Origin of the sequence: Glaciibacter superstes DSM 21135 (assembly GCF_000421145.1) — a bacterium.
GTDB classification, from domain to species: Bacteria; Actinomycetota; Actinomycetes; order Actinomycetales; family Microbacteriaceae; genus Cryobacterium; species Cryobacterium superstes.
Genome location: NZ_ATWH01000004.1, coordinates 1 through 57,671, shown reverse-complemented (window position 1 = coordinate 57,671; position 57,671 = coordinate 1). Strand labels below are relative to the sequence as shown.

Here is a 57,671-nt window from a genome sequence, read left to right as displayed (position 1 = left end):
GCCGCTGGTCAAATTGCAGAAGGTCACGGCTGGGCTCTCCGCCACCGTGCTCGTCAAGCTCGAATACCTGAACCCCGGCGGCTCGTCGAAAGACCGCATCGCCACCAGGATCATCGACGCCGCCGAGCGCGACGGCGACCTGTTGCCTGGAGGAACCATCGTCGAGCCCACCTCCGGCAACACCGGGGTCGGCCTGGCGCTCGTCGCGCAGCAACGTGGCTACAAGTGTGTCTTCGTGCTGCCAGACAAGGTGGGCGAAGACAAACGCAACGTGCTCACGGCATATGGCGCCGAGATCGTGGTGACCCCGACATCCGTCGCCCCAGACGACCCTGAGTCGTACTACAGTGTCTCCGATCGGCTTGCCCGTGAGATTCCAGGCGCGTTCAAACCGAACCAGTACGCCAACCCGAACGGCCCGCTCAGCCACTACGAGACCACCGGCCCTGAGATCTGGCGCGACACCGACGGCACCGTCACGCACTTCGTCGCCGGCGTCGGAACCGGCGGCACCATCACCGGCACCGGGCGCTACCTGCGTGAGGTGTCAGGCGACACCGTGCGGATCATCGGGGCAGACCCTGAGGGGTCGGTCTACTCCGGCGGCACCGGCCGGCCGTACCTCGTCGAGGGAGTCGGCGAGGACTTCTGGCCCGGCGCATACGACCCGGCGGTGCCTCACGAGATCATTCCGGTGACGGATGCCGAATCCTTCGCCATGACCCGCCGGCTCGCGCTCGAGGAGGGCATCCTGGTCGGCGGCTCCAGTGGCATGGCCGTCGTGGCGGCCCTGCGTGCAGCCGAAGCGCTCTCGGCTGAGCACACCGTTGTGGTGCTGTTGCCTGACGGTGGGCGAGGCTACCTCGGCAAGATCTTCAACGACGGCTGGATGCGCAGCTACGGTTTCACCAACGCACCGGCCGGTCACACCATCGGTGACCTGCTCGAGTCGAAGACCGGGTCGCTGCCGGCGTTCGTCTACGTGCACCCGGTCGATACCGTGCGCGACGCCATCGAGACGATGACGTCGTCGAGCGTGTCACAGCTGCTGGTGCTGACGACCAAGCCGCCAGTGGTGATGGGGGAGGTTCTCGGTGCGCTCGACGAGCGCAGCCTGATGGAGCGCGTCTTCTCCGGCGAGGCGAAGCTCACCGACAAGGTCAGTTCTGTGGTGGGGGAGTCGCTTCCGCTGATCGGGGTCAACGAGCCCGTCGCCGCCGCGCGTGCCGCTTTCGGGCAGCACGACGCGCTGCTGGTGACAGACGGCGGCAAACCTCTCGGCGTCATCACCCGGCACGACTTGCTCACCTACCTGAGCGCATAGAAGTACAGAATTTCAGAAGGACAGAAGAGGAGCACCATGGCCAGGAAGCAGCACTTCGACACCGCAGCGATTCACGCGGGGCAGGAATTCGACCCGAGAACCGGCGCGGTGATTCCGCCGGTCTACCTCACGTCGACGTTCGTGCAGAAGAGTATCGGGGAGCTGCGCGGCGGCTACGAATACACCAGGGGCGGCAATCCAACCAGGGATTCGCTGCAGACCCTGATCGCCGCGCTCGAGGGTGGGAAGCACGGTCTCTCCTTCGCCAGCGGACTCGCCGCAGAAGACACCCTGCTGCGGGCCGCCCTTTCGCCTGGGGACCACATCGTGATGGGCAATGACGTCTACGGCGGCACCCACCGGTTGATCGAGCGCGTGCATGGGCCATGGGGCATCCGGAACACGGTCGTCGACATGGGTGACCTCCGGGCCGTCGAGAAGGCGATCATTCCGGGCGAGACCAAGCTGCTCTGGCTCGAGACGCCGAGCAACCCGATGATGAAGATCAGCGACATCGCGGAGCTGGCCGAGATCGGTCACCGCGCCGGGCTGATCGTCGTGGTCGACAACACCTTTGCGTCGCCGGCGCTGCAGCGTCCGCTGGTGCATGGGGCAGATGTTGTCGTGCACTCCACGACCAAGTATCTCGGCGGGCACTCTGATGTGCTCGGCGGCGCCCTCGTGATCAACGACGACGAACTCGCAGAGAAGGCGAAGTTCCTTCAGTTCGCGGCCGGACCTGTCTCTGCGCCGCTCGATGCCTGGCTCACCGTGCGCGGCATCAAGACACTGTCGGTGCGGATGGAGCGTCACTGCAGCAATGCGCTGGCCATCGCCCGGCACCTGGACGGGCATCCGGCGATCGACACCGTGTACTACCCCGGGCTTCCGGGCCACCCCGGCCATGCACTCGCCGCGCAGCAGATGAGTGGCTTCGGCGGGATGCTGTCGCTCGCGTTCGCCGGCGGCGCGAAGGCTGCGCGCAAGTTCGCAGAGTCGACGCGGCTGTTCCAGCTGGCCGAGTCGCTCGGTGGAGTCGAGTCGCTGATGAACTACCCGGCCGAGATGACGCACGCGTCGGTGCGCGGAACCGAACTCGAGGTGCCAGACAACATCGTGCGCCTCTCCGTTGGGATCGAAGACGTCGCCGACCTCATCGCCGACCTCGACCGCGCCTTGCCGAAGAAGTAGCCGCCCCCGAAGTAGCCGCCCTTCCCTCAGCGAGAGTCGCCGGTTGCGCCCGGTGTCGCCGCTCCTTCGGCGATTCTCGGCGCATACGGCGACAAGCGGCGACGGTGGGTGGGCGCGACCGGTGCAAACGGCGACGCGCGGCTGAAATGGCGACGCTCGGCGCGGTGTGCTCGGCGGTTCTGCGCCGAGAGTCGCCCGTTGTGCCGACTGTCGCTGCTCCTGCGGCGATTCCCGGCGCATACGGCGACGACCGGCGACGACCGGCGGGCACGGCCAGCAATGGCAGTTTATGTACGAAGTGTGTCATATCTGCCATTTTGAAGTGTCGCGTTTACCGGCATGATGAACCAGTGACCACTCCGAACACCGTGCCAGCAGCGTCGACAGCTGCGCCGATATCGACGGCGACGGATGCGACATCCGTTCACACGGGAAGCCTAGGCCTGATGCAGGGAACGGCCCTCTACATCGCGGCGGTTCTTGGCACCGGGATCCTGGTTCTGCCCGGCCTGGCGGCCACCGCGGCCGGACCCGCCTCGATCGTCGCCGTATTGGCCGTCTTCGTGCTCTCGATTCCGCTCGCCGGAACCTTCGCGGCGCTCGCCAGCCGTTACCCAGACCCCGGCGGCGTCGCCAGCTATGTTCGCCGGGCACTCGGCCAGACCTGGGCACGCATGGCTGGCTACTGGTTCTTCTTCGGCGTCGGCGCGGGTGCACCCGTTGTGGCCATGCTCGGAGCTGAGTACGTCGTGGCCATCGTCGGCGCAGACCGCTCGGCCGTGGTCTGGGTTGCACTGGCGATCTTCGTGCCGCCGATCGCATCGAACTACTTCGGCCTGCGCGTGTCTGGCGTGGTGCAACTGGTGCTGACCGGCGCGCTGCTGTTCGTGGTGATCGGAGTTGTGTCGGTCGCCTTGCCCGCCGCGGATCCGACAAATTTCGAACCGTTCCTGCCGAACGGCTGGGGCGGCGTCGGCACCGCGATCAGCCTGTTCGTCTGGGCGTTTGCCGGTTGGGAGATCGGCACCCACATCTCCGGCGAGTTCAAGAATCCGCGCCGCGTCATCCCGATCGCCACCGGCATCGCTCTCGTTGTCGTTGGCGTCGCATACTTCGCACTGCAGTACGTGACGGTCGCCGTGCTCGGCGAGGCGGCGGGACGCGGCCAGGTTCCGCTGCTCGACCTGGTGTCGACGTCGACGCTCGGTGTCGGTCCGGTCCTCGTTGCCGTGATCGCCGCGATCGTCGCCCTCGGAGTTCTCAACGTGTATCTCGGCGCATTCGCGAAGCTCGGGGCGTCGCTCGGGCGCGACGGCGACCTGCCCCGCTGGATGGCGCGCGGCGTCGAGTCCGGTGGCGTTCCGCGTCGCAGCCTCACCGTGGTGGTTGTCATTTCGGCGATCTACTTCACTCTGATGGTGCTGCAGGGGTACGACCTCACCCCGTTCATCCTGATCCACACCAGTTCCATGGTGTGCATCTATGTGCTCGGGATGATTGCAGCCGTGCGTCTGCTCACGGCACGGAGTTTCGGGTGGTGGCTCGCCGTGGCGTCCGTTGTGCTCACCCTCGGGTTACTTGTGCTCGCCGGGCCGAACCTGCTGGTGCCAGCGGTGCTGGCCGTGGCATCCGTCATCGTCGCCCTGGTGAAGCGCCGCGCGCGCTCTCGCACCGTCGCCTGAAGCGAAGGTCGACCCGGCTGCAGAGGGTTCCCGGCCTGAGCGACGCGCAATGTGACAGTCACATTGTGCTGTCCACTGTCTCGCTGCGGTGACTGCGCTGTGTGCATAATTGACCTGCGTTCACAAGTGTGACCGTGCACATGAACACCGTGCACAGGAAAGCCAGGTATCTGTCCGTGAAAGTCGAGTCTCCTCGGGGTCGTGCCCCCAGCATCCGTGATGTCGCACGCCTGGCCGGGGTGTCGCACCAGACCGTGTCACGCGTGCTGAACGACCACCCGAGCATTCGCGACACCACAAAAGCGCGCGTGCTGCAGGTGATGGAGGAGCTGCAATACCGACCGAACCGTGCTGCCCGCGCGCTGGTGAAGGGGCGTTCCCGCACCATCGGGGTGCTGAGCGCGTCGAGCTCGGAGTATGGCCCGGCGAGCAGTATTGCAGCGATTCAGGACGCGGCCAGGGACGCCGGCTACTACGTCAACACTGCGAACCTGACGTCGGTCGATCCGGAGTCGATTGCGGCGGCCCTCGACCACCTCATGTACCAGGCAGTCGAGGGAATCGTGGTGATCGCGCCGCAGGTTCGGGTATTCGACGCCCTCGAGAACCTGGCGATCGACGTGCCGTTCGTCAGCCTCCAGTCAACAGGCCGGCTCGGCGACCATGCGCTCTCTGTCGACCAGATCGCCGGTGCCCGGCTCGCCACACGGCACCTGATCGAGGCCGGCCACACCGACATTTACCATCTGGCCGGCCCGCAGGACTGGATCGAGGCTGAGGCGCGGATGCGCGGCTTCCTCGAGGAGATGGGCGCGCAGGATGTTCCAACGACGGCTCCGATCCTCGGCGACTGGACCGCAGACTTTGGCTACCACGCCGGACGCGAGCTGCTGCGGGTGCGCGACTTCACGGCCATCTTCTCGTCGAACGATCAGATGGCGCTCGGGCTGATGCACGCCTTCCGTGATGCGGGCCTCGACATTCCGCGCGACGTGAGCATCGTCGGTTTCGACGACATTCCGGAGGCCGCGCACTTCTGGCCGCCGCTGACAACCGTGCGGCAGGACTTCGCCGAAGTCGGAAAGCGCGCGATCGCCCTCCTGCTCGGAGACCTCGCCGGCGACACGTTGGAGGAGGACACTGTGGAGGAGTACCGCAGCACGATCATGCCGGAACTCGTCGTGCGCGCTTCGACCGGGCCGCCCGCGTCCTGACGCCTGCGGCATCCGTCGCCTGCGCGTACCTGATGACGCGCCTGGTCGTGTCCGCCGCGCTGGGTGGCTGGGCCCGCGTTTTTGTGGCGAGGCCCACCTTTTTATCCTGGGCCCGGTCGCAAAACCTGGGCCCGGTTGGAGCAGCGGCAGGAGCCAGCGGGTGATGGGTGCTGTCCGCCTCAGTCCTGCCAGCGCCGGGGCCCGATGCCGCCTTCGCCGAGCTGGTCGTCTGGGTTCTGCAAGGCGCAGGTGCGAAGGCTCAGGCAGCCGCAGCCGATGCAGCCGGTGAGGTCGTTCCGCAGGTGCTCGAGCGCGGCGATGCGCTCGTCGAGCTCCTCGCGCCAGACCCGCGACAGTCGTGCCCAGTCCGCCTTGGTCGGCGTGCGCTCCTCTGGCAGCGACGCGAGAGCGGTACGGATGTCGGCGAGCGGAATGCCGACCCGCTGCGACACCCGGATGAACGCGACCCGACGTAGTGCGTCTCGCCGGTAGCGCCGCTGGTTGCCGCTCGTGCGCTCACTATCCAGCAACCCCTTGCGCTCGTAGAAGTGCAGCGCAGACACCGCCACCCCGCTGCGCGCAGCCAGGTCGCCGACCGTGAGCGTTGCGTGCCGTCCTCCACCGATCTGCCCCATTCGCATCTCCTTCTGGTGTCAAAGCTGCATGCGCAAAAGCTTGACCTCAACATTAGTTGAGGTCTTAGGCTGGCGCCCGTGACCGTGGATAATCGAGAAGTGACCAAGACGACGGATGCCGGAACCGGCCAGGCAGAAGCTGACGAACCAGGCGGCGTGCTCAGCGTTCGCTACCGCTGGATCAGCATCGGCATGTGCGCGCTCATCCTGCTGTCGGCATTCGAGTCGCTCGCCGTGACGACGATCATGCCGAGCGTCAGCGCTGAGCTGGACGGCCAGTCGCTCTATGCGCTCGCCTTCGCCGGCCCTCTCGCGGTCAGCGTGGTGGGGATGGTGCTGGCCGGCAACTGGGCTGACCGGCGCGGTCCTCGTGCGCCGCTCTACGCAGCCGTCGCCCTCTTCATCGTTGGCCTTCTCGTCGCCGGCACCGCGCCGAGCATGGAGCTGTTGGTCACCGGACGCCTGATTCACGGCTTCGGCGGTGGCGCGCTGACGGTTGCCCTCTACGTCATCGTGGCGCGGGTCTACCCTGCTCGGCTGCAGCCGAGCATCTTCGCCGGGTTCGCGGCCGCGTGGGTCATACCTTCGCTGGTCGGCCCGTTCGTGGCCGGCGTGGTCGCAGACACGGTCGGCTGGCCGTGGGTGTTCCTCGGCGTTGTGCTGCTGGTGGTGCCGGCGCTGTTCATGGTGGTGCCGGCCATGCGCGGGCTCAGCGACAGTCCGCAAACGGATGCTGCGCCCTGGAGCACTGCGCGCATAGCCTGGTCGGCGCTGGCGGCAGTGGCCGTACTCGTGCTGAACCTCTCCGCCGGTGCGGGGGATCTGCTGCGCTGGGTGTTGCCGTTCGTCGCGATCATCGCGCTGGCCTTCGCGCTTCGGCCGCTCCTGCCGGTCGGGACGCTCCGCGCGGCATTCGGTCTGCCGAGCGTGGTGTTGCTGCGCGGGCTGATCGCCGGGTCGTTCTTCGCCGCCGAGATCTACGTGCCGTACCTGCTGACCGCCGAATACGGGCTCACCGCGTCGATGGCAGGGCTGGCCCTCACCCTCGGAGGCCTGGCCTGGGCGAGTGCGTCGTGGGTGCAGGGGCGATTCTCTGACCGGCTCGACCACCGGGCGTGCCTCCGCATCGGTCTCCTGCTGCTCGGCTTCGCGCTGACAGTGGTGCTGGTCGGTGCGATGCTCGGGATGGCGGCCGTGTTGCTGATTATCGGCTGGGGTTTTGCCGGCGCCGGAATGGGCCTCATGTACCCGCGCACCTCGGTGATGGCGCTTCAATCGTCGACCCAACTGAACCAGGGCTTCGTGAGTTCGGCGATCTCCATCTCGGATGCGATCGGCTCAGCCGTCGCAATCGCCCTGACCGGCATCGTGTTCACCGCCCTCGTGCCGATGGGCGGCGTGTGGCCGTTCGTGGGCTGCTTCGCGCTCGCCGTCGCGCTCTGGCTGCTCGGTGGTGGTGCCAGCCTGCGGGCCTCGGTGTCGGTGCCTGGGGCGGGCGCCAGCACCGCGGCATCCGTCGCCTGACGTCGTGCGAGATGGGAAACGACTACCGCTGCTGGCACCCGAAAATGTCCTGGGCACCCGCAATTGCGGGTGCCCAGGACATTTCTGAGTGCCCGGACCCTCGACCCACGGGCGAATACCGCCGCCGACACCCGTGGCGGGCAGGGTTACCGAACCGAGACCTTCGGGACTTGACAGGCGAAACCCGAATGCGGCTAACATAGGCTGATCAATGTGACCGTTCACATTCGGGCACATCGTCGCCACAGCACCACCCATCAGGTCACGGCAGCACGCCGCGCAACACCAACGCCATCCGCACCAGGTACGGACAAGGGAGTCGATTCGTGAGCACGCCCGCCACGCAGCCAGGCACAGCCTCGACCGAGTCGGGCGGGTTGGCCGCGGGCACAGCACCGGTCGCAGAACGGGCCTCCTCCACTGCAGCAGCCGCTGGCGAGCAGTACGTCATCGGAATCGACTACGGCACCCTCTCGGGCCGTGCCGTGGTGGTGCGGGTCTCCGACGGCGCCGAACTCGGCAGCGCGGTGCTCGACTACCCGCACGCCGTGATGGATACCACCCTCGCTGCAACCGGCAAGCAACTCCCGCCAGACTGGGCGCTCCAGGTTCCGCAGGACTACATCGACGTGCTGAAGTCTGCCGTGCCCGCCGCGGTCGCGAACGCCGGCATCGACCCGGCGCAGGTGATCGGCGTCGGTACCGACTTCACCGCCTGCACAATGGTTCCCGTCATCGCAGACGGCACGCCGCTGAACGAACTTCCGGAGTACGCCGATCGTCCGCACGCCTACGTGAAGCTGTGGAAGCACCACGCTGCCCAGCCGCACGCCGACCGCATCAACGACCTCGCCGCCGAGCGCGGCGAGAGGTGGCTGCCGCGCTACGGCGGACTGATTTCCAGTGAGTGGGAGTTCGCCAAGGGCCTGCAGCTGCTCGAGGAAGACCCAGAGCTCTACAACCGCATGGACCACTGGGTCGAGGCCGCAGACTGGATCGTCTGGCAGCTCACCGGCCAGTACGTGCGCAACGCCTGCACGGCCGGTTACAAGGGGATACTGCAGGACGGCCAGTACCCGAGCGAGGAGTTCCTCGGAGCGCTGAACCCCGATTTCGCCACGTTCGCCATCGACAAAGTGGCCCACGAGATCGGCCAGCTCGGCGCATCCGCCGGTGGCTTGAGCGCACAGGCGGCCGAGTGGATCGGCCTGCCGGAGGGCATCGCCGTCGCCGTCGGCAATGTCGACGCCCACGTCACCGCCCCGGCCGCACAGGCCGTGGAGCCCGGCCAGATGGTCGCCATCATGGGCACATCCACCTGTCACGTCATGAACTCAGACTCCCTCGCCGAGGTCCCCGGCATGTGCGGCGTCGTCGACGGTGGCATCGTCTCCGGGCTCTATGGCTACGAGGCCGGCCAGTCCGGCGTCGGCGACATCTTCGCCTGGTACGTGAACAACCAGGTTCCGCAGGCCTATTTCGAGGCAGCGGATGCCGCGGGCACCAGCATCCACCAGTATCTGACCGACCTCGCTGCCGTTGCACCGGTCGGAGCGCACGGTCTGGTCGCGCTCGACTGGCACAGCGGCAACCGTTCTGTGCTGGTCGACCACGAACTCTCCGGCGTTGTCGTCGGCACGACGCTGGCCACCCGCACGGAGGAGACCTACCGCGCCCTGCTCGAGTCCACCGCGTTCGGCACCCGCACCATCGTTGAGACGTTCAACACGGCCGGAGTGCCCGTCACCGAGTTCATCGTCGCCGGCGGACTCCTCAAGAACCCCTTCCTGATGCAGACCTACAGTGACGTGCTTCGCCTGCCGATCTCCACAATCGCCAGCGACCAGGGGCCCGCACTCGGCTCCGCCATTCACGCGGCCGTCGCCGCTGGCGCATACCCCGACGTGCGCGCCGCAGGGAAATCGATGGGCAAGCTGAACAAGAACGTGTATATGCCGAACGAGGAATCTGCCGCAGCGTACGACCGCCTCTTCGCCGAGTACACGCTGCTCTACGACTACTTCGGTCGTGGCGGCAATGACGTGATGCACCGGCTGCGCGCGCTCAAGCGCGAGGCAGCGGCATCCGTTGGACAGGCAACGGATGCCACCTCCGCGGCCGGCAAAGCTGAGGTTCAGGCATGAGCACCTATGGTCCGCAGGTCGAGGTCGCCGTCGCCCGGGTGCGCGCCGACATCGCCCGCCTGCACTCCGAGCTGACCCGCAACGGCCTGGTCGTCTGGACCGGCGGCAACGTCTCAGGACGAGTCCCGGGCGCCGACCTGTTCGTGATCAAGCCCAGCGGTGTCGACTATGCAGACCTCGCCCCAGAGAACATGATCCTCTGCGACCTCGACGGCGCTGTCATTCCCGGTACGCCCGGCTCCGAACGTTCGCCGTCCAGCGACACCGCCGCCCACGCATACGTCTACCGGAATATGCCAGAGGTCGGCGGGGTCGTGCACACCCACTCGACCTACGCCACCGCCTGGGCAGCCCGCGCCGAAGCCATTCCCTGTGTTATCACTGCCATGGCAGACGAGTTCGGCGGAGAGATCCCGATCGGCCCATTCGCCATCATTGGTGACGACTCCATCGGCCGGGGCATCGTCGACACGCTCACCGGGCATCGTTCCCGCGCCGTCCTGATGCAGAACCACGGCCCGTTCACCATCGGCAAAGACGCTCGCGACGCGGTCAAGGCCGCGGTCATGGTCGAAGACGTCGCCCGCACGGTGCACATCGCCCGCCAGGGCGGCGAGCTGGTGCCCATCCCGCAAGCCGCCGTCGACTCCCTCTTCGACCGCTATCAGAACGTTTACGGGCAAGCCCCACAAGGAGCACTGAAGTAATGCCGGCACTCTCCACCACCCTCGACCAGTACGAGATCTGGTTCTTCACCGGAAGCCAGAACCTCTACGGCGAGGAGACCCTCCGCCAGGTCGCCGACCAGTCCCAGGAGATTGCCCGCGCCCTCGATGCGGCCGGCGACATTCCGGTGAAGGTCGTCTGGAAGCCGGTTCTGAAGGACTCCGATTCCATCCGCCGTGCCGCCCTCGACGCCAACGCGAACGACAACGTCATCGGCCTGATCGCCTGGATGCACACGTTCTCGCCCGCGAAGATGTGGATCGCCGGGCTCGATGCGCTCACGAAGCCGCTGCTGCATCTGCACACGCAGGCAAACGTCGAACTGCCGTGGGCCGACATCGACTTCGACTTCATGAACCTCAATCAGGCCGCGCACGGCGACCGCGAATTCGGTTACATCCAGACTCGTCTCGGCGTCGCCCGCAAGACGGTCGTCGGCCATGTGTCGAACCCCGGCGTCACCGCGCAGATCGGCAGCTGGAGCCGCGCCGCAGCAGGCTGGGCAGCTTCCCGCAGCCTGAAGGTCGCCCGTTTCGGCGACAACATGCGTTACGTCGCCGTCACAGAGGGCGACAAGACCGAGGCCGAGCTCCGCTTCGGCGTTCAGGTCAACACCTGGGGCGTCAATGAACTCGCGGATGCCGTGCACGCGTCAAGCGATGCGGCCATCGACGCGCTGGTGGCTGAGTACGAAGACCTCTACGAGGTTGTTCCAGAACTCCGCAATGGCGGCGATCGCCACGAGTCGCTCCGCTATGGGGCTGCCATCGAGCTCGGGCTCTTGTCGTTCCTCGAAGAGGGCGGATTCGGCGCATTCACCACCAGTTTCGAAGACCTCGGCGCCTTGCGGCAGCTGCCGGGCCTCGCCGTGCAGCGGCTGATGGCCGCAGGCTACGGCTTCGGGGCAGAAGGCGACTGGAAGACATCCGTTCTCGTGCGCATCGCCAACGTGATGGGGGCCGGCCTGCCCGGCGGTGCCAGCCTGATGGAGGACTACACCTACGACCTGGTGCCCGGCCAGGAGCTCATCCTCGGTGCCCACATGCTCGAGGTGAGTCCGGCGCTGACGACCACCAAACCGACGCTGGAGATCCACCCGCTCGGCATCGGCGGCAAGGAAGACCCGGTTCGCCTGGTCTTCAACGCCGACCCGGGCCCGGCGGTCGTTGTCGCGATGAGCGACATGCGCGACCGGTTCCGACTGGTGGCCAACGTCGTTGAGGTCGTCGAACCGACCGCGGCACTGCCGAACCTTCCTGTGGGTCGCGCGGTGTGGCGCCCTGAACCGGACTTCGCGACTTCCGCCGCCGCCTGGCTGACCGCCGGTGCCGCCCACCACACCGTGATGTCGACCGCCGTCGGCATCGAGGTGTTCCACGATTTCGCCGAGATCGCTCGTACAGAGCTTCTCGTGATCGACAAGACCACCACCCTGCGTGATTTCACGCGCGAGGTGCGCTGGAACCAGGCCTACTACCGACTGGCACAGGGCCTGTAATCACCGCAGTTCCCACGGATTCACCATCGATAAAGATTCACACTCGAACACAGCATCACAAAACAGTATGGAAGGAAACACAGTGAAGAAGAGCAAGGTATTCCTCGGCATTGCTGCCGCAGGCCTCGCACTGTCGCTCGCCGCGTGCAGCGGAGGGCGTGGAGGCTCAGACGAAGGCGCAGACGCCGGTGGCGACATCGACAAGTCGGCCATCACGGTCGGCGTTGCCATGCCGACCCAGCAGTCAGAGCGCTGGATCGCGGACGGCGACAACGTCAAGTCAGCGCTGGAAGACCTCGGTTACAAGGTCGACCTGCAGTTCGCCAACGACGAGATCGCGACCCAGGTCTCCCAGATCGAGAACATGATCGCCAAGGGCGCCAAGGCCCTGATCGTCGCCTCGATCGACGGCACCACCCTGACCGACGTGCTGCAGAGCGCGGCCGACCAGGACATTCCCGTCATCGCGTATGACCGTCTGATCCTCGGCACCGAGAACGTCGACTACTACACCACCTTCGACAACTACAAGGTGGGCGTGCAGCAGGCGACCTCCCTGCTGACCGGCCTCGGCATCCTCGACGCCGACGGCAAGGAGACTGGCGCTGCCGGCCCGTTCAACGTCGAGTTGTTCGCGGGAAGCCCCGATGACAACAACGCCACGTTCTTCTGGAACGGCGCGATGGACACCCTGCAGCCGTACCTCGACTCTAAGGTGCTGAACGTACCGAGCGGCCAGCTCGACTTCGAGCAGGCTGCCATCCTCCGCTGGCTGCCGGAGACGGCCCAGGAGCGCATGGAGAACCTGCTCACCATCGACGGTTCCGCCAAGATCGACGGCGTGCTCTCCCCGTATGACGGCCTCTCCATCGGCATCATCTCCGCTCTCACCAGCGGCGGCTACTCGGCTGATGCACTGCCGGTCATCACCGGTCAGGACGCCGAGGTCGGTTCGGTCAAGTCGATCATCGCGGGCGAGCAGTACTCGACGATCTACAAGGACACCCGCGAACTGGGCAAGCAGGCCGTCAGCATGGTTGACGCCATCCTGACCGGCGAAGAGGTCGAGGTGAACGACGAAGAAACCTACGACAACGAGGTGAAGGTCGTTCCGTCCTTCCTGCTTGAGTCGCAGATCGTTACGGTGGACAACTACAAGGAAATCCTGATCGACGGTGGCTACTACACCGAGGACGACCTCAAGTAAACAACCCTCGGAGTGGGAGCTTGGCCGGCCACCGCCGGTCAGGCTCCCACACCCAGCGCAACCCATTGCCCCAGCGCAGTGTGTCCGAACCAGAAGTGAGACCGGAATGAATCAGAACATTCTCGAGATGCGCGACATCACCAAGACCTTCCCTGGGGTCAAGGCGCTGCAGAACGTCAACCTCAGCGTTGCCCGCGGCGAGATTCACGCCATCTGCGGTGAGAACGGTGCAGGCAAGTCGACGCTCATGAACGTGCTCTCCGGCGTGTATCCGCATGGCAGCTACGAGGGCGACATCGTCTTCGAAGACGGCGTGGTGACCTTCGGCGACATCCGTGACAGCGAACGCAGTGGCATCGTCATCATTCATCAGGAGCTCGCCCTGAGCCCCTACCTCTCGATCGCCGAGAACATCTTCCTCGGCAACGAACAGCAGAAGAACGGCTGGATCGACTGGCAGAAAACCAACCTGGAGGCGGCGAAGCTGCTGGCCAGGGTCGGGCTGAAAGACAACCCCGTCACCAAGATCTCCGACATCGGCGTCGGCAAGCAGCAACTGGTCGAGATCGCCAAGGCGCTCTCGAAGGAGGTCAAGCTCCTCATTCTCGACGAGCCGACCGCAGCGCTGAACGACGAGGACTCCGCGCACCTGCTCGACCTGATGCGCCACCTCAAGGAGCAGGGCATCACCTCGATCATCATCAGCCACAAGTTGAACGAGATCAAGGCGATCGCCGACTCCGTCACCATCCTCCGCGACGGGCGCACCATCGAGACGCTCGACCTGAAGACTCAGGCTGTTTCAGAGGAACGCATCATCAAGGGCATGGTCGGCCGCGACCTGGAGAGCCGGTACCCGGATCGCACGCCGAAGATCGGCGACGAGATCCTGCGCATCGAGGACTGGACGGTGCATCACCCACAGGAGTCGTCGCGTGTGGTCATCGACAACGCCCACCTCAACGTGCGAGCGGGCGAAGTGGTCGGCATCGCCGGCCTGATGGGTGCGGGTCGCACCGAGCTGGCGATGAGCGTCTTCGGGCGCAGCTACGGGGCAGGTATCTCCGGCCGCGTGTACATGCACGGCAAGGAAGTGAAGACCCACACCGTGCGCCAGGCGATCGACCACGGCATCGCCTATGCGACGGAGGACCGGAAGAAGTACGGCCTCAACCTGCTCGAAGACATCAAACGCAATATCTCGGCTGCCGCACTCGGCAAGCTCGCGAAGAACGGCTGGGTCGACGGCGGCAAGGAGATCGTCGTCGCTGACGAGTACCGCAAGTCGATGAACATCAAGGCGCCATCGGTGTCGTCACTGACCGGCAAGCTCTCCGGCGGCAACCAGCAGAAGGTGGTGCTGAGCAAGTGGATGTTCGCCGACCCGGAGGTGCTCATCCTCGATGAGCCCACCCGTGGCATCGACGTCGGTGCCAAGTACGAGATCTACACCATCATCAACAAGCTCGCAGCGCAGGGCAAGGCGATCATCGTGATCTCCTCCGAACTGCCGGAGCTGCTGGGAATCTGCGATCGCATCTATGCGCTCTCGGCCGGCCGGATCACCGGCGAGGTGGCGATCAAAGATGCCAATCCCGAAATCCTCATGCAGTACATGACCCAGGAAAAGGAATAACGCATCATGGCATCCATCAACGAGGCAATCGGGTTCCTGGCCTCCCGACTTCGGCAAATCGGAATCTTCATCGCCCTCCTGGTCATCGTCATCCTGTTCCAGGTGCTCACAGGCGGCGCACTCCTGCAGCCGAACAACGTGTCGAACATCATCGTGCAGAACAGCTACATCCTGATTCTCGCGATCGGCATGGTGATGGTGATCATCGCCGGGCACATCGACCTCTCTGTCGGTTCGGTCGCGGCGTTCGTCGGGGCCATGACCGGCGTGATGATCCAGTCGTGGGACTTCCCCTGGTGGGCGGCCATCCTCGGCGGCCTTGTCGTCGGCGCCCTGGTCGGGGCCTGGCAGGGCTACTGGATCGCGTTCGTTCGCATCCCGGCCTTCATCGTCACCCTGGCCGGCATGCTGATCTTCCGCGGTCTCACCCAGATCGTGCTCGGCAGCAGGCAGATCACCCCGTTCCCCACCGAGTACCGCGCGCTGGGCGGCGGCTTCCTGCCTGACCCGAGCGGCGGCACGTCGTACCTGGAGTGGGTGACGGTCGGACTCGGTGTGCTCGCAACTTTGTTCCTCGTCGTCGGCCAGATGCGCCAGCGCGCGGCGCGCGTCAAGCTGAACGTCGAAGACGAGCCCCTGGCCTGGTTCATCACCAAGCTCGCATTCATGGCCGTGCTCATCCTCGGTGTGACCTACCTGCTCTCGAGCTTCCGCGGCACGCCCATCGTGCTGGTGGTGCTCGGGGCGCTTGTGGTCGTTTACAGCGCGGTGATGAACCGCAGCGTGTTCGGCCGCCACATCTACGCGATCGGCGGCAACCTGCACGCGGCAGAGCTCTCCGGTATCAAGACCAAGTGGGTGGACTTCTACCTCTTCGTCAACATCGGCGTGCTGTCTGCCCTGGCCGGCATCGTCTTCACCGGCCGCCTGAACTCGGCTGGGCCTGGGGCGGGCAACCTGTTCGAGCTCGATGCGATCGCTGCGGCCTTCATCGGCGGCGCGGCTGTGCAGGGCGGCATCGGCACGATCACCGGCGCCATCACCGGTGGTCTGATCATGGGTGTGCTGAACAACGGCATGTCGCTGATGGGTGTCGGAACCGACTACCAGCAGTTCATCAAGGGCATGGTGCTGCTGATCGCGGTCGCGTTCGACGTGATGAACAAGCGCCGCGCCGCCCGCTCCAGCAAGTAGCGCCGCTCGCCGCGCCCGCCGGCACCCACAAGTAGCGCCTCCCGCGCCGCGCCCGCCGGCACCCGAAAATGTCCTGGGCACCCGCAATTGCGGGTGCCCAGGACATTTCTGAGTGCCAGGGCTGTCGACTCGCACACGAGACGCGGCCACGAGACGCGGCACTCCTCCACAACGGATGGCGCGGCTGTGTTCTCCACGGATTCGGCCGTCCGCACTATGGCGGGCTGGTGACCAGGCCATGCTGGTCGCCATGAGGGATCAGTTGGAGACCGTGGCCGCCCGCGATGCCGGATTGTTGACGACTGCGGCACTGCAAGAACGGGGCATCTCGCCGCACCGCGTTGGATCACTTGTCTCCAGCGGTGTCTTGGTGCGGGTTCGCCACGGAATGTACGTCGAGGGTTCGCAGTGGCGAGCGGCGACAGCCGACGAGCGCTATGTCTACTTCGTGCGGGCGACGGCTGCGGGCGCGCGTCGCCCGGCCGTGCTCTCTCACGTCTCAGCGGCGGCGCTGCACGGATTGCCTACCGTCGGCCCGTGGCCACGGGCGGTTCACACGATCGACGAGGACGCAACCGGCGGAAGCAACGGACGGTTCACCGTCCGTCACCGGAATGTGGCACAGCCTGGCACCGTGCGAATCCAAGGCATTGTGGTGACGTCACTTGTGCGCACGCTCATCGACGTGGCGACGACGTCGAGCTTTCTCGTGGGCGTCGTCATGGTGGATCACGCACTGGGGGTCGAACAGCGGCGGGTTCGCGATGAATCAAAACTCGGCATTCGTGGCGTTCCCGCGTTGACCAAAGCCGATCTTCTCGCCGAGTTGGAGAGGGTGAATCCGCGCACGGGGGCACAACGCGCCAGGCAGGTGATCCACTTCGCGAACGCACTTTCGGCCAACCCGGGCGAAACACTCGGCCGAGTGCGCATGTTCGAGCTGGGGTTCGAGGTGCCAGAGCTGCAGGTGCATTTCGCGGTCAACGGGAACGACTACTGGGTGGACTACTTTTGGCGGGGAGTACGCAAGATTGGGGAGTTCGACGGACTGCTCAAGTACACGCGCGGCGCGGTGCTGGGTGACCGAGACCCGGCTGACGTCGTGGTTGCGGAAAAGCTGCACGAGGACGAACTGCGCCCGCTGGTGAACAGCTTCTGCCGGTGGACCTGGGATATCGCGATCTCTCCGCGGCTGTTTCACCGCTTCCTCCTCGAACACGATGTGCCTCGCGCCTGAGGGGCCAGCCTCATGTCGGTGGCTCGTGGGAGAGTGCGAGAGTGGCACCAACACAATTCATCGCACCACAATGCGACACGCCGGAGAGAATTCCACAGGCAAAAAATCACCCTCGAGAGTGCCTGTGGATAACTTGTCCGGGTTCCGCGTGAAATGGCCTCTGATGCGAAAAAGGGCTGTTGAGAACTGGTGGAATGCCGGTGGATAACTACACAATTGTAATTACTGCATGTAGTGGCCGTTCCTATTTGCTATCACTAGATGTAGTATTGAGAGACGGGTTAAGCACTACAGCAAGACCCCGGTTTCACCGCATATTGCATGATATGAACACTGTTTGTGAACGACGAGAAAGGGCCACATCGAGATGGCAATCACGGTCTACACCAAGCCTTCCTGCGTTCAGTGCACGGCCACCTACCGCGCCCTGGACAGCAAGGGCATCGAGTACGAAGTCTTCGACCTGTCGGCCGACGAGAAGGCGCTCGAAGCAGTCAAGGCCCTCGGCTACCTGCAGGCCCCGGTTGTCATCACCGACGAAGATCACTGGTCGGGATTCCGCCCAGACAAGATCCAGGAACTCGCCGACCGCATCGCCTGAGCCCTCCCGCTCGCACCGCGCCACTGCTTGTCGGGGCGCACGTACGGTTTGGCCCGCTCTCCATGTCAAATCTGGGATCCAAGCAAAAGGGGGTGTCTGATGACCGAAATCGTGTACTTCTCCAGTATTTCCGGCAATACCCGCCGGTTCGTGGAGAAGCTTGGCCGGCCCGCTCAGCGCATCCCGCTCTATGCCAGGGATGAGCCGCTTCGTGTCGACCGGCCGTATGTACTGTGCCTGCCGACTTACGGGGGCGGCAACGGGCACGGGGCGGTACCAAAACAGGTGATCCGGTTTCTCAACGACGAGAAGAACCGTTCACTGATCAGGGGCGTCATCGGCGCCGGCAACACCAATTTCGGCGAGGCGTATTGTCTCGCGGGGGACATCGTCGCTGCCAAGTGCAAGGTTCCCCACCTGTATCGCGTTGAAGTATTCGGAACACTAGACGATGTGCGCACCGTCGACGAAGGATTGGAATCATTTTGGAAGCGTCAGTCTCAGTAATCGATGCCCCCTCAGGGCAGGGGATGGACTACCACTCGCTCAACGCGATGCTCAACCTCTATGGGCCGAACGGCGAGATCCAGTTCGACAAGGACCGCGAGGCCGCCAGGGAGTACTTCCTGCAGCACGTGAACCAGAACACGGTGTTCTTCCACAGCCTCAAGGAACGGCTCGACTACCTGGTCGAGAAGGAGTACTACGAGCAGGCTGTGCTCGACCAGTATTCGTTCGAGTTCATCACGAAGCTCAACGACCTGGCGTACTCGAAGAAGTTCCGCTTCCAGACCTTCCTCGGCGCGTTCAAGTACTACACCTCGTACACGCTGAAGACCTTCGACGGCAAGCGCTATCTCGAGCGATTCGAAGACCGCGTCGTGATGACGGCGCTCGGCCTGGCCGGCGGCGACGAGGAGCTCGCCGTGAACCTGGTCGAGGAGATCATCGCCGGCCGCTTCCAGCCGGCCACCCCCACCTTCTTGAACTCTGGCAAGGCACAGCGCGGCGAGCTCGTCTCCTGCTTCCTGCTGCGCATCGAAGACAACATGGAATCGATCTCCCGCGGGATCAACTCGTCGCTGCAGCTGTCCAAGCGTGGTGGGGGCGTCGCGCTGCTGCTGTCGAACATCCGTGAAGCCGGCGCACCGATCAAGCAGATCGAGAACCAGTCGAGCGGCATCATCCCGGTGATGAAGCTCCTCGAAGACTCCTTCAGCTATGCAAACCAGCTGGGTGCCCGACAGGGTGCCGGTGCGGTCTACCTGCACGCCCACCACCCCGACATCATGCGCTTCCTCGACACCAAGCGTGAGAACGCCGACGAGAAGGTGCGTATCAAGACGCTCTCCCTCGGCGTGGTCATCCCCGACATCACCTTTGAGCTCGCGAAGAAGGGTGAGGACATGTACCTGTTCTCCCCGTATGACGTTGAGAAGGTCTACGGAGTGCCGTTCGGCGACATCTCGGTGAGCGAGAAGTACCAGGAGATGGTCGACAACCCGCGCATCAAGAAGACGAAGATGAAGGCGCGCGACTTCTTCCAGACCCTCGCGGAGATCCAGTTCGAGTCCGGCTACCCGTACATCGTCTACGAAGACACCGTGAACAAGGCGAACCCGATCAAGGGTCGCATCAACATGTCGAACCTGTGCTCGGAGATCCTCCAGGTCAACACCCCGACCACGTACAACGAAGACCTCTCATACGACCAAATCGGCAAGGACATCTCCTGCAACCTCGGGTCGATGAACATCGCCCTGGCGATGGACTCCCCAGACTTCGGCCGCACGGTCGAGACCGCCATTCGCGGACTCAACTCGGTCTCTGAGCAGAGCCACATCTCATCCGTTCGCTCGATCGAAGACGGCAACGACCAGTCGCACGCCATCGGCCTCGGCCAGATGAACCTGCACGGGTACCTGGCGCGCGAGCGGGTGTACTACGGCAGCGAAGAGGGCATCGACTTCACGAACATCTACTTCTACACCGTGCTGTTCCACGCGCTGAAGGCATCGAACACGCTCGCCATTGAGCGGGGCAAGGCGTTCGTCGGTTTCGAGGACTCCACCTATGCATCCGGGGCGTTCTTCGAGAAGTACACCGACCAGGTGTGGGAGCCGGCCACCGCACGCGGCGCTGAGCTGTTCGACAACGCCGGCGTTCGCATCCCGACCCAGGCGGACTGGGCCGAGCTGAAGGCATCCGTCATCGAACACGGCATCTACAACCAGAACCTGCAGGCCGTGCCGCCGACTGGCTCGATTTCGTACATCAACAACTCGACGGCGTCGATCCACCCGATCGCCTCGAAGATCGAGATCCGCAAGGAAGGCAAGCTCGGGCGGGTGTACTTCCCGGCGCCGTTCATGACGAACGACAACCTGGACTACTACCAGGACTCGTACGAGATCGGTGCAGAGAAGATCATCGACACCTACGCGGCGGCCACCCAGCACGTCGACCAGGGGCTGTCGCTGACGCTTTTCTTCAAGGACACCGCCACCACGCGCGACATCAACAAGGCCCAGATCTACGCCTGGAAGAGCGGCATCAAGACGATCTACTACATCCGCCTTCGCCAGATGGCGCTTGAGGGGACCGAAATTGAGGGCTGTGTTTCCTGCGCACTTTAATGCCACCGCCGGTGAACGTCGCATCTCTCCACTGAACCAAAGGAACAACAATGATTGACAAGCTGAAGTTGGTCGACCACGTGCAGGCGATCAACTGGAACAGGATCGAAGACGAGAAGGATGTCGAGGTCTGGAACCGGCTTGTCAACAACTTCTGGCTGCCGGAGAAGATTCCGCTGTCGAACGACGTGCAGTCGTGGAATACGCTCACGCCAGACGAACAGCTGCTGACCATGCGGGTGTTCACCGGGCTGACGCTGCTCGACACGATCCAGGGCACTGTTGGCGCGGTGTCGTTGATTCCGGATGCGATCACGCCGCACGAGGAGGCCGTCTACACGAACATCGCGTTCATGGAATCGGTGCACGCCAAGAGTTACTCGTCGATCTTCTCGACGCTCTGCTCGACGAAGGAGATCGACGAGGCGTTCCGCTGGTCGACAGAGAACGTGAACCTTCAGAAGAAGGCGTCGATCATCATGGATTACTACCAGGGTGATGATCCGCTGAAGCGCAAGGTCGCTTCGACCCTGCTCGAATCGTTCCTGTTCTACTCCGGGTTCTATCTGCCGATGTATTGGTCGAGCCGGGCCAAGCTCACGAACACGGCCGATCTCATCCGTCTCATCATTCGTGATGAAGCGGTGCATGGGTACTACATCGGTTACAAGTTCCAGAAGGGCCTCGAGAAGGTATCCGAGGAGCGCCGCGACGAGATCAAGGACTACGCCTTCAACCTCATGTTCGAGTTGTACGAGAACGAGGTGCAGTACACGCAGGACCTGTATGACGGTGTCGGCCTGACCGAAGACGTGAAGAAGTTCCTGCACTACAACGCGAACAAGGCGTTGATGAATCTGGGTTACGAACCGATGTTCCCGAAGACGGTGACGGATGTGAATCCGGCGATTCTGTCTGCACTGTCGCCGAACGCAGATGAGAACCACGACTTCTTCTCGGGCTCCGGGTCGTCGTATGTGATCGGCAAGGCCGTCAACACCGAAGACGAGGACTGGGACTTCTAGCCCGACGCGGATGTCGTCGTTTCGCGATTTAGTAATTCACGACGTGATCCGCTCCTGTGCCCATTCCCTCAAGGTCGCGACTCGGATCTTGCTTCCGTTCGTGCCGACTGTGGTGGGCATCTCCTCAATCACGTGAATGACCGCAGGGACCTTGAAGCGTGCCAGGCTCTCTCGGCACCAGGCGCGCAGATCGTCACCGGTGGGCCATTCTCCCCCTGCCGTCAGGGTCACAAATCCGATGGCAACCGTCTCGCCTTCATTGTCACGCAGGCCGACGACCTTGGCGGTGTGCACGGCTGGGTGCTCGCCGAGTCGGCGTTCGATCTCCGCCGGTTCCACCAGAAAGCCGCGCAGTCTCAGCACGTCGCCCGCGCGGCAGATATAAACGAATCCCCCGTCGTCAGTGAGGGTGCCGAAGTCACCGCTCTGGAACCAGCCGTCCTCTGTGAATGCTTTCGCGCCTTCACCTTCATCGCCGAGATAGGCATCGACCGCGTTAGGTCCTTGGAATTGCAGCTCACCCTCGCCGGATTCCAGCACTTCGCCGGTGAACGGGTCTGCGACGCGGGCCTTGATGTCGGTGGAGACGGGGATTCCGCCGCCGTTCCAGCGCCGGGGCAACTCGGTCTCGGGTGGCCAGAAAGCGAGCAGCCCGAACAGCTCGGAGGAGCCGTAGACTCCGGCAGCGATCGTTCCGAATTCATCCTGAGCCCACTGTGCGATCTCATGGGTGCGACCGAGGAAGTCCGCCATGTGGATACGACGCCACGCCGACAGATCAACAGGATTGTCGTACCAGGCCGTCTTCATCCGCGTGAGCATGTCATCCGCCCCTGTGAAGTGCGTCACCTTGTACTTGGCCATGGCAGCGACGAGCTCATGCTCGTTGAAAACAGGATGCAGGAGCGTGACGGCTCCGGAGACGATCGTCGCTAAGACGAGGTTGAAACCGTACACGCCCGAGAACGGAACAGCGGCCACCATTACGTCGCGCTCCTGCAAATCCATACCGGATGCATCGGCGAAAGCGTGATGGATGACACCGAATTCGCTGTGCGCGGCCAGTTTCGGCATACCGGTGGATCCGGATGTCGTGAAGGCGACGGCCAAGTCCGCACCAGAGCCGGTGCGCGCGGGTGCCGGAAGGGGCGCGACTGCGGCTCGCTCTGCAGCACCGTCGGTTGACCAAACTCCGCCGCCCAAATCGTAGGACTGCGGTTGCGGCACGCGACCGTTCCCCGGTCCTGCCACGGGAACCACGGCAGGAATCTCCTCCAGGGCGATCTCGAGCAGTGCAGCCTTCGCCTTTCCCAGCAGGTCCAAGCGCTGAAAGCCGTGCGCCATGGCGATGACTTTCGGACGGGCCTTCCGGAGCACGTGGCCCACTTCGGCCAGGTTGTAGCGGGTGTTGATGCCGATTACATGGGCGCCCACCGCTGAGGCGGCGAATTGCCAGGCGACGACCGTCGACCAGTTCGGCAGCCAGGTCGCCACACAGTCTCCCGAGCTGATGCCTTGCGCGCGAAGAAGTGCGGCAATGGCATCCGTTTCTCGGAGAAATTCGCCCCGGCTGACGGCAACGTAGTCGTCCTGGATGCATTCCAGGAAGATCGGAGCAAAAGGATCCTTCGTCGTCAGATCCTTCAGGATGCTGTACAAGCCGTTCATCGTTCCTCCGTCGCGGTGCTGATACTTGAGCGGGCCAGCCATTGATGTATGAATTGGGCGAAGTCCGGCATTTCTTCCATTGGATAGTGACCTACGCCGTTGAGGTAGGTGAACTCGGCGCCATCGATCCCGGCTGCAGTGCGTTCGACGGCTTTGGGGTCAACCCACAAGTCATCAGTTCCGAGAACCAGCCGGGCAGGCGCGGTTATCTGCGTCAAAGTGCTGACGACGTCATGGCTGCCCCAGCCGATAAGATCCGACGTGGACACTTCTGGATCCTCACGGCAGTGCATGCGGGCGATGAGGTCTCGCTGCTCATCGGGCACTGCAGAGCCGACTACGGCGCGAGTGCCGTAGAAGGTCCTGTCCGTTCTGCTCGGAGCCGCAATGTCTTCGAGTTCGCGTTTGAGACCGCTGACGTTGGCTCGGCCAGGCTCCGCACTGGCTGCCATCGCGATGATAGCGCTGATCCGGTCGCCCATCCGGGTGGCGACGTCAAGGGATATCTTGCCTCCGATCGAACAGCCGACGATTACCGGCATCTTCAACTGGAGGTGCTCGATCAAACTGACGCACCATCCGGCATAGTCCCCGAGGTCGGTTACCGCACCACCCGGCCGAGGTTCGCTACGGCCATGGCCAGGTAGGTCTGGAACGATCACCCGATAACCGAGAAGAGCGAGCTCTGCGGCTGCATAACGATACTGGACACCACTTTGGCCTGCGGTGTGAATGCAGAAAAGCGGTGTGCCTTCGCCCCAGTCCTCGATGAAGGCCAACGCGCCCTCAATCTCCACATATCGTGCCTGAAGATTTGACGTCATCGGGTTCCTCCTTCTCGTGAAGCCGCGCGGGCCGCGTCGATGATGAAGACCAGCGCCTTGGTCATGCGCAAGTATTCGTAGCCACTGCCTGAGGTGCGGAACTCACCTTTCATCGCGCGGTCCATGAAGTCGTTGCGTTCTCCGAGGATGAGTCCGAGCCAGACATGGTCTTCAGCCGAAAGCGTGAAATCGGCGCCGTGGATTGCGCGATGCGTCACCTCGACGATGGTGCCCCGGTATAGGCGGAAGTGGACTTCGTTCACCCCGTCAGAAAGGCCGAGAGTGCCGTCGTAAGCGCTGATGGCGTCGGTGAATCGGTCATCATTCGAGAGGTGGGAGACCAGTTGCCTTCCCCACTCGACGGTGCAGAACTGAAAACGGTCCTCGGCATCGATGCCGGCGATTTCGGGCGAGGTGAATTCGCAGCTGCCCTGCTCCAACGTGTCGTTTCCAGCTATCAGCCGCACGCGAGTGTTCAACACCGAACCGCCCGTAATTCCGTTGCGGACGCGTGTGACGATCAGTTCATGTCGAACCGTCTGTCCCGCGGTTATCGCCCGCTGGCACTCCCACTTTGAGCGAACGAGATTCCACCCCGGCGCGTCGATCCGCAGCGTACTGAGCAGGCTGCTGAGCCCGTATCCCGGCATGCTCGAAGACTTGGGCGTCTCTGTCGCTGCCTCATGGCCTGTGGGGAGTCCGTCGAAGCCCCAGATCGGGCCCGACGGACCATCATCCATCTCGATTACACGGTGTTCTCCGCTGATATACGTGCGGCCAAGCAATAATTCAACGATTGCGCTCTCCTTTGATACGTAAGGAACCGCTTCCTACCCTTCTCAAGGTGGGGCGGATCATGACGAATGAGGGAAGTCTCCGGCTTTCGGCAAGAGGGATTGGATGGGACTGCCCAAGTGCCCGCTGAGCCAATCGGCCGTATCGCACAGGTCTTTCAAGTCGAGGCCATCGCTCAGACCCGAGTTCCGGCGGAGTGAATACAGCAGGTCTTCGGTACCGATGTTGCCGGTCGCGAGGGGGGCGAAGGGACAGCCTCCGAAGCCGCCAACAGCGGAGTCGAGTGCGATCGTTCCGGCGCCCTCAATATCTGCGGCGCTCAGAGCGTTCGCGTATCCGCTATTGCGAGTGTTATGGAAGTGGAATCGTAGCCGCCGACCGTGCAGGAGAGGACCGACCATGCTGGCGACTTCGTTGACCTGGCGGGGTACGGCGACGCCGATCGTGTCTGCAAAGGCGATCTCATCGATGTCCATGTCGGTGACTGCGAGTACAACCTCATGAAGGCGAGGGAGCTGCACCTCGCCCTCAAACGGGCACCCGAAGGCGACGGCGAGCGTGACCGAGATGTTCAACCGCGCTTCGCGGGCCAAGGCGACCGAGTCCCGGGTTTCCTCGATCATCTCAGCCACCGTCTTGCCCTGGTTTCTGCTGCTGAAGCCGTCGGTCACCGGCAGCACGACATTGACTTCGGAGACGGGAGTGAGGGCGGCGCGTTCCACCCCTCTCTGGTTCAGAACGAGTCCGATGTAGGAAACGCCGCGGTCAAGGGGAACTGCAGCTAAGACGTCCTCGGCGCCCTTCATCTGCGGGACCTTTTTCGGGTGGACGAAGCTGACCGCTTCCATTCTCCGAACACCGGCGTCAACCAGTCGGGTGATCAATTCTGCGCGAACATCGATGTCCAAAGTTTTGGCTTCGTTCTGAAGGCCATCGCGCGGACCGACTTCGACGATTTCAATCGCGGTCATTTGATGACTCCTCCTTCACTATTCGTCGCGCTTGCAGGTCATTCTTCAGTGAGTTCCTCGCACCACTGATATGCACTTTCATGGCCATTTCGGCGAGCGGACGATCGTGCCGTTCCATGCCCTCGATCAGCTGTCGATGCTGACTGACACTGCGCGCGAGCTGTTCGTCTGAGTAGGTTTCAAATGTTGCTCGTGCCAGGCTCGCCGAGGTGAGGGTTGAGATGAAAGTCGCTAACCGGCTATTCTGCGCCGCATCCACTACTGCTCGATGGAATGCCAGGTTGATTCGCGACATTTCCTCCGGGGAGGACGATGCTGCCGCCCGCTCGAAGTCCTGCTGGATCTCCTTGAGCCGCTTGAGGCCTGGCTCGTCGATACGCTGCGCGGCAAGTCCGGCAGCAAATCCTTCGAGAAGCATTCTCAGCTCGAAGAGTTCCTCGAGGTCGTCCCCGTCAGCCACCGAAACCGTGGCGCCACGATTGGGGATGATTGTCACGTGACCTTCCGCGGCCAGGCGTTGAAGTGCTTCTCGAACCGGCGTTCGCGACGTTTTTAGTTCCTCCGCCAGGCCCGCTTCCCGCAGACGCTTCCCAGGCTCGTCGGTACCCGAAACTATTCTGGCGAGGATCTTCTCATAGGCGACGGACACCGCGCCTTCTCGGGTTGTCCGTGCTGCGTTCGTTCTGAGCTGGGGCAATCCCGCTTCAGAATGTGGCATCCCTGTCATCCTTGGTTCCTCCAGCGGACGGGCACTCTATCGATGGACGGACGTACCGCGGTTGACCCTGCGATTGGCGTCACCCTATGATTGTATGCAATCAAGCCAATAGCGGCAAGTCCGGTTAATTGGTTCGCCAGACCACTTGCCTTATGAATTCAGAGGTGCAGTCGATTGCATGCAATATGGAGGTAGTGATGAACGCTGGGCCACTTGAAGGCGTGCGAGTCGTTGAAGCCGGTTCGTTGATAGCCGGCCCTTATTGTGGCCAGCTGCTTGGAGACCTCGGCGCCGAGGTCATCAAGATCGAGCTCCCCGGCGTCGGTGATGCATTTCGGACCTGGGGTAAGCATACGGAAGACGGCGCTGGTGTCTGGTGGGCCCTGCTGGGACGGAACAAGAAGTCGGTCACTCTCAATCTGAGGTCTGCCGCAGGCCAAGCCGTCTTTCGCGACCTCGTTGGCACCGCAGATGTGCTGATCGAAAACTTTCGTCCGGGCACGCTTGCCCGGTGGGGTTCGGATCCCGATGATCTGACGCAAGCCAATCCCCGACTCATAGTCGCGCAAGTCAGCGGCTTCGGCCAGACCGGACCCTATGCCCAGCGAGCTGGATACGCGTCCATCGGTGAGGCTATGGGCGGACTGCGCAACATCACTGGTCACCCCAACCTGCCCTCCAGTCGAACGGGGCTCTCACTCGGAGATTCGCTCGCAGGGATCTACAGCACGATCGGAGTGCTCGCCGCTCTTCACGAGAGAACGGCATCTGGCGTCGGCCAACGTATCGACACCTCGATTTACGAGTCGGTTCTGTCGCTTACTGAATCGCTATTACCGGACTACCACGTGTTCGGGCATCAGCGGGAGAGAAGTGGTGCCGTTCTTCCCGGCATAGCCCCGTCGAACGCTTATCCCACGCGTGACGGGTATTCGATCATCATCGCCGCCAACCAGGACACCGTATTCAAACGCCTTTCTGCAGCGATGGGCATGCCAGGTTTGGCGAACAATGAGATGTTTCGCACCCATCTGGGCCGCGGCGACAACATGGACGCCTTGGACAGGCTCATTGCTGATTGGTCAAGCGCCATCGATGCCGACACGCTGCTCGCACTGCTCCACGAATCGGGAGTCCCCGCCGGCAAGATCAACCGCGCTTCCGATATCCTCCTTGACCCCCAGGTGCAGGCGCGTCAGTCGGTAGCCTGGGTCGAAGACAGCGTCATCGGCACGGTTCCGATGCCGAACGTCATGCCACAGCTATCGCGTACGCCGGGAAGAATCAGGTCAACAGGCCCGAGCCTCGGCGCTCACACTCGCGAGGTCTTGCAAACGATCCTCAACTACGACGACGAGAAGGTGGCATCGCTCGAGGCCGCGGGCGATATATGAAGCCCGACGCGAACAGACATTTTTTCTCAGATTCGTATGCAATCCATGAACATGAGAATGCTCGAACGGGTTGCTTGCAGCGAAAACTATATTGGTCTAGAGTTCCCAAGACACGTATTGTATGCAATCAGTCTCATCCAAGTGCTCGAGCTCACTGCCAATCACGGTGAAATGCCTGCGCACGTTGACAAACGGGGACACCGTCGTTCCGGTGGCCCACTGACTTCCCAATGGAGGGAAAGTAACATGATCGCAAAACGCGCACTCCTCGCTGGCGCCGCCATGGCCGTCGTCGTCGGCCTTTTCGGCTGTGCCAGTTCGGACGTCGGCCCCGCTTCAACCGGCGATGCTCCGGAGTCCGTGCTCATGGGCGGCCTGTTTGCCATGAGCGGCCCCGCTGCTGCCTATGGAGACTGGTTCTCGAAGGCGTCCTCGCTCGCCGTAAAGCACATCAACGAGGCGGGTGGCCTCAACGGCAAGACGAAGATCAATTTCAAGATCGAAGACACTCAGCAGCGACCGGATCCCGCGGTGCAGGCGCTGCAGCGCCTGATCGGCGAGGATGTGAGATTCGTCATGAGCAGTTCCTCCATACAGACTCTGGCACTGCTCCCGATCGCGAACCAGCGCGAAATCCCGATGATCAACGGCGGCGCTCAGAGCGACCTCCTGAACGACGCTAGTCCATTCTTGTTCAACACAATTCCGTTGCTGAACAAGGAGAGCGAAGTGCTTGCCCAGTACCTGCACGACGAATCGGGCTTCACGAAGGCCGCGGTCATTCACACCAGCGATGACGGTGGCGTTTCGGCATATGAGAACTTCAAGAGGAGCTATGAAAAGGCCGGCGGAGAAATCGTGGCTGTCGAGGGCGCGGAGTACCAGGGGACAGACTACCGATCGCAGCTCACCAAGCTCAAGAGTTCGGGCGCGGATGTCCTGATGATCGGCGCTTATGGACTCGATGCCAACAACATCATCAGCCAGGTGCGCGAAATCGGGTGGGACGTACCACTGGCGAACACCTCGTGGGTGGCGATCGCCGATGTCCTCGCAAATCCCGCCGCCGAAGGGCTGATCCACACGGTCATTCCATTCAATCCGTCGGATGAATTCATCAAGCAGTACACCGACGAATTCGGCGTCGCTCCCGACAACGGCTTTATCGGCAACTACTACGACGGCGTGATGGTCTTCGCGGAGGCCTATGAAAAGGCCAGCAATGGCGGCACCGTGGACCCGGACGGCAAAGCGATAGCAGATGCCATTCGTGAGATCAAGACGTTCGATTCCGTTTATGGATCAGAGCTCGTCTTTGACGAAAGTGGTTCAGTAAGCCGCCCGATCAGCATCGCGGAAATCCGCGGTGGTCAGACGATAGTTACTCACGAAAACTATGGCAGTTAGTCCCTGTTTCTGATTCCTCGAAAGGGACGCTTATGACACTCTTCGTGCAATTGGTGCTCAACGGGCTTGTGGCCGGTTCGCTGTACGCGTTGATGGCTGCTGGGCTTGCGCTGATCCTGGGCGCAACCATGCATTTCCACATCGCGCATGCAGCAGTCTTCGCGAGCGCCGGATACCTGACCTATATCTGTACCGCATTCCTCGGGCTTCATCCGGCGTTGTCAGCTCTGCTGGCCATCGCGGTCGCCGTTCTCATGGGCATGGGAATTGTCAGATTCCTGTATGTTCCGCTCACCCGTCGGGGTGGTGCGGGGTTCATTCTGTTCCTGGTTTCACTCGGAGTGCTAGTCGTCCTGGATAACATCTTCACCATCGGGCTTGGTGCACGTCCGGCCAAGCCCGGTCTCGGGGAATGGTTCGGCCATGTGCAGCAACTAGGCCCGTGGAGCCTTACCTGGGGTCAGCTGCTGATCATCCTGCTCTCGTTCGGTCTAGTCGCAGGCCTGATCGTCTGCCTAGAGAAGACTCAGGCGGGCAAGCTGGTCAAGGCGTATTCAGGCAACCCAGAGTTCTTCCAGCTGTTCGGACGTAAACCGATGACCGTGCTGTTACTGGTGTATGCGGTCGGATCATTCTTCGGAGCGATCGCGGGCGTCTATGTCGCGGCTGACACCGGGATGCTTCCCGGGCTCGGCGAACAGTTCTTCATCATCGCCATCATGGTGGTCTTCATCGGAGGTATCGGCAGCGTGCGGGGAGCCTTCCTGGCCGCAATGCTGCTCGGCGTCCTACAGCACGTCCTTCTCCTCTGGATGGGTTCGGAGTGGACGCTGGCCGCCGTGTTCATCGCGTTCCTCGCGTTGATCACGATCAGCCCGCAAGGTCTGCACAAACTGTCACTCCCGACACGGAGGAGGAGGCTCGCATGAGCTTGGTCATTTCATCACTCACGCTGATCGCGATTTTCGGGATCTTGTCCGTGTCTCTCGGTCTGCTCACCGGGCACCTCGGGATCTTTTCCATGGCTCACGCTGCACTTTTCGGCATCGGTGCATACACGTCTGCCTTCTTGACCGTGAAGTTGCAGTGGGATGTGCTGCCAGCCCTGGTCGTCGCAGTTCTGGTTGCGGGGCTCGCCGGCGCGATCATGGCCATACCTTCGCTGCGTGTGACCGGTGACTACTTCCTGGTGGCGTCCTTCGCCCTCCAGGTCGTCGCGTCGAGTGTCTTCCAGAACTGGAGAAGCGTGACCGGTGGCACGGACGGAATCCCCGGTATCCTACGGCCGAGCGTCGGCCCCCTTGAGTTCTTCACCGAAGGTGCCTTCCTCGTGCTCTGCCTCATCGCAGTCGTTGTGGTCACCGCGTTCACCTGGTTCATTGTGCATTCTCCATTCGGTCGTATGTTGCACGTGATTCGCGACGACGAAATGGTGGCCGCGACGATGGGCAAGCCGATTGCTTCGACCAAGGTGCTCGTCACCGTCGTCTCGGGCGGCTTCGCGGGAGCGGCCGGTGTGCTCTACGGGCAGTACCTGATGTACATCAGCCCAGGGTCGTTCGAAGTCAGTACCTCGGTGACGATCGTAACCATGATCGTCGTCGGCGGTATGACTTCCGTTCCCGGCACCCTGTTGGGAGCCGCGATTATCACGCTGATCCCGGAGGCCTTCAAGTTTCTACAACTGCCGTATTCGGTGGCCGGGCCCCTACAACAGGTCTTCTTCGGACTTCTACTGGTCGTACTGATGTTCGTTCGACCCCAGGGGATGTTCGGAGAGCTGTCTCAAGGACAGCGATGGCGCCGAGACCGGACGAACGATGCGACGGAAAGCGTGGAAGTGGGAGAAAATGCTGCTTGAGATCACAGATCTGAATAAACACTTCGGGGGCCTCCACGCTGTGCGAAACGCTACGTTCAGCGTGGAGGAGAATAAGGTCACAGGTCTCGTCGGCCCGAACGGTGCCGGAAAAACTACCGTGTTCAACATGATCACCGGTACCATCCAAGTGGATTCGGGAGCGGTCACCTTCAGAGGCGCCGACATCACGCGCGTTACCGCCCAGGAGCGCGTGAGACACGGCATCGCCCGCACGTTTCAGGACGTGCGTCTGCTTCCCCGGCTCTCGGTCGCTGAAAACGTTGCGGTCGGCGTCCAGAATCAGCCGGGGGAAGGATTCTTCCAGGTTCTCTTCGCCCCAGTGCACGTGCACAGGCGCGAGAAGGAAACCATGGAACACGTGCATGCGTGCCTCGACTTTGTGGGCATCAACCCGAAGGTCCGCAACGAACCGGCGAGCAACCTGTCGTACGGCGAACAGAAGTTGGTTTCCATTGCTCGCCTCCTCGCCACCGACTCCCGCTTATTGCTGCTGGACGAACCGACGTCCGGGTTGGACGAGGCTTCACTTGACCAGTTCCGCGCACTCCTTGCAAAGCTGATCTCCGATGGCCGAACGGTTCTCATGGTGGAGCACAACATGTTGCTGGTTCGGGAACTCTGTGACCAGGCTGTCTTCATGGCCACGGGCGACGTGCTTGCCGTCGATACTCCGGAGAAGCTGATGGAAATGGAGGAACTCCGTGAAGTCTATTTCGGAGCCTAAGACGACCACTGTTCAGCTGGATATCCGGGATATCCACGCGAGGGTGGGCGGCCAACATGTTCTGCAGGGGCTCTCCCTCACTGTTGAGGAGGGAGAGTTCCTCACTGTTCTCGGTCACAACGGAGCCGGCAAGAGCACCCTTCTGCGCACTGTCATGGGCCTGGTCAGGGCGCGAGAGGGCAGTCTTTCCTTCTCGGGCGCCGATATCACGAAGCTCAGTACTCCGCAGGTCGTGAATTCCGGGATCAGCCTTGTTCCCCAACAACGGGGTTACTTCGAAAACCTTTCAGTCGGGGACAACCTCGACCTGGCTGCGACGGACGGCCGAATCGACATCGGAACCATTCACGAGCTCTTTCCCGCCCTGGCCGAGCGGGAGAAACAGCTCGTCGGGACGATGAGTGGTGGTCAGCGCCAGATGGTTGCCCTCTCGATTGCACTGCTGGCCAACCCGAAACTCCTGATGCTTGACGAGCCCTCAGTGGGGCTTCAGCCCAACTTGGTGGAGCGGGTCATGGAAGTCACGGACCAGATCAATCGAGAATATGGGATCACTATCATCATGGTGGAACAGAACATCGAAAAAGCGCTCAGAGTCGCGCATCGCGTCGCTGTGGTGAACCGTGGCAGGATAGCGCTGAACAAGTCGACGGCAGACGTAAATCCTCAGGAAATCTGGGATCTCCTGTGACCGCGATTGATGGCGCCTACGCGCTTCCGCCGGCTGATGGGCTCCATTTCGAAGACCTCACTATCGGTGATGTGTTCAAATCGCAAGGCCGCACCGCCACGGAAGCGGATTTAACGATGTTCTCCATGCTCTCCGGCGATTGGAACCCAATTCATGCCGATGCTGAGTACGCGCGGACGACGAGGTACGGCGAACGACTGGTACATGGAGTATTCGGTCTGGCGATGATCACCGGGATGATGGGACAGGCGGGGTGGTTCAGGGAGTCGGCCATCGCAATGACCGACATCGAAAACTGGAAATTCACGAAGCCGATTCTGGTCGGGGACACCCTGCATTGCCTGATGGAGATCATCTCCGCACGTCGGACCTCTCGGGGGGATGCGGCCGTGGTCGGCCGTCGCTTCACGCTCGTGAACCAGCACGATGAACCGGTACAGGTCGGCGACATAGGCATGTTGCTCAAAGTGCGCTCGGTCAGGCAGGGCTACTAGCGTGCGCGTCATCGAAGGGCTTGACCAGCTCGCGGCCTTGGTCGGACAGGAACTCGGAGTGAGTGATTGGCTTGACATCGATCAAGCAAGGATCGATCTTTTCGCCGATGCCACAGGCGACCACCAGTGGATCCACACCGAGCCAATCCGGGCTGCATCTGGTCCGTATGGGAAGACAATCGCGCACGGCTACCTGACATTGGCACTGCTGCCGCTCCTCAGCGAGCGAGTCTACCGGGTAGACGGCTTGGCAATGGTATTGAACTACGGACTGGATAAAGTCCGATTCTTGGCCCCAGTGCTGGTCGGCTCCCGCGTACGGAATCGGCCCGTTTTGATTTCGATGACCTCAGGTCCTGCTGGAACTCGCGTCATAGTGCAGCATACGGTCGAACTGGAAGGCTCGGACCGGCCAGCCTGCGTGGCCGAACAGATTCGGCTCATGGTGCCATAGGAATAGCGTCGATTCAGTTTTCGATTGAGGAAAGAGGAGAACACATGGGACTGCTTAACGGACGAACCGCCGTGATAACCGGTGGCGCGCAGGGCCTGGGCTACGCGGTCGCGGAAGCCTTTGTCAGAGAGGGTGCAAACGTCGTTCTGGGTGACCTGAACGCGAAAGGGGTCGTAACCGCTGCGGAGAACCTCGGCGTCGGGCCGCGCGCTTACGGCCTGCCCTGCGATGTGACCAAGGAGGACAACGTGGATGAGCTGATTTCCGCAGCTAAAGACCGCTTCGGCTCTGTAGACGTTATGGTCAACAACGCGGGCATCACCCGCGACGCGACAATGCGGAAGATGACCAGTGATGAGTTCGATCAAGTCATCACTGTGCACTTGAAGGGCTGCTGGCTGGGCACCCGCGCAGCCTCCAGGGTTATGCGGGAGCAGGATACCGGTGGTTCGATCATTAACGTTTCCTCTATATCCGGCAAGGTCGGAATGATAGGTCAGACCAACTACAGTGCGGCGAAAGCTGGCATCGTGGGCCTGACGAAGGCCGCAGCCAAGGAAGTCGGTTTCGCTCGTGTTCGTGTGAATGCAATCCAGCCGGGCCTCATTCGCACCCCAATGACCGACGGTATGCGCGAGGACGTGATGGCAGCCAAACTTGCCGAAGTCCCGATGGGCCGCGCCGGCGAGCCGTCTGAGGTCGCGTCGGTGGTGCTTTTCCTAGCCAGCGACATGTCCAGCTACGTGACTGGGACTGTGCTGGAGATCGCTGGCGGACGCCACATTTAACAACCTTGATTTGACGCAACGCTTACTTCCGGCATAGGCCGGGAAAGGAAACCATGATGTCAACAACCGTCAGCAGAACTCCAAAGACGATCCGATCCGCGATGTCCCGCTCAACGCCCAGCACCGTCACTGTCTTTGGCCAGGATCTGGTTGCGATGCTCGGCACCGTCAACTTGGGAGATTTCGCTTACCTCGAACTTTTCAAGCGTCTCCCTGACGAGCGTGAATCAACGCTGTTCAACGCTCTGGTCGTCACCCTCGTGGAACATGGTGTCACTCCCAGCGCGATTGCCGCACGGATGACCTATCTCGGCGCCCCCGAATCGCTGCAGGGAGCTGTCGCTTCGGGCATCCTGGGCCTCGGTAATACCTTCGTTGGCACAATCGAGGGTGCTGCAAAGATTTGCCAGGAACGGCTGCCCCAATCGGGCGCCGACCGGATCAGTGCCGACGAGCGGATGAGCGACGAGCAGATCAACGCCCTGGCAGAGGGAATCGTCGCCGAATATTCCACCGACAAACGCATGATCCCAGGGCTCGGCCACCCAGTCCACAAACCGGTCGATCCTCGCGCGCAGAAATTGCTGCGGCTGGGACGCGAATTGGGGTTTGACGATTCGTCGTCGCGGTTGGTCGAAGCGCTGTCCAGGATTGCATCGGAGCGTTCCGGAAGGGTGCTCCCGGTGAACGCCACTGGCGCGATCGGTGCGCTTGCGTCCACGCTCGGAGTTCCGGCCCATGTGGCCCGCGGGCTCGGGGTCATGGCACGTGCAATCGGTCTTGTGGGACACCTGCTTGAAGAGAAGGCTGATCCGATTGCCACCACGGTCTGGAACCGTATCGAAGCAGAAGTCAGCGAAAGTTGACTCCAGGCGCCCGTGTCCGACGAACGACATCGGAAGGTGGAGGACTCTGTGAGAGACACGTTGATCACCGTCACCGGTAATGTCCAGAAGAACGCTTGGGCTGACAGGGTTCTGCCCCCAGTCGAGTGTGTCCGCGACGGCGTCTGGTCGATTCCGATTCCGTTCCTCGACAACCCGATGCGATACACACTCAGTTATTTGCTGCTCGGCCACGAGGGAGCTGTGCTCGTGGACCCGGGGGCGGACAGCGAAGTCGGCTGGCGCCACCTGGGTGCCGGACTACGACAGGCCGGGCTGGCCGTGACCGACCTAACCGGAATTGTGGCGACGCACTACCACTCCGACCACCTCGGGATGGCGGAACGGCTGAGGGAGACATCGGGAGCATGGCTTGCTCTAGGCGAGCATGAAGTGCGGGACGTATCGTCCGATGACGCCATTGCGATCGCGGCGGACCGCAACCAGTTGGCAGTATGGGGGGTTCGGGGCGGGATGCTGCATAAGCTCACGGTGACCTCCGAAAAGGTTGCCGGCCTTCGCGGCTTGGCGCTCCCGGATCTGAGGCTCGCCGATGGTCAACTGCTTCCGGCGCCCGGGCTGTGCGTGCGCGTTATCGCCACCCCAGGGCATTCGCCTGGGCATGTGTGTCTCATAGATGAGGCCCGCGGTCTGATTTTCAGCGGAGACCACGTGCTCCCTCGCATATCGCCGCATGTCACCTTCGAGACTCCGGGCCCAGCGAACCCTTTGGCGGATTACTTCGCGTCGCTTGAGCGGATCGGATTCGAGGATGACATGGAAGTGTGTCCTGCCCACGAATACCGGTTCACCGGCATGCGGCGCAGGGTGAAGCAACTTGTTGAGCACAACCTTCGCCGGGCGGCCGAAGTGCTTGAGGTCCTGGACGAACGAAGCCCCCGCACCGTTTGGGAGATCGCCCAGCACCTGACGTGGTCACGGGGTTGGGACTCCTTGCAAGCCCTGTCACTTCGCTTGGCACTGTCGGAAACCGCGAGTCACGTGGTGTACCTGCAATCGAGGGGCTACGAGATCAATGTCCCCGTGGGTGCGCGCGCCCCGACGCCTGTGAATGAGCTAGCCGAGGCTGACCGGGGCGACCTCGCGTAGCATCCCGTCGTTGACGACCGCCGTGAGGTACGTGCAGGCCAGATGACGGTGGCGATCAGCGGGTGAGCCCGGATTCAGCAGCAGGAGGTCCGCGGACGGCTCTTCGCGAAAAACCTAACCGCGCCTGAGTTGAATACATTTGACAGGATATGCTTTCGTCAATTGGTTGGACAACGCAAATCACCGTCGGCGCCACTGAACGATGGCTGCCTATTCATCAATTGAAGCGGGCCGATGCTTCGAAGGAGCGTCAGGGGATTTCGGTGCCCCGAGCCGTGCCGACCGCTACCCGAGAATCGAAGTGCTGCACAAGCAGCTCGCCCGCCTTGACGATGTGACCCTGCATCTCGCGGCGCGCGCCCTCAGCGTCGTGTTGACGAATCGCGTCAAGAACGCCGGCGTGATCGTCCGACGTTGCTTTCGGCCAACCCGGGATCTGCGCGTAGAACCGTCGAGGGACGTAGCGCGAAACGAGACCGAGCACCCAACGCAGTTTCTGCGACCCAGCGATCACGTTAATGTGACGGTGGAATTCGTGGTTCTTCTCTTCGAGCATTTCGTGGGCGCCCCGATTCGCGGCGGCTAGAAGTTCGAAATGCAGAGCCTGCAGCTCGGCGATGTCATCATCGGTGGCCCGTTCGGCGGCCCTGGCCGCCAGCTCGCCCGCAATGAGCGATTGGGCCTTATACAGATCGCGGATGTCTTCTCCGACGAGTGGCGCAACCGTGAATCCGCGGCGCGGAATCAAAGTCAGAAATCCTTCGACGCGAAGTGCTTGAAGGGCCTCGCGTACGGGCGTCGACGAAATGTCGAGTGTTTCGGCAATGAGATCGGCTCTCACCGACTCGAACGGCTGCAGCTCCCCGGCCATGATCATGCCACGAATATATGATGCAGCCTCGTCACTCAGTTGGGCGCGGCCACGCCCGCGTTCGCTTGGCGCCAATTTCCACGCTCCTTCTAAACTCTATATACACGCTCCTTCTAAACTCTATATATAGGAACAGCATATATTTCTACCCCGCTCGAACGTTATCCCACCAAGACACGTGTGGAATCGATGATGTCTCTCGATGTCAATGCTTCGGAAGCCGCGAAAACGGTGGCCGCCCATAACGGCGTCACCAGGTCACCCGCTTTATCGAGGATGTCTTCGTGGGTTGCATTGTCATTCGGTGACCCGGCGAATGATTTCGCATATCGTTCGAAAATGGTGCCATCCCCCAAATGAACCTTGACCTCCGCCTGCCACGACCCAGGGAACGCAGCCTCCACTCGCGGACTGGTGTAGCAGCGCACCTTTGCCATTACATCTGCGAGCTGCGACGCCACCTGAACGGCATCGTCGAACTGATCAACGGTCGCTTTGCCTGTCGACAAGGCGAGTGCCGCCCCGAAGGGCATGTTGAATTGGGCGTCCACAGTTGATTGGACGTTGAGCTTCTTCACGGGCGGATCAGAGATCAGCGCCGCCCCGGCGCTGATGACGGCGGCCTCGATGAGAGTCACTGAGTCGAGCGACAGCTCCGGATGCTCATCGTGGATTGCGCGGAGCAAATCGATGTTGCCGTGCATGTACCTGCAGCATGGGTAGAACTTAATGCTGGTCTCTCGCACCCCTGACCCGAACGAAAGCACCAGGTCCCGTTGGCTGGAGTCGCCTTCGCCGTACTGGCGGAGGAATCCATCGCGACCTTCAAGATAGTTGGCAGGCGCCGTGAAGCCCGCCTGAGCCAATCGAGCCGCCCGGATACCCGTCGAAGCCGCGTGCCCTGCATTCAGCCGCTTGGTCCACGACCCGTTGGCGAGAAATTCGAGACTCCCAGCTGCCATGTTCGCAGCGAGCCCGAGAGCGTGGCTTGCGGCCGTTCTATCGAGCCCCATCATGACCGAGATCGCAGCTGCCGCACCGATGACACCACAGATTGCGGTCGGGTGGAAGCCGCGATGGTAGCTCTCTTTGGCGCCGACAAGCACGCCGATGGAACACATTACGTCGTATCCGACTGCTATCGCGCGAACGAACGTTTCCATATCGGTTTCGTGGCTGTCCGCGTATGCGAAGGCAGCTGGGAAGATCGCGACACCGGGGTGCATTGATCCAGCTTCGTGCGTGTCGTCGAGCTCGAGCCCATGCGATGTGATGCCGTTCACGAGCGCGGCATCCTCGATACTCGCCCACCGACCCGTCCCGGCGATGGCACTCGGGCGGGCCGTCGTTTGGCTCGGTTCCGTGTCTACCGCTGTGCGAGCGGCGACTGCGGAGAGACGGTCGATCCCCCCGACGGTCACCGCTAGATAGTCGAGCATGAACAGCCGGATCTGGTCGCTCAACTCGTCATCGACAATGTGCGCGGCGACCACGTGCTCGGCGAGGCGTTCGGCCATCGTTCTGGTGCTCATCGTTCCTCCGGGAACTCTCTCTTGATCGACTCTGTGTGTTCACCGACGCTCGGAACAGCGCGCATCATCGGTTCGTACGTGCTGCTGACAACCGGCGGTCGGAGTGCGCGGACAACTCCCGCGGGTGTTTCAATGTCCGCCCAGCGTGCGCGAGCTTCAAGTTGCGGATGTTGGGAAAAGCCGTGCATGTCGCGCAGTTGGGCGTTCGCTATCCCGGCCGCATCCAATCGCTGCAGCACTTCATGGGTTGACAGGTCGGCGAGGACGGCGTCGATCGCATCGTGAAGCCGGCCCCGATTGCACACACGGGCAGTGTTCCCCGCGAAATCGGGATCTTGGGCGACGTCGCATTTGCCCAATACGACGTCGCAGAACGCGAGCCATTCTCTCTCGTTCTGAATTCCGAAGAATACGACACCGTCGACGGTGTCGAATGGCCCATACGGCGCAATGGTCGCATGCTGTGCTCCCGACCTCGGCTGCTGTCCGTGGTCACGGTAACGTGCATACAGTTCTGGCTGCTCCATCCACTCACCCAACGCCTCGAGCATCGAGATCTCCAGCGCGTCGCCGTTACCCGTGCGCGCTCTGTTGATCAAAGAGGTGAGAATGCCCGTGTAAGCGTACATGCCTGCCGCAATGTCCGCGATGGAGATTCCGACTTTCGCAGCTGATTCTGGCGACCCGGTGACGCTCAGGAGTCCAGCCTCGCACTGGATAAGAAGGTCGTACGCCTTCTTGTGCTCCATGGGGCCGCCCGGGCCATAACCGCTGATGCTGACATGGATGAGTTTGCTGTTCTCGGCTCGAAGATCCGTCTCCCCGAGCCCCAAACGAGAGACCGCGCCTGGGGCGAGGTTCTGCACAAAGACATCCGCTGTGCCGATTATCCGTTTGAGTAAGGCCAGGTCGTCCGGCTGTTTTAGGTCGAGAGCAATACTCTCTTTCCCGCGGTTCAGCCAGACGAAGTAGCTCGACTGGCCATGAACGCTCGCATCATAACCACGAGCGAAGTCTCCTGAACTTCGTTCGACCTTGATGACTCGCGCGCCCAGATCAGCTAGCTGCCGTGTGGCGAAAGGGGCGGCCACTGCCTGTTCGAGTGCCACAACGGTTATTCCATCGAGCGGTTTGTGCATCATCGCATTTCACCGCGCGCTCGGTCGAGGATTCGCTGGGCTTGATCTCGAACTGGTTTGTCGACCAGCGCTCCGGCCACCGCGATCGCGGCGCCCTGCGAGCCCACCACTTCAGTCGCCCACGCAATCTCATCGTCGCTCGGACGGAATCCTGCCCGTACCGCCTCCAGCTGCTTCGGGTGGATACAAAGCTGACCGCCGAAACCGAAGCCGCGAACACGATGCGCCAACTCTTGCACCAAGTCGAGGTTCGAGATCGCAAGCGACGGGGCACCAATCGGCGGTAGCATTCCGAACGTGCGGGAGACCACCGCGAGGTGGGTCCACACATAGTTGAGGTAGTCACCTAACGGGTCTGCCCCGAGGTCGACCGCGAGGTCGATCGCGCCGAGCGCAAAGCGGGTGATGCCAACCACTTCTGCGATCTGCGGCACCCGATGGACGCCGCGTGCACTCTCGATGAGAGGGATGACCTGCACCTCGTCGGGGAATCGTGAACGCACATAGCGCACCGATTCGGCGGATTCGGCTTTCGCTAACACGATCCCACGCAACCCGCTGTCTGCCCGCTGTGACAGCGTCGCAAAAGTTTCGATCTCCTCGGCGAACCATTCAGTGGTGTATCCGTTCAGTCGAACATATGCGTTCAACTTGCCAGCGCCAAGAGCGTTGCTCGCGTTGGCTAATGCGGCGCGCTTAGACGTTTCACCGACAGCGTCTTCCAAGTCGATGATCACGGCGTCAGCACCGGAGTTCCACGCTTTGGTGAAACGTTCTGGCCTATCGCCTGGAACGAAAAGGAACGTCAAATCACTCGTTGCTGCAGCCTCCGTCTCGCTCAACGGTCGCGTGTTTGCTGACTGCGGCATCGGCGTGTGCTGCACGGTCATCCCCTGACCTTCGGAAGGGTTGATTCGTCCGGTCGCGTCGCCGCCAGCTGCGGGTCCTGCCCGCGCCGGTAGACCATGAACGTGCGCTCATATCTGACGACGATGTGGCCCTTCTGGTTGTATCCCTCCGAGGCGACGGTCACGATGCCGACTGCGGGCCGCGACTTTGAATCCCGAAGCGCCAAGACCTTAGACCGTGAATAGATCGTGTCCCCCTCAAAGACGGGATTCGGCAAGCGAACCGTGTCCCACCCTAGGTTGGCGTAGACGTTGAACGAGAGGTCAATCGTCGACTGGCCGGTGACGAGCGCGAGTGTGAACGTCGAGTTTACGAGTGGGAGCTTGTATTCGGTCTGCAGTGCAAAGTTCGAATCGACGTGGGTTTTCGCCATGTTCTGCGTGAGTAGCGTGAACCACTGGTTGTCGGCGCTCGTGATTGTCTTTCCTTGCGGGTGGTAGTAGATGTCCCCAACGGCGAAATCTTCGAAGAAGCGGCCCTCCCATTGTGACGACTGTGTGGCGACTCCCGACATGACACTCCTTTACGGTGTTCGAAGGCAAAAATACAGTATTTTCTATCGAACATTACTGTATTAGCCTGAGTTTGCGCACCAGTTTCCCTAAACTGTCGATGGCTTGACTCCACAACGTATCAGGAATATATTCCATATTATTGGCCGGTGCCAGCATTGCCGGTGCTTATTTCCCCACTGCTCGAAGGAAATCGATGCCTACCACCGACAGCTATGCCGACATTCGCCGTCGCACGCGGGACATCTGTGCGAAGTTCCCGAATGCCTACTGGCGGGCCCTCGACCTGGAACGCGAATACCCTTACGAGTTTGTGACGGCATTGACGGAAAGCAAACTTCTAGCGTCTCTTATCCCACGCGAATACGGCGGCCTCGGGTGGACCCTGACAGAGGCATCGATCGTGATGGAGGAAATCAATCGCTCCGGCGGCCACTCGGCAGCGTGCCATGCACAGATGTACACGATGAGTGCACTATTGAATCACGGCAGCCAAGAACAAATGTCCGCCTATCTGCCGGGAATCGCCAACGGTACAATTCGGCTGCAGGCGTTCTCTATCACCGAAGATGCTGGCTCCGACACCACCCGTATCGTCAGCACCGCCGAAAAAGTGGGCGACGAATACGTGATCAATGGCAAGAAGACCTGGACGAGCAGGATCGACCAATCAGATCTTCTCTTCGCACTCGTTCGTACATCCCCGCGGAACGAAAAGGAGAAGACCAAAGGGTTGACACTCTTCCTCATTGACCTCCGACAGGTGCGCGTCGAACAGCCGGATGCTCTCGAAGTGACAAAAGTCCGCACAATGTTCAATTATGCGACCAACCAGGTGACGTATAAGCGCCTGCGGGTACCGGCCAGCGCGGTTGTCGGCGAGGTCGGCGAAGGATTTCGATACGTGCTCGACGGCTGGAATGCCGAGCGGATACTCCTCTCCGCCGAAGCTATCGGCGACGGTTACTGGTTCATCGACAAGGCGACCGAGTATGCGAAGGAGCGTGAAGTCTTCGGCCGTGCCATCGGCACCAACCAAGGAGTGCAATTCCCGATTGCAGAGGCCTATATGAAGATCCGCGCTGCCGATCTCATGCGCTACAAGGCGGCCGATCTCTTCAGCGCGGGAGAAAAATGCGGTGCGGAAGCCAACATGGCCAAACTCCTGAGCGGCGACGCCAGCTGGGAGAGCGCAAACGTCTGTCTCAACACCTTCGGCGGCTACGGCTTCGTCGCCGAATACGACGTCGAGCGCAAGTTTCGTGAAACCCGGATGTACCAGGTTGCGCCGATCAACAACAACCTCGTGAAGTCATTCGTCGCGACCAAGGTATTGGGACTACCGCGGTCGTATTAACCTATCTGCGTGCGGCTGGGCTCACACGCAACACAATGTGCATTCACGGCCCGGACGGCATTGAGAGAGAGAAGCGCCAGATGCAACCACCACGACCGCTCGAAGGACTCCTCGTTGTGGATCTGACAACGGCTTTATCGGGGCCATACGCGACACTCCAGCTCGCCGGACTCGGGGCGAGGGTCATCAAGATCGAAGATGCCGCGCGCGGCGACAGCTCCCGGAACAATTCTCCGTTCGTGAACGCTGACGGCGGCGTATCAGTTAAACGGCAAGAACCGGAAGACTGGTCGGTTTCTATGCTCGTGAGAGGGCGAGACAAAGAGAGCGTCACCCTTAACCTGAAACACCCCGACGATTATCGGGCGTTCATGACGATCGTGGAGAGGGCCGACATCCTCGTTGAGAACTTCAGTCCTGGAGTGACCGATCGGCTGCGCATTGACTACCTCACCGTCAAGGCATCCAATCCGCGTATCGTATATTGCTCGATCAGCGGATTCGGACAAGACACGACTTACGGATCCGCCAAGGCGCTCGACGCCATCATTCAAGCTCTAAGCGGGACAATGTTTACCTCAGGGGACGAAAACGAACCGCCCATCCGACTGGGAATCCAACTCGGCGACATGATCGCACCGCTCTTCGCGGTCACCGGCGTGCTCGCAGCGGTTCATCAACGTCATCGCACCGGCTTGGGCCAACATGTCGACGTCTCAATGTTGGGTGCCCTCACCTCGATGATTGCTTCAGAACCGTTTGACGTGATGGAAGAGATAGGGTGCTCAGGTCGCACCGGCCAATTCGTGCCGCGCCTGGCACCCTTCGGAGTATTCCAGTCGTCAGACAACTGGGTCGCCATCTGCGCACACACCGACCACCTCGCCGCTGCGCTATTCACCGCCATCGGCAGCCCAGAGTGGATGAAGGGAACCCCATTCCAGAATCGCGAGGAAAGAGTCGCCGATTCGGACACTCTGCACCGGCTGATCGAGGAGTGGACCAAAGTTCGGTCGAGCACCGAAATCTTGAACGCTCTCAGCGACCACAATGTGCCGGCAGCGATCGTCCGGACACCGACGGAAGCGCTGCGTGACCCGATCGTGCGGGATCGATCGGACGTCGTACCACTGGCCCACCCCCAGCTAGGTGAAATGTCCAACTTGAGCGCTCCGGGAATCCCGATCACCTTTGACGGTGAGGCGCCCCTCTTCCGGTCGGCCGCGCGTCCCCTCGGTGCTGACACCGGCAAGGTGCTCGCGGAGTTCGCCGTCGCAAGACGGATGAACCCATAACCCTCGGACTGCGCCCGTTCGACCCAACGTTCAGTGCCAAGGCGCATGCAACCGGTTAGTGGTTCATCGACAGGGGTGGTCGAATCGTGTTCGCAGCGTCATTTACACATGAGCCACTCTTGGGTGACGTGGGCCTCGATCCACCGATCGCGTTGAAGAGAGAATCTCCGTTACGCCGCGGAGTGATTCGAACGTGCGTGACGGCAAGGCGAAGCTGGACAAGCCTGCCAGCGGTCCTGACCCCGACTACGGGCATGCTGGTCAGGACGGGGTGAAGAGGGTGTGCCTCCACCAGTTACGGACAATCGTCGACCGCGATTCTCATGCTGTGAGGTCACGGACTGTCTCCCTCGGTATGAATGAATGAATGAATGAATGAATGAACGCAGCACCTCCTCTAATCCACCTGTCTCCTCTGTATCTGGCGTCTCACTGCTCCCGCCGCAATGACGGCTTGCCAGGAGACTTCATCGGCGACCGCCCCGTCAACGCCGTCATCCATCCAGTTGGCCTTCCCATCGATACCTCCAGAATCGAGGTATTGCGACGACCAGTTGAATCCGCCTTGGCTGCCGGCGTCAGAGCGGTGCACGAGGCCGCGACTGGTCGGATGGCCCGGTCGCGTCGCCACAGCCCCTTCCGCAGTGCCGTGGTGACCACCGGCGTCGTTTTCGTTATCGCGGCATGCTGGCCGACGATCGCTCGGGAGTGGCAGTCGATCACGAACGACACATAGGCGAATCGGGCACAGGTGCGGACACAGGTGAAGTCGGCCACCCAGCGCTGGTTTGGTATCAGCGCGGTGAAGTCACGGTAGAGAAGATCCGGCGCCCGGTCGGCATTGCGGTCCGGGATCGTTGTCCTCACGCGCTTGCCCCGAATGCGGCCGAGCATACCCAGTTCGCGCATCAATCGGTCAACACGTCTGGCTGACACGTTGTGGCCTTGGCGGCGCGGAGATGCTTGTGATGCTGTCGGGTCTCGCTGAGACGCACGCCGTCACGCCCGTGTCTGGCCGCACACACGGACAGCACGCCGTGCCGATCTCATTCGGCTTGAAAGTCGCCGGGTGGGCGGACGAGCTGGCCAGGCAGGGCGAGCGTCTGATGCAACTGACGCCGCGCGTTCTCGCAGGCAACGTCGCTGGGGCGGCGGGGTCGATGTCGGCGATGGGCGAGGTCGGCGGGCAGGTCCAAGACCGCGTGTTGGAGATCCTTGGACTCGGCGTGCCGCAGATGTCCTGGCACTCCGTGCGGGATCGCACCGCAGAGATCGTCGCGTGGACCGGCTACTCGCAGGCACCATTGCTCGTGTCTCCAACGAGTTGTACAGCCTCAAACGTACCGAGATCGGCGAGGTGCTCGAAGGCCGCGACGCCGGAGACGTCGGAAGCAGCACAATGCCCCAGAAGACGAACCCCTCCCACACCGAATTCTCCGTCGCCGCGCCGCGCCTCGCCTCGCCATGGGCCAGGTATCTGTCGGACTGGCGTACATGGTCCAGGAGAACGAGCGCGACGTGCGCGAATGGATGGTGGAGTGGAAAGTCGGCCCTGAACAACTCCTGCTTATTTCTGGGGCGCTCGACCACCTCTTCCAGGCCCTGAACGGGCTCGCCGTTGACACCGAGCGAATGCGTCAGAATCGCACGCTGACGGACGGGCTGATCTTGGCTGAAGCCGCGATGATGCGGCTCGCGCCACGAATCGGCAGGCAAGAGGCGCACGAACATATGCGGACTGTTACGCGTCGTAGCGCGTAAACGCGGCGTCTGTCTCGGTGCTGTTCTGTGCGACGACCCGATCTGGCGAGAGCACGGGGATGCGACTGTCCTCGATTTCGGATATGTCGGACGTTCCGCACAAATAGTGGATGTCGTCGTCCGTACGGGACGCGAGCGGGCATCCGAGCTCCAGCAGGCGGCGCAGAGCCTTACGTCCGCGGAGACGGACAATCTTCGCCGCCTGTTCCGTGAAAGTGGCATCACCGATTTTCAGGGTACGACCGCGAAACGGGGAACCTAATGTACACCGTCGTGCTCGATGGCGACCCGACAGGAACGCAATCTGTCTCCGGTCTGCGCGTGCTGCTCCGGTGGAATGCGAACTCGATTGTCGCCGCGCTCATCTCGGATGGCGCGGTGTATCTGCAAACCAACTCCCGGGCTATTCCGGAGGGGGAGGCGGTAGAACTCGCCAGTCTTATTAAGTATCAGCTCGCCGAAGTCGAATCGCGCGTCGGGTCACCGATTCTCGTCGTGCTGCGGGGCGACTCGACACTGCGCGGCCATGTCTTCGCCGAAAGTGACGTGTTCGCCGGAGACGACGGTCGCATCTTGTTCGTGCCGGCCTTTCCTGCGGGAGGGCGTACGACGGTCGGCTCAGTGCACTATGTCCGCATCGGCGGGGCAGACCTCCCTGCTGCCGAGACCGAACTCGCACGTGACCCGGTATTCGGCTACCGGCAATCCCAGTTGATCGAGTGGGTTCGCGAGACCGGGAACCGCCGCGCGGTCGCTGTGCCACTCGAAAACGTGCGAGCCTCGGGCGGAGCTGCCGTCGCGGACGCCTTGCGATGCGCCGGACCGGGAGAGGCCATCGTCCCAGACGCGGAAATCGACGATGACATCCTGCCCATCCATGCGGGACTCCGAACGGTGCTGCAGGCCAGCACTCACGTTGTCGTGAGGTCCGGCGCGCTTCTCGCAGCCATCTGCGCAGGCCATCCAAGGGACGGTCTTATCGCACGTCCAGTTGATGTGCCTGAGGACGACGGCCTTCTTGTTGTATGTGGCTCGCACACCGCGGCATCAACTGGGCAACTGCAACGGCTGACAGAGGTGCTCGGCATCCCGCCGATTGAGATTGCGACAGACTTAGCGCGCGCGGATCCGGAGAAGGCGGGCAGTGCGGCAGCTGTTCAGGCGGCACACTATCTCCGCGAACACCGCGTAGCGGTCCTTATAACCGAGCGCCATCGCCGAGCGGAGCATGGCACCCTTGCCGACGGCGAAGTGGTGATGACAGCGACGCGGATCCTCGCCAAGCAGGCCGGGGTGATCGTTTCCCAAGGGGGCATCACTGCGGCGGAAGTCGCGAGGACCGGACTTGGGGCAAGCCATGTGTACGTGCGCGGCCAGATTGAGCCAGGCATCTCGGTGTGGGATATGACTCTCGAAGGAAGGTCGCGAATGCAGATCGTGGTCCCGGGAAACGTCGGCGAGGCCGAGACACTCGTCGATGTCCTCTCCTCACTTGAACAGACGACGATGGAGGACATGTGAGCGAGCACGGTGTACGGGTGGCGGTTACAGGGGGATCGGGATTTCTGGGGGATCTCCTGATCCGGAGATTGCTCGATGACAGTGAGATCGCCCTCGCTGGAACGGAGGCGCGCCCGATTGCCCGAGATTGTCGTGCTCGATGTCGTCCCGCCGGTGTCAGACACGACCGCCGATCCCCGCGTCACGGTACTGATTGGTGACGTGACGTCACAACTTGGCCGGTTGGGGCAAGTCGATGCGGTGTTTCACCTCGCCGGCGTTGTCAGCGGGCGGCCGAAGCCGACTTTGACCTGGGGATGCAGACCAATCTCCATGCACTGATCGCTCTGCTGGAGCACGCCCGGACTATGAGCGCCCCCAATCGTCGTATTCACCAGCTCACTGGCCGTGTTCGGACAAGATCCCGCTGGCCCACTGTTGCGGACGGTGGGCGGTGACACGCTGCCGCGGCCACAGTCAAGCTATGGGTCCCAGAAATTCGTTGGCGAGATGCTCGTCGCCGAATACTCGCGGCGGAACTATATCCGCGGACGTAGCGTGCGACTCATGACCGTTTCGGTGCGCGCAGGCGCCCCGAGCGCTGCGGCATCGAGCTTCCTGTCCGGTATCATCCGCGAGCCATTCGCCGGCCTGCGAAGCGTATGTCCCGTGCCGAAGGAGACGCCGGTCGCGCTCTCTTCACCATCCAACACGATCGAGGGGATCTTGCGCGCCGCAGTCTCGGACGAAACATCCTGGGGCAGTCGAACGGCAATGAACCTCCCCGCACTGACGGCCACGCCGCGAGAGATGGTCGAGGCCTTGGAGGAGGTCGCCCCCGGCTCTGCCACGCTCATCGATTGGGAGCTCGACGACGAAGTAATCGATATCGTCACGACCTGGCCCGCACACTTCTCGACCAAGCGCGCCGAGGCGCTCGGACTTCAAACCAATGCATCCTTCCGCGAAATCGTTGAGGATTACGTCGGCAGCCGGAAAGAGGCTATCGCCTGACGACGCGCACCGGGATCAGCGTCAAGCTCATGGCCAACACAACGATCATGACCCCCGACGCGAGATGAGATGGCGGTCGCCGATGACCTCACGGCTGCGGTTAACGTGTCTGGGATCCGCTGACGCCGGGCGGCTCCCCCACACTGTCGTCGCTGTCGTTACTGGAGCTCGCGCTCAGTCCGCGACGGACGCGCGCGCGGCGTCATATTTCCCATGTGGCATTTGCTGCAATCCCAATCCACTAATTCCCGGAAAGGCCAGCCCGGACCCCATCGCCGCCGCTGTGCTGACCCCGTCGCCATCGCACATTGTCGAGGATTGTCACCGGTGCGTGGATGTGCGGATCCCATCGGTTCCACAGCGATGCTGCCGGCTCCGCAGTCATGGGTTGCCCTAAGCCTTCACAACGGTGACGAGACGCTTGATCTTGGTGTCCTTCTTGGCCTGATAGGGCGGACCAGTGAACTCGGTGAGCGCTTCGTGCAGGCGCTTCGTGGGTCGACCGATCAGTTTGTTCTCCAGGAACGCGAGGAGATCCTTCCACTGGCGCTGAGCGAGAGCGTGTTGCAATCGTGCCGAGACTGTGGAGTCGGTGAAACTCAGAAGCGCGGTCCTAGCCTGGGTTGGGGTGAATCCTTCGATGAGTTCGCGATAGATCGGAGAAGCCGAGAATGATTCCCCGTGCCCGTTTGTCAGGAACACGTACACAACCGTGTGTACATAGTTCTGTTCGATCGACTCCGGCACGTCAGGCGGGTCGCCCACTACTCGTTTGAGGGCGCGTGCCGGTATGGTCTCGTTGACGAAGTTGTTCCAGCCGTGATGAGTACTGTAGAGACCTTCAAGGGTGGCCTGAATTTCGGGAATCCTCAGCTCCTCGGGCAGGTAGCTCGCCCCATCGACCGCGTCCAGCAGTTCACGTGCCAGAGCTGCTTGATCGGAATCCTGATTGACACGGAACCGCAGCGCACGGACCCCGAACTGCCGACGAGCATCCTCGGTGAGATGTGGCCACAGCTTGGGGAGGATGAGTCGAACATTGTCGCGGGTCTGAACGTCGGTATCGAGGCGCGTGTAAATGCCGGCCAGTCCCGAAGCGAGGTTGTCGGCTTGTTCCTCTGGGAGTCGATCGAACGTCGACCCGGTCGTGTCCGCGTCGCCCTTAGAGAGTTTCTGTGTCTTGATGTTCTGGAGAAGGCGCCGAATCTCGACGACGACATCGTCTTCCGGCAGGAGGATGACCTCGACGATGCACGTCTCGAGAAAGTCAAGCAGCTGCATAGCGCGCAGCTCGACTTGGTTCGGGTGCGCGGCACTGGCATGGTTGCGCATGAACCGAACCAGATCAAGTTGCTGATAGCCGACGTCGGAAACGAGTCCTATCCGGTTGGCTGCCTGCAGCAGATCCTGATCGGTAACTTTCGAAAGATCGTCCTCATGTTTGAGCACCTTGCGCTGTTCGGAAGCCGAGCCTACGGCAAGGTCGAAGAAGTAGGACAGATCATAGGCTGCGACGCGTTTACGAAGCTCGCCGATGGTCTCATCCCACAAGTAGTTCAGTGCAGCATCAAATAGCCCTGCTGTTACAGCTGCGAGGAACTTCGAGAGGTAGAGAGACTCGGCTAGCCGATCGCTTCCAAGTTCCGCTAGGGAGTCGTCAACGTTTTGGAATACACGAGAGCGTTCGCGGACAGAGACAAGTACCCCGTCGCTCGGTAGTCCGGCCTGATCCATTCGAGCGAGAAGGCTCCGCTCGAAACCTTTGAGGTCTGCGGCGAACTCCTGCGAAGTGGCGACAGCGGTCCCGTTTGCGGCGGTTAGTGCTTTCGGTGTCACGGTGCCCCCAGGAGTACGACGACGATGTCCTTGCGCATTCCGCCGGGTGGGCGACGCGATTGCCCAATTCTATTGGGGGAGTTACACTGGCGACGCTCGAGTTCGCCGACTGTGCCTCGACATGGGGGTGTCCTCGAGGGAAGTGCCGGATCCAAGACAGAAGGGCTAGGGCGCGAATTGGAGTTGACAATTCGTTGTCGCGGTTGGTCGAAGCCCTGTCCAGGTTTGAATGGGAGCACTCCGAAAAGATGCTCCCGGTGGAGGCCACCGGCGCGATCGGTGCGCTTGCGTCCACGCTCGGAGTTCCGGCCCATGTGGACCTTGAGTTCGGAGTCATGGCACGTGCCTGTAGGACACCTGCTGGAAGAGCTGCCTCGAAATCCGCGACCCGATTCTCGACACGATGAAAGCCCGACACATTACGAGTTTCTCAGCTCTCCTCACCACCCATTAGGCGCCACGGCCCACTCGTCCTAATGTTAGTTTGCGCTCATCCCTACGCGAGCTGGCGGCTTCGCTGGTCTCGGCCCATTGCCCCGTATGGCCACGGGGAGGGCTCCGGGTCGCTCGCCGCGTTGAGGGCCGCGAGATCGTCGACGGTGAGGGCGACTTCGATGCTTCCGAGGTTGTCTTCGAGATGCTCGACGGTGCGCGCCCCGAGGATCACCGAGCTGATCACCGGTTGCGCGCTCAGCCAGGCGAGCGCAATGCGTGACATCGACTGGTCGTGCGAGTGCGCGATGCTCTCCAGAGCATCGAGGACTCGCCACGTCCGCGCTTGCGCTGATCGCAAATCGTAGGCTTCCACCCCGCGATCGGGGTCCTCACCCAACCGGGTAGCGCCAGCGGGCCGGTGATCTTGCGAGTACTTTCCTGTGAGCCATCCGCCACCCAGAGGAGACCACGGGAGTACGCCAATCCCATTGGCTTCGCATGCGGGAAGGATCTCCCATTCCACCTCCCGGGCCAGCAGGTTGTATTGCGGCTGCATCGAGATCAGCGGGAACCGACTTCCCACCGCGGATGCCGCCTGCGCAATTTGCCAGCCCAGAAAGTTGGACAGGCCCGCGTAGCTGATTTTGCCTCCACGGACGGCGTCTTCAAGAAAGCCGAGCGATTCTTCGAGCGGGGTCACTGGATCCCAGGAGTGCAGCTGATACAGATCGATGTGATCCACACCGAGTCGGGTGAGGGTGCGGTCCAACGCGCGACGCAGGTGGCGTCGCGATGTACCCGCGTCCCTCACGTCGACGTCGACGGGAAACCGTCCCTTGCCCGCGATCACGAGCCGATCACGAGTGCTCTCGCTCTGCCGTCGCAACCATTCGCCGACAATCTTCTCTGATCGACCGCCGCTGTACACGTCGGCGGTCTCGATGAGGGTTCCGCCGGCACCCGTGAATAGGTCGAGCTGTCTGTGCGACTGCTCGGCGTCGGTTTCGGCTCCGAAGGTCATGGTTCCGAGCGAGAGCGTCGAGACGACGAGGCCTGAGCGGCCAAGCGTGGTGTACTTCATTTTTGTTTTTCGTAACCTATCTCTTGAGGGAGCGTGGTGAGCTAGCGCGGTCGGTAGGCGTCAGCAAGCGAATCCATGACCGCATCCATATGCTGGTCAACCTGGCATGATTCGGGATGGCTATCGTGCCACGCGATGATCTCCTCGGCTCCGCGAGCGAAGGGGACCTGGCAGACGAAGTCAGGCACGAGGCGCTTGATCTTGCTGTTGTCGAACACCATGGAATTGGCTTTGTCTCCCAGCAGTGCGGCGCCCCACTCGGGGTCGGCGGCAGCGATGGATGCCGACGCAACATGCACCAGCTTCGGGTCTACGCCCGCTGCCCGCGCGATGTGCCCGTAGATCGCGTTCCAGGTCAGGGCCTCATCCGAAGTGATGTGGAAAGCTTCACCGATAGCTTCGTCTCGGCCGTAGAGACCGACGAATGCTCGAGCGAAGTCGGTATGGTGCGTGATCGTCCACAGCGATGTTCCATCACCAGGGACCACCACCTCACGGCCCTGACGCATGCGTTCGACAACGGTCCAGCCGCCATCGAAGGGAATCATGCTCGGGTTGTAGGTGTGGGAGGGACGCACGATTGTGACAGGAAACCCCGTGTCGCGGTAGGCGGCGGCTAGCACGTCTTCGCACGCAATCTTCTTGCGTGAGTACTCCCAGTACGGGTTTCGTAGCGGAGTCGACTCGGTCACGGGCAGCCTGCTCGGTGGCGTCTGGTAGGCCGAGGCGGAGCTGATGAAGATGTACTGGCTCGTGCGGCCAGCGAACATCTCCAGGTCGGCTCGCACGTGCTCTGGCTCGAAAGCGACGAACTGGACGACAGCATCAAAAGACAATCCATCGATTGCTTCCGCGACTGCTGAAGCATCGCGCACGTCGGCTCGGAGCGCCCGCACCCCCTGTGGTTGCGGTCCCGCGTCCTCGCCTGAGCGGCTGAGTGTGTGCACCTTGTGGCCTCGCCGCGCCGTTTCGGCGACGACCGCCGTACTGATGATTCCGGTACCTCCGATGATGAGTACGCGTAGCCCACTCACTTGACACCTCCTGCGGTGAGGCCGCTGACAATGCGGCGTTGAAAGATGAGCACGATGATGATCAACGGGATCGTGACGATCACTCCCGCCGCCATTTGTGTTCCATAGGGCTTGTCGTACTGCGATATGCCAGTAAACTGCGCAATCGCCACCGTGACGGGTTGGGCTGCGGGGGTCTGCGACATCGCGTTGGCGATCATGAACTCGTTCCACGCCGAGATGAACACCAGGATCGCTGTCGTGAACACCCCAGGCACCGCGAGGGGCAGGATGATCCTCCGGAACGCCTGCCCTCGGGTGCAGCCGTCCACCAGCGCGGCCGCTTCCAGTTCCCAGGGCATGGCGCGGAAGAAGCTGACTAAAATGTAAACGCCGAGCGGTAAGGCAAAACTAATGTCAGGGATGATCATCGCCTGGTACGTGTTGATCCATCCGAGGTCCGCAAAGAGCTGGAAAAGCGGAGTGAGTATCGCAACGCCTGGGAACATCGACGTCGCCAGGAATAGTCCGAGCACGACGTTCTTACCGCGAAATTCCAAGCGGGCGATGGCATAGGCGGCCGTGACTCCGAAGAACAGTGCGATAACCGTCACGCAGCTCGCAATGATTGCGGAGTTGCGCAGCGCGAAGACGAACGTGTTCTGCGCGCCGAATACCGCCGCGTAGTTGTCCAGCGTCGGGTTGATCGGCCACAGGCTGTTATCGAATATCTCGTTCGACCCTTTGAGACTCGTCACGAACATCCAATAGAACGGCGCAAGACAGAAGAATGTGATCGCTGCGAGTAGGACGTACGTGCCGATCGATCCCCAAGGGATGCCGCGCCGCATCCGTGCAGCATCCCTCGAGCTTCGCACACCCGGTCGGGTCGTCTGCGCTGCAGTCTGGATGGTCATTGCTTCTTTCCTTTCCGTCCGCCGGCCTGCTCCACGGCATTCACACCGAGCAGCCGCACGAAGAGATACGCCGTCACGAAGATCAACAGGAATGTGAGCGTCGAGAGCGCACCGCCGTAGCCAGGTTTAAGTTGACTGAGGGTGGACTGTACGACCAGCACCGACAACGTCGCCGTCCCGTTCGCACCATTGGTCATAATTTCCGGCAGGTCGTACATACGCAGCGCATCGAGCATTCGGAACAGCACCGCCACGAGCAGCGCAGGCTTGACGAGCGGCAGCGTGATGAACACGAAACGCTTCCACGCGCTTGCCCCGTCGATCTTCGCGGCCTCATAGACCTCCTCGGGAATGACCTGCAGGCCTGCGAGCACGAGAAGAGCGACGAACGGAGCGGTTTTCCATGTGTCGGCGACGATGATCGCGATCATGGACGGTACGGACGAACCGGTCCAGATGATGTCCGTGCCTAGCAGAGAGTTGATGATCCCCTGCGGGTCGAAAGCCCACTTCCACAGCACAGCCGCTACAGCGGTGGGAACTGCCCACGGAACCAGCACGCTGGCGCGAATCAGTCCGCGGCCACGGAATGCCCTGTTGGCCACAAGTGCCATGCCGAGACCGATGAGGGTTTCGAGAACGATGGTCACGGCGGTGAACAGGTACGTCACACCCGTGGATGCCCAGAAGTCGTCCGCGTTGTAGCCCCACAGAGCTTGGGCGTAGTTGTCGAGGCCGACGAAGGGTACTTCGCCGATGCCGTCTCCGAACAGCGAGCGAATGATTGAGGAGATCACCGGGAAGGCGATCACCAGGGTCAGAACTGCGACCGAGGGGATAACGAGCCAGAAGGCGAGTCCGCCATCTTTCGCCCGCCCGGTTCCGGTGCGAGAGCGGCGCCGGTTCAGGACCCGGGGTGAGATGGACATGACTCGCCTCCTGATCGTTCTTACTGAATCGCCTGCTCGAGGTCAGCCGCCATTTGCGTGATGGCCTCGTCCACCGACGCAGTTCCCTGCAATGCGGCGTATGCGTTCTCCTGGATCGCCAGGCTCACCGCGTTGTAGTTGGGGGTGCGTGGCCGTGGGTTGGCAGATTCCAGCGACTCCTGCAGAGTCGGCAGGTAGGGCGAAACCTCGACCAGCTCGGGGTCGGTGTAGAGGTCGCTGCGAACTGAGGCCTGGTTCATCACGCTGACGAGCACCCGCTGCGCTTCCTCGGACTGCATCCATTCGACCCACGCTTTCGCGGTCTCCTTGTTCTTCGAGAACGCCGACACACCTAGATTGATGCCACCCAGCGACGAAATTCCCGTGCCGTCGAGTCCGGGGAGTACAGCGGTGCCGAACTTCCCAGCGATCGCCGAGCCCTCCTCGCTGGCCGCGGTGTACACGTACGGCCAGTTGCGCAGGAACATCACTTTGCCGTCCAAGAACGCGTTGGCGCTCTCCTGCTCCTGGTAGGTGATACCGGAGGCGTTGATATCGCCGTTCTCGAACATGTCGACCAAATGCTGCAGACCTTCACGCGCCTCGGGCGAGTCGACAGTAACCGACTTGCCGTCCTCGCTGAGGAAGGATCCGCCAGCGGAGTTGATGACTTCTGCGACGTTCACAGTGAGTCCCTCGTACTGGGCGAACTGTCCGGCGTAGCAGTCCATGTTGTTCGCTGCCGCGATCTCGCAACCCGCCTGAAGCTCTTCCCACGTCGTGGGCGGTGCGTCGATCAGGTCGGAGCGGTAGTACAGCAGACCTGCGTTCGTCATGAACGGCGCCGCCCAGATCTTACCGTCGTACTTAGCCGATTCGACGGCGGCGGGAAGGATGTCAGGACTGGCCACCTTCTCCGGGTCGAGTTCTTCAAGCCAACCATGTGCGGCGAACTCCGACGTCCAAACGACGTCGCCCCAGATCACGTCGTAGTTGCCGCTCTTGGCCTGGAAGTCCTGTACGAAGGACGTGCGCTGATCGTCCGGTGAAGCAGACAATTCAAGGAAGGTGACTTCTTGGTCGGGATGGGCCTCATTCCACATGTCGATCAGCTGTGGCATCGCTCCTGTCAGGTCCTTCCCGGACGCGAAGGTGATCGGACCGATACCGTCGTCGCTTGCCTGATCTGGCGCGCCACCACATCCAGTGAGGCCGATGAGTAGGGCAGCCGCTGTTGAGGCTGTGACTGCAAGCCGCTTCTTGCTGTGCATTTCTCTCTCTCCTTTGAGCTGTTGCTCTGGCCGGCTGTGCAAGCAGGCCAGCGACGCTCGTGCTGGGCGCAGCGATACAGAATGCTTGAGTCTGGGTCGATTGTCAAGTAATCGGTTACTTGATTACTCTCAAGCATCAGCTGGTACCTCTGCTGGTGGGGCGAAAACCCATGAATGCGCGGAAGATCGAGCGTCTTTGCCGCCGCGCGTAATCGCTTACTTGCACTCGATCGGTTCATGACTATGATGAATGACACCAGCACCAAGGAGGGGCTTTGAACGTCACGGTCAAAGACGTCGCTCGTGTCGCAGGGGTATCTACCGCGACGGTCTCACGAGCACTTCGCGGTTTCCAGACCGTCGACCCCGTGATCCGAGCGGCCGTACAGCAGGCCGCTGAGCGCCTCAATTACGTCGGGTCCCCCGCTGCGGCTGCCCTTTCCACGGGTCGTGCAGGCAGCATCGGAGTCATTACCCCGTTCGTCAACCGCATGGCGTTCCAGCGCATGCTTTCGGGCATTGAAACTGCAATGCGCGGCACCGATATGGATCTGTTGCTCTACTGCACGGGGGACCCGAGTGACCCCCACCCAGTCCCACCGCGCAAGCGCTTAGCGCGCCGAGTTGAGGGCTTCATCGTCCTTTCGCTCGCCATGCACAGCCCTGATGTCGAGGAGATTTCCAAGCTGAACATGCCCGTCGCGTCCTTTGGAGAGCACGGCCCATGGGGCGCGAGCGTGCAGCTTGATGATCGGGCGGGGGCCGTTGTGGCGACCGAGCACTTGATCGGCCTGGGGCACACTCGCATCGCTCTGATCCACGGACGTGACGCGCACGATCCCGGCGTACTCGAGTACCAGCGCCACCTAGGCTTCAACGAAGCGATGGCACGCGCCGGGTTACCCGTGGATCCCACGCTGGTGCTCCCTGGGGACTTCACAATCGCAGGCGGGGCATATGCGATGGCTCAGCTGCTCGACGGTGACCGCCCCCCGACCGCTGTCTTCGCTTTCTCCGACGAGATGGCCTACGGCGCGATCCGGACCATGCGTGAACGCGGGCTCGCGCCCGGCAGCGACGTAGCCGTTATCGGGTTTGATGGCCACGAGACATCATCCCTGCTCGACCTCACCACCATCACCGTGCCCTTCGAGGAGATCGGCGCGACGACGGCTCGCAAGCTCCTCGAAGAGATCGAGGGCAGATCTGGCGAGACCGCGGACGTCACAGTCCTCCCGACCCAGCTGACCGTTCGGTCCAGCACACTCGGAGGCGGTGCCACCGGAAACCTCGTGTCGAGCCTGCGTTCAGGTTAATACCTTGCAGCGCGTCGGCTGCCACTGAACACACCCGTCTTCTACCGGGGAAAGATGCCCCACACGCCATCCGTATCGGCTGCGCGCGCACTGCGGGTGAGGGGTCGACTTCGACCGAAACAACCGTAAGCCGGGCCCGACCGAACCCGAGTCAGAAAAAGGACACTCCAAATGCGCAACGGCGTTCAGCTGATTACCTACGCGGACCGGCTTGCTCCGGACCTCCCGTCCCTGCAGCGCCTGCTGACTAGCCCACCATGGTCCGACGCCTACACCGGCGTGCACATCCTGCCGTTCTTCGCTCCCCACGACGGCGTCGATGCCGGCTTCGACCCCACCGATCACACCCAGGTGGACCTGCGACTAGGCACCTGGGGTGACGCCGCCGAGATCGCCGAAAGCCACGACCTAGACGATATGAAGGTGGCCAGTTCTTAAGGCTGGGGCCTCGTTTCACATAGACGTGGGTTGCCAACAGGTGAAGAGTTGACCTATCCGACAGGTGAACTTTGGAGGCCCCAGTTGACTATCTATCGTACTTTCGTTGGCTTGGATGTGCACGCCCGAACTATCGCTGGTTGTGGCATCGATGTTCACAGTGGTGAGGTCGTGCATCGACGATTCGGGTTCGACCTGACCGAAGTTCTCGGGTGGATCCGATCGCTGCCGGGTCCAGTCCAGGCAACGTATGAGGCTGGCCCGACA

General features: G+C 61.9%; 53 protein-coding genes and 1 pseudogene (1 of these 54 running past the window's edge). 36 read left to right on the top strand and 18 right to left on the bottom strand.

Annotated elements, in window-relative coordinates:
• From K323_RS0106285 to K323_RS0106270, 4 genes are all read left to right on the top strand, one after another.
• Positions 1–1,324 carry the 3' portion of a cystathionine beta-synthase gene (locus K323_RS0106285; protein ID WP_022884437.1) on the top strand. The gene continues 41 nt to the left of window position 1, outside the view, so only the last 1,324 of its 1,365 coding nucleotides appear in the window; its start codon lies beyond the left edge, outside the window; it ends in the stop codon at positions 1,322–1,324.
• Between the two features lie 36 nt (positions 1,325–1,360).
• On the top strand, positions 1,361–2,515 hold the full coding sequence (locus K323_RS0106280; protein ID WP_022884436.1) for a cystathionine gamma-synthase: 1,155 nt from the start codon (positions 1,361–1,363) through the stop codon (positions 2,513–2,515).
• 350 nt (positions 2,516–2,865) lie between these two features.
• Complete coding sequence (locus K323_RS0106275; RefSeq protein ID WP_022884435.1) at positions 2,866–4,197, top strand: APC family permease; 1,332 nt, start codon at positions 2,866–2,868, stop codon at positions 4,195–4,197.
• A gap of 140 nt (positions 4,198–4,337) precedes the next feature.
• Positions 4,338–5,411 carry a LacI family DNA-binding transcriptional regulator gene (locus tag K323_RS0106270; protein ID WP_051147251.1) on the top strand — a complete coding sequence of 358 codons (1,074 nt, stop codon included), beginning with the start codon at positions 4,338–4,340 and terminating at the stop codon, positions 5,409–5,411.
• 179 nt (positions 5,412–5,590) lie between these two features.
• Here K323_RS0106270 and soxR read toward each other — a convergent pair whose 3' ends face one another.
• Entirely contained in the window at positions 5,591–6,046 is a 456-nt protein-coding gene (gene soxR, locus K323_RS0106265; protein WP_026851316.1) for a redox-sensitive transcriptional activator SoxR, read from the bottom strand.
• 78 nt (positions 6,047–6,124) lie between these two features.
• Between soxR and K323_RS24565 the strand changes: the two genes are divergently transcribed.
• From K323_RS24565 to nrdF, 12 genes are all read left to right on the top strand, one after another.
• Positions 6,125–7,570: an MFS transporter gene (locus K323_RS24565; protein ID WP_245570933.1), complete on the top strand. Its 1,446-nt coding sequence runs from the start codon at positions 6,125–6,127 to the stop codon at positions 7,568–7,570.
• Positions 7,571–7,947: 377 nt separating this feature from the next.
• Positions 7,948–9,714 (top strand): ribulokinase, encoded by a 1,767-nt coding sequence (araB, locus tag K323_RS24560; RefSeq protein WP_051147250.1) that lies wholly within the window; start codon positions 7,948–7,950, stop codon positions 9,712–9,714.
• The gene (locus K323_RS0106250; protein WP_022884431.1) at positions 9,711–10,421 is read left to right on the top strand and encodes an L-ribulose-5-phosphate 4-epimerase; all 711 of its coding nucleotides are present in this window, start codon (positions 9,711–9,713) and stop codon (positions 10,419–10,421) included. Before araB ends, K323_RS0106250 begins: the two co-directional genes overlap by 4 nt.
• Complete coding sequence (gene araA, locus K323_RS0106245; protein ID WP_022884430.1) at positions 10,421–11,938, top strand: L-arabinose isomerase; 1,518 nt, start codon at positions 10,421–10,423, stop codon at positions 11,936–11,938. Before K323_RS0106250 ends, araA begins: the two co-directional genes overlap by 1 nt.
• 82 nt (positions 11,939–12,020) lie before the next feature.
• Entirely contained in the window at positions 12,021–13,145 is a 1,125-nt protein-coding gene (gene chvE / locus K323_RS0106240; protein ID WP_026851315.1) for a multiple monosaccharide ABC transporter substrate-binding protein, read from the top strand.
• Positions 13,146–13,251: 106 nt separating this feature from the next.
• A complete protein-coding gene (mmsA, locus tag K323_RS0106235; RefSeq protein WP_022884428.1) occupies positions 13,252–14,781 on the top strand; it encodes a multiple monosaccharide ABC transporter ATP-binding protein in 1,530 nt (509 codons plus the stop codon).
• Positions 14,782–14,787: 6 nt separating this feature from the next.
• On the top strand, positions 14,788–15,975 hold the full coding sequence (gene mmsB, locus K323_RS0106230; protein WP_022884427.1) for a multiple monosaccharide ABC transporter permease: 1,188 nt from the start codon (positions 14,788–14,790) through the stop codon (positions 15,973–15,975).
• Between the two features lie 250 nt (positions 15,976–16,225).
• Entirely contained in the window at positions 16,226–17,212 is a 987-nt protein-coding gene (locus tag K323_RS0106225; protein WP_169515612.1) for a type IV toxin-antitoxin system AbiEi family antitoxin domain-containing protein, read from the top strand.
• Positions 17,213–17,579: 367 nt separating this feature from the next.
• Positions 17,580–17,813 carry a glutaredoxin-like protein NrdH gene (gene nrdH, locus K323_RS0106220; RefSeq protein ID WP_022884425.1) on the top strand — a complete coding sequence of 78 codons (234 nt, stop codon included), beginning with the start codon at positions 17,580–17,582 and terminating at the stop codon, positions 17,811–17,813.
• A gap of 99 nt (positions 17,814–17,912) precedes the next feature.
• Positions 17,913–18,320: a class Ib ribonucleoside-diphosphate reductase assembly flavoprotein NrdI gene (gene nrdI / locus K323_RS0106215; protein ID WP_022884424.1), complete on the top strand. Its 408-nt coding sequence runs from the start codon at positions 17,913–17,915 to the stop codon at positions 18,318–18,320.
• Between the two features lie 23 nt (positions 18,321–18,343).
• On the top strand, positions 18,344–20,449 hold the full coding sequence (nrdE, locus tag K323_RS0106210; protein ID WP_022884423.1) for a class 1b ribonucleoside-diphosphate reductase subunit alpha: 2,106 nt from the start codon (positions 18,344–18,346) through the stop codon (positions 20,447–20,449).
• Positions 20,450–20,499: 50 nt separating this feature from the next.
• Positions 20,500–21,474, top strand: a complete 975-nt coding sequence (nrdF, locus tag K323_RS0106205) for a class 1b ribonucleoside-diphosphate reductase subunit beta (RefSeq protein ID WP_022884422.1) — start codon at positions 20,500–20,502, stop codon at positions 21,472–21,474.
• A gap of 36 nt (positions 21,475–21,510) precedes the next feature.
• Here the strand turns inward: nrdF and K323_RS0106200 are convergent, their stop codons facing one another.
• The 5 genes from K323_RS0106200 to K323_RS24550 form a co-directional block, all read right to left on the bottom strand.
• Positions 21,511–23,142 (bottom strand): AMP-binding protein, encoded by a 1,632-nt coding sequence (locus K323_RS0106200; RefSeq protein WP_026851313.1) that lies wholly within the window; start codon positions 23,140–23,142, stop codon positions 21,511–21,513.
• The gene (locus K323_RS0106195) at positions 23,139–23,966 is read right to left on the bottom strand and encodes an alpha/beta fold hydrolase (RefSeq protein ID WP_022884420.1); all 828 of its coding nucleotides are present in this window, start codon (positions 23,964–23,966) and stop codon (positions 23,139–23,141) included. Before K323_RS0106195 ends, K323_RS0106200 begins: the two co-directional genes overlap by 4 nt.
• Entirely contained in the window at positions 23,963–24,706 is a 744-nt protein-coding gene (locus tag K323_RS28795; RefSeq protein WP_022884419.1) for a hypothetical protein, read from the bottom strand. The genes K323_RS0106195 and K323_RS28795 overlap by 4 nt, the downstream gene beginning before the upstream one ends.
• Before the next feature lie 114 nt (positions 24,707–24,820).
• Entirely contained in the window at positions 24,821–25,732 is a 912-nt protein-coding gene (locus tag K323_RS0106185; RefSeq protein WP_022884418.1) for a hydroxymethylglutaryl-CoA lyase, read from the bottom strand.
• On the bottom strand, positions 25,719–26,381 hold the full coding sequence (locus K323_RS24550; RefSeq protein WP_051147236.1) for a GntR family transcriptional regulator: 663 nt from the start codon (positions 26,379–26,381) through the stop codon (positions 25,719–25,721). Before K323_RS24550 ends, K323_RS0106185 begins: the two co-directional genes overlap by 14 nt.
• 266 nt (positions 26,382–26,647) lie before the next feature.
• Between K323_RS24550 and K323_RS0106175 the strand changes: the two genes are divergently transcribed.
• The 11 genes from K323_RS0106175 (at position 26,648) to K323_RS24540 (ending at position 36,278) form a co-directional block, all read left to right on the top strand.
• Positions 26,648–27,844: a CaiB/BaiF CoA transferase family protein gene (locus tag K323_RS0106175; protein ID WP_022884416.1), complete on the top strand. Its 1,197-nt coding sequence runs from the start codon at positions 26,648–26,650 to the stop codon at positions 27,842–27,844.
• A 246-nt stretch (positions 27,845–28,090) separates the two neighbouring features.
• Positions 28,091–29,251 (top strand): ABC transporter substrate-binding protein, encoded by a 1,161-nt coding sequence (locus tag K323_RS0106170; RefSeq protein ID WP_022884415.1) that lies wholly within the window; start codon positions 28,091–28,093, stop codon positions 29,249–29,251.
• Positions 29,252–29,283: 32 nt separating this feature from the next.
• A complete protein-coding gene (locus K323_RS0106165) occupies positions 29,284–30,180 on the top strand; it encodes a branched-chain amino acid ABC transporter permease (RefSeq protein ID WP_022884414.1) in 897 nt (298 codons plus the stop codon).
• Complete coding sequence (locus K323_RS24545) at positions 30,177–31,112, top strand: branched-chain amino acid ABC transporter permease (protein ID WP_022884413.1); 936 nt, start codon at positions 30,177–30,179, stop codon at positions 31,110–31,112. The genes K323_RS0106165 and K323_RS24545 overlap by 4 nt, the downstream gene beginning before the upstream one ends.
• Positions 31,072–31,857 (top strand): ATP-binding cassette domain-containing protein, encoded by a 786-nt coding sequence (locus K323_RS0106155; RefSeq protein WP_026851312.1) that lies wholly within the window; start codon positions 31,072–31,074, stop codon positions 31,855–31,857. Before K323_RS24545 ends, K323_RS0106155 begins: the two co-directional genes overlap by 41 nt.
• Positions 31,835–32,548: an ABC transporter ATP-binding protein gene (locus tag K323_RS0106150; RefSeq protein ID WP_022884411.1), complete on the top strand. Its 714-nt coding sequence runs from the start codon at positions 31,835–31,837 to the stop codon at positions 32,546–32,548. The genes K323_RS0106155 and K323_RS0106150 overlap by 23 nt, the downstream gene beginning before the upstream one ends.
• Positions 32,545–33,042, top strand: a complete 498-nt coding sequence (locus K323_RS0106145) for a MaoC/PaaZ C-terminal domain-containing protein (protein WP_022884410.1) — start codon at positions 32,545–32,547, stop codon at positions 33,040–33,042. The genes K323_RS0106150 and K323_RS0106145 overlap by 4 nt, the downstream gene beginning before the upstream one ends.
• A gap of 1 nt (position 33,043) precedes the next feature.
• Positions 33,044–33,496 (top strand): MaoC family dehydratase, encoded by a 453-nt coding sequence (locus tag K323_RS0106140; protein WP_022884409.1) that lies wholly within the window; start codon positions 33,044–33,046, stop codon positions 33,494–33,496.
• A gap of 44 nt (positions 33,497–33,540) precedes the next feature.
• Positions 33,541–34,284, top strand: a complete 744-nt coding sequence (gene fabG / locus K323_RS0106135) for a 3-oxoacyl-ACP reductase FabG (protein ID WP_022884408.1) — start codon at positions 33,541–33,543, stop codon at positions 34,282–34,284.
• Positions 34,285–34,337: 53 nt separating this feature from the next.
• Positions 34,338–35,150: a citryl-CoA lyase gene (locus tag K323_RS0106130; protein ID WP_026851309.1), complete on the top strand. Its 813-nt coding sequence runs from the start codon at positions 34,338–34,340 to the stop codon at positions 35,148–35,150.
• A 48-nt stretch (positions 35,151–35,198) separates the two neighbouring features.
• Positions 35,199–36,278: an MBL fold metallo-hydrolase gene (locus tag K323_RS24540; protein ID WP_157509365.1), complete on the top strand. Its 1,080-nt coding sequence runs from the start codon at positions 35,199–35,201 to the stop codon at positions 36,276–36,278.
• A 250-nt stretch (positions 36,279–36,528) separates the two neighbouring features.
• On the opposite strand, the gene K323_RS24535 is transcribed toward K323_RS24540, so the two are convergent.
• The 5 genes from K323_RS24535 to K323_RS24525 form a co-directional block, all read right to left on the bottom strand.
• The gene (locus K323_RS24535; protein ID WP_022884405.1) at positions 36,529–37,224 is read right to left on the bottom strand and encodes a GntR family transcriptional regulator; all 696 of its coding nucleotides are present in this window, start codon (positions 37,222–37,224) and stop codon (positions 36,529–36,531) included.
• Between the two features lie 86 nt (positions 37,225–37,310).
• A complete protein-coding gene (locus K323_RS28790; protein WP_022884404.1) occupies positions 37,311–38,681 on the bottom strand; it encodes an MmgE/PrpD family protein in 1,371 nt (456 codons plus the stop codon).
• Positions 38,678–39,820 (bottom strand): CaiB/BaiF CoA transferase family protein, encoded by a 1,143-nt coding sequence (locus tag K323_RS0106110; RefSeq protein WP_022884403.1) that lies wholly within the window; start codon positions 39,818–39,820, stop codon positions 38,678–38,680. Before K323_RS0106110 ends, K323_RS28790 begins: the two co-directional genes overlap by 4 nt.
• Positions 39,820–40,710 carry an HpcH/HpaI aldolase/citrate lyase family protein gene (locus K323_RS0106105; protein WP_022884402.1) on the bottom strand — a complete coding sequence of 297 codons (891 nt, stop codon included), beginning with the start codon at positions 40,708–40,710 and terminating at the stop codon, positions 39,820–39,822. Before K323_RS0106105 ends, K323_RS0106110 begins: the two co-directional genes overlap by 1 nt.
• Complete coding sequence (locus tag K323_RS24525) at positions 40,707–41,243, bottom strand: MaoC family dehydratase (RefSeq protein WP_022884401.1); 537 nt, start codon at positions 41,241–41,243, stop codon at positions 40,707–40,709. Before K323_RS24525 ends, K323_RS0106105 begins: the two co-directional genes overlap by 4 nt.
• Positions 41,244–41,437: 194 nt before the next feature.
• Here K323_RS24525 and K323_RS0106095 point away from each other — a divergent pair, with 194 nt between their 5' ends.
• Positions 41,438–42,598 (top strand): acyl-CoA dehydrogenase family protein, encoded by a 1,161-nt coding sequence (locus tag K323_RS0106095; protein WP_022884400.1) that lies wholly within the window; start codon positions 41,438–41,440, stop codon positions 42,596–42,598.
• 80 nt (positions 42,599–42,678) lie between these two features.
• Positions 42,679–43,893: a CaiB/BaiF CoA transferase family protein gene (locus K323_RS24520; protein ID WP_022884399.1), complete on the top strand. Its 1,215-nt coding sequence runs from the start codon at positions 42,679–42,681 to the stop codon at positions 43,891–43,893.
• 429 nt (positions 43,894–44,322) lie between these two features.
• On the opposite strand, the gene K323_RS28410 is transcribed toward K323_RS24520, so the two are convergent.
• A complete protein-coding gene (locus tag K323_RS28410; RefSeq protein WP_157509364.1) occupies positions 44,323–44,829 on the bottom strand; it encodes a DDE-type integrase/transposase/recombinase in 507 nt (168 codons plus the stop codon).
• Positions 44,830–44,852: 23 nt separating this feature from the next.
• On the opposite strand from K323_RS28410, the pseudogene K323_RS30840 reads away from it, so the two are divergent.
• The 5 genes and pseudogenes from K323_RS30840 to K323_RS30195 form a co-directional block, all read left to right on the top strand.
• Positions 44,853–45,167 (top strand): annotated as a pseudogene (locus K323_RS30840) (lyase family protein); the annotation flags it as partial.
• Positions 45,168–45,172: 5 nt separating this feature from the next.
• Complete coding sequence (locus K323_RS30835) at positions 45,173–45,499, top strand: lyase family protein (RefSeq protein ID WP_169515610.1); 327 nt, start codon at positions 45,173–45,175, stop codon at positions 45,497–45,499.
• Entirely contained in the window at positions 45,388–45,654 is a 267-nt protein-coding gene (locus tag K323_RS30200; protein ID WP_157509363.1) for a lyase family protein, read from the top strand. Before K323_RS30835 ends, K323_RS30200 begins: the two co-directional genes overlap by 112 nt.
• Before the next feature lie 261 nt (positions 45,655–45,915).
• Positions 45,916–47,175: a four-carbon acid sugar kinase family protein gene (locus K323_RS0106070; RefSeq protein WP_022884396.1), complete on the top strand. Its 1,260-nt coding sequence runs from the start codon at positions 45,916–45,918 to the stop codon at positions 47,173–47,175.
• 360 nt (positions 47,176–47,535) lie between these two features.
• Complete coding sequence (locus K323_RS30195) at positions 47,536–48,168, top strand: NAD-dependent epimerase/dehydratase family protein (RefSeq protein WP_281170158.1); 633 nt, start codon at positions 47,536–47,538, stop codon at positions 48,166–48,168.
• A gap of 393 nt (positions 48,169–48,561) precedes the next feature.
• Here the strand turns inward: K323_RS30195 and K323_RS0106060 are convergent, their stop codons facing one another.
• The 6 genes from K323_RS0106060 to K323_RS0106035 form a co-directional block, all read right to left on the bottom strand.
• Positions 48,562–50,004 (bottom strand): hypothetical protein, encoded by a 1,443-nt coding sequence (locus K323_RS0106060; RefSeq protein ID WP_022884395.1) that lies wholly within the window; start codon positions 50,002–50,004, stop codon positions 48,562–48,564.
• A gap of 496 nt (positions 50,005–50,500) precedes the next feature.
• Positions 50,501–51,520, bottom strand: a complete 1,020-nt coding sequence (locus tag K323_RS0106055) for an aldo/keto reductase (protein WP_022884394.1) — start codon at positions 51,518–51,520, stop codon at positions 50,501–50,503.
• 41 nt (positions 51,521–51,561) lie between these two features.
• Positions 51,562–52,554, bottom strand: a complete 993-nt coding sequence (locus K323_RS0106050; protein ID WP_022884393.1) for an SDR family oxidoreductase — start codon at positions 52,552–52,554, stop codon at positions 51,562–51,564.
• Positions 52,551–53,450 carry a carbohydrate ABC transporter permease gene (locus K323_RS0106045; protein WP_022884392.1) on the bottom strand — a complete coding sequence of 300 codons (900 nt, stop codon included), beginning with the start codon at positions 53,448–53,450 and terminating at the stop codon, positions 52,551–52,553. The genes K323_RS0106050 and K323_RS0106045 overlap by 4 nt, the downstream gene beginning before the upstream one ends.
• Positions 53,447–54,379, bottom strand: coding sequence for a carbohydrate ABC transporter permease (locus K323_RS24500; RefSeq protein ID WP_022884391.1), 933 nt, complete (start codon positions 54,377–54,379; stop codon positions 53,447–53,449). Before K323_RS24500 ends, K323_RS0106045 begins: the two co-directional genes overlap by 4 nt.
• Before the next feature lie 20 nt (positions 54,380–54,399).
• Positions 54,400–55,650: an ABC transporter substrate-binding protein gene (locus K323_RS0106035; protein WP_022884390.1), complete on the bottom strand. Its 1,251-nt coding sequence runs from the start codon at positions 55,648–55,650 to the stop codon at positions 54,400–54,402.
• Positions 55,651–55,925: 275 nt separating this feature from the next.
• Here K323_RS0106035 and K323_RS24495 point away from each other — a divergent pair, with 275 nt between their 5' ends.
• Positions 55,926–56,966, top strand: coding sequence for a LacI family DNA-binding transcriptional regulator (locus K323_RS24495; protein ID WP_022884388.1), 1,041 nt, complete (start codon positions 55,926–55,928; stop codon positions 56,964–56,966).
• A gap of 171 nt (positions 56,967–57,137) precedes the next feature.
• Positions 57,138–57,404: a hypothetical protein gene (locus K323_RS0106020; protein WP_022884387.1), complete on the top strand. Its 267-nt coding sequence runs from the start codon at positions 57,138–57,140 to the stop codon at positions 57,402–57,404.
• Positions 57,405–57,671: the final 267 nt, after the last annotated feature.

Coding starts and splice junctions, on each gene's coding strand:
- K323_RS0106225 (WP_169515612.1), top strand. CDS start 16,226: ATGAGGGATCAGTTGGAGACCGTGGCCGCCCGCGATGCCGGATTGTTG.
- nrdH (WP_022884425.1), top strand. CDS start 17,580: ATGGCAATCACGGTCTACACCAAGCCTTCCTGCGTTCAGTGCACGGCC.
- K323_RS0106130 (WP_026851309.1), top strand. CDS start 34,338: ATGATGTCAACAACCGTCAGCAGAACTCCAAAGACGATCCGATCCGCG.
- K323_RS0106250 (WP_022884431.1), top strand. CDS start 9,711: ATGAGCACCTATGGTCCGCAGGTCGAGGTCGCCGTCGCCCGGGTGCGC.
- K323_RS24500 (WP_022884391.1), bottom strand. CDS start 54,379: ATGTCCATCTCACCCCGGGTCCTGAACCGGCGCCGCTCTCGCACCGGA.
- nrdF (WP_022884422.1), top strand. CDS start 20,500: ATGATTGACAAGCTGAAGTTGGTCGACCACGTGCAGGCGATCAACTGG.
- K323_RS0106020 (WP_022884387.1), top strand. CDS start 57,138: ATGCGCAACGGCGTTCAGCTGATTACCTACGCGGACCGGCTTGCTCCG.
- K323_RS0106110 (WP_022884403.1), bottom strand. CDS start 39,820: ATGCACAAACCGCTCGATGGAATAACCGTTGTGGCACTCGAACAGGCA.
- K323_RS24520 (WP_022884399.1), top strand. CDS start 42,679: ATGCAACCACCACGACCGCTCGAAGGACTCCTCGTTGTGGATCTGACA.
- K323_RS24545 (WP_022884413.1), top strand. CDS start 30,177: ATGAGCTTGGTCATTTCATCACTCACGCTGATCGCGATTTTCGGGATC.
- K323_RS28795 (WP_022884419.1), bottom strand. CDS start 24,706: ATGGATGATGGTCCGTCGGGCCCGATCTGGGGCTTCGACGGACTCCCC.
- mmsB (WP_022884427.1), top strand. CDS start 14,788: ATGGCATCCATCAACGAGGCAATCGGGTTCCTGGCCTCCCGACTTCGG.
- K323_RS0106055 (WP_022884394.1), bottom strand. CDS start 51,520: ATGAAGTACACCACGCTTGGCCGCTCAGGCCTCGTCGTCTCGACGCTC.
- K323_RS28790 (WP_022884404.1), bottom strand. CDS start 38,681: ATGAGCACCAGAACGATGGCCGAACGCCTCGCCGAGCACGTGGTCGCC.
- K323_RS0106105 (WP_022884402.1), bottom strand. CDS start 40,710: ATGACCGTGCAGCACACGCCGATGCCGCAGTCAGCAAACACGCGACCG.
- K323_RS30200 (WP_157509363.1), top strand. CDS start 45,388: ATGGTCCAGGAGAACGAGCGCGACGTGCGCGAATGGATGGTGGAGTGG.
- K323_RS0106195 (WP_022884420.1), bottom strand. CDS start 23,966: ATGACGTCAAATCTTCAGGCACGATATGTGGAGATTGAGGGCGCGTTG.
- K323_RS0106035 (WP_022884390.1), bottom strand. CDS start 55,650: ATGCACAGCAAGAAGCGGCTTGCAGTCACAGCCTCAACAGCGGCTGCC.
- fabG (WP_022884408.1), top strand. CDS start 33,541: ATGGGACTGCTTAACGGACGAACCGCCGTGATAACCGGTGGCGCGCAG.
- K323_RS0106070 (WP_022884396.1), top strand. CDS start 45,916: ATGTACACCGTCGTGCTCGATGGCGACCCGACAGGAACGCAATCTGTC.
- K323_RS0106175 (WP_022884416.1), top strand. CDS start 26,648: ATGAACGCTGGGCCACTTGAAGGCGTGCGAGTCGTTGAAGCCGGTTCG.
- nrdI (WP_022884424.1), top strand. CDS start 17,913: ATGACCGAAATCGTGTACTTCTCCAGTATTTCCGGCAATACCCGCCGG.
- K323_RS24525 (WP_022884401.1), bottom strand. CDS start 41,243: ATGTCGGGAGTCGCCACACAGTCGTCACAATGGGAGGGCCGCTTCTTC.
- K323_RS0106170 (WP_022884415.1), top strand. CDS start 28,091: ATGATCGCAAAACGCGCACTCCTCGCTGGCGCCGCCATGGCCGTCGTC.
- K323_RS0106200 (WP_026851313.1), bottom strand. CDS start 23,142: ATGAACGGCTTGTACAGCATCCTGAAGGATCTGACGACGAAGGATCCT.
- soxR (WP_026851316.1), bottom strand. CDS start 6,046: ATGGGGCAGATCGGTGGAGGACGGCACGCAACGCTCACGGTCGGCGAC.
- K323_RS0106045 (WP_022884392.1), bottom strand. CDS start 53,450: ATGACCATCCAGACTGCAGCGCAGACGACCCGACCGGGTGTGCGAAGC.
- araA (WP_022884430.1), top strand. CDS start 10,421: ATGCCGGCACTCTCCACCACCCTCGACCAGTACGAGATCTGGTTCTTC.
- K323_RS0106185 (WP_022884418.1), bottom strand. CDS start 25,732: ATGACCGCGATTGAAATCGTCGAAGTCGGTCCGCGCGATGGCCTTCAG.
- K323_RS0106155 (WP_026851312.1), top strand. CDS start 31,072: ATGCGACGGAAAGCGTGGAAGTGGGAGAAAATGCTGCTTGAGATCACA.
- K323_RS0106165 (WP_022884414.1), top strand. CDS start 29,284: ATGACACTCTTCGTGCAATTGGTGCTCAACGGGCTTGTGGCCGGTTCG.
- K323_RS0106095 (WP_022884400.1), top strand. CDS start 41,438: ATGCCTACCACCGACAGCTATGCCGACATTCGCCGTCGCACGCGGGAC.
- K323_RS0106270 (WP_051147251.1), top strand. CDS start 4,338: ATGAACACCGTGCACAGGAAAGCCAGGTATCTGTCCGTGAAAGTCGAG.
- nrdE (WP_022884423.1), top strand. CDS start 18,344: ATGGACTACCACTCGCTCAACGCGATGCTCAACCTCTATGGGCCGAAC.
- mmsA (WP_022884428.1), top strand. CDS start 13,252: ATGAATCAGAACATTCTCGAGATGCGCGACATCACCAAGACCTTCCCT.
- K323_RS0106280 (WP_022884436.1), top strand. CDS start 1,361: ATGGCCAGGAAGCAGCACTTCGACACCGCAGCGATTCACGCGGGGCAG.